Annotated in this window: 45 protein-coding genes, 3 tRNA genes and 13 pseudogenes (1 of these 61 only partly in view); 28 read left to right on the top strand and 33 right to left on the bottom strand. The window is 67.1% G+C overall.

Annotated elements, in window-relative coordinates:
- Positions 1 to 438: 438 nt before the first annotated feature.
- From ruvB to GNX96_RS26805, 5 genes and pseudogenes are all read right to left on the bottom strand, one after another.
- A pseudogene (gene ruvB, locus GNX96_RS26820) lies at positions 439 to 1,428 on the bottom strand (Holliday junction branch migration DNA helicase RuvB).
- A gap of 59 nt (positions 1,429 to 1,487) precedes the next feature.
- Complete coding sequence (locus GNX96_RS67370; protein WP_279581574.1) at positions 1,488 to 1,586, bottom strand: hypothetical protein; 99 nt, start codon at positions 1,584 to 1,586, stop codon at positions 1,488 to 1,490.
- Positions 1,562 to 2,098 (bottom strand): Holliday junction branch migration protein RuvA, encoded by a 537-nt coding sequence (gene ruvA, locus GNX96_RS26815; protein WP_279581573.1) that lies wholly within the window; start codon positions 2,096 to 2,098, stop codon positions 1,562 to 1,564. Before ruvA ends, GNX96_RS67370 begins: the two co-directional genes overlap by 25 nt.
- Positions 2,095 to 2,626 (bottom strand): annotated as a pseudogene (gene ruvC, locus GNX96_RS26810) (crossover junction endodeoxyribonuclease RuvC). Before ruvC ends, ruvA begins: the two are co-directional and overlap by 4 nt.
- An 87-nt stretch (positions 2,627 to 2,713) precedes the next feature.
- On the bottom strand, positions 2,714 to 3,412 hold the full coding sequence (locus tag GNX96_RS26805) for an esterase/lipase family protein (protein WP_163570289.1): 699 nt from the start codon (positions 3,410 to 3,412) through the stop codon (positions 2,714 to 2,716).
- 219 nt (positions 3,413 to 3,631) lie between these two features.
- Between GNX96_RS26805 and GNX96_RS26800 the strand changes: the two are divergent.
- Positions 3,632 to 4,986 (top strand): annotated as a pseudogene (locus GNX96_RS26800) (MFS transporter).
- 83 nt (positions 4,987 to 5,069) lie between these two features.
- On the opposite strand, the pseudogene GNX96_RS26795 reads toward GNX96_RS26800, so the two are convergent.
- The 7 genes and pseudogenes from GNX96_RS26795 to pgsA all read right to left on the bottom strand — a co-directional run bounded on the left by GNX96_RS26795 (position 5,070) and on the right by pgsA (position 11,174).
- Positions 5,070 to 5,820, bottom strand: a pseudogene (locus GNX96_RS26795) (YebC/PmpR family DNA-binding transcriptional regulator).
- Positions 5,821 to 5,830: 10 nt separating this feature from the next.
- Positions 5,831 to 6,448 carry a pyridoxal 5'-phosphate synthase glutaminase subunit PdxT gene (pdxT, locus tag GNX96_RS26790; protein WP_279581581.1) on the bottom strand — a complete coding sequence of 206 codons (618 nt, stop codon included), beginning with the start codon at positions 6,446 to 6,448 and terminating at the stop codon, positions 5,831 to 5,833.
- Positions 6,442 to 7,356, bottom strand: coding sequence for a pyridoxal 5'-phosphate synthase lyase subunit PdxS (gene pdxS / locus GNX96_RS26785; RefSeq protein ID WP_163570286.1), 915 nt, complete (start codon positions 7,354 to 7,356; stop codon positions 6,442 to 6,444). Before pdxS ends, pdxT begins: the two co-directional genes overlap by 7 nt.
- A gap of 588 nt (positions 7,357 to 7,944) precedes the next feature.
- Positions 7,945 to 8,103, bottom strand: coding sequence for a hypothetical protein (locus GNX96_RS26780; protein WP_163570284.1), 159 nt, complete (start codon positions 8,101 to 8,103; stop codon positions 7,945 to 7,947).
- Positions 8,104 to 8,483: 380 nt separating this feature from the next.
- Positions 8,484 to 9,647 (bottom strand): annotated as a pseudogene (locus GNX96_RS26775) (glycosyltransferase family 4 protein); the annotation flags it as partial.
- Between the two features lie 4 nt (positions 9,648 to 9,651).
- The gene (locus GNX96_RS26770) at positions 9,652 to 10,581 is read right to left on the bottom strand and encodes a phosphatidylinositol mannoside acyltransferase (RefSeq protein ID WP_163570281.1); all 930 of its coding nucleotides are present in this window, start codon (positions 10,579 to 10,581) and stop codon (positions 9,652 to 9,654) included.
- Entirely contained in the window at positions 10,578 to 11,174 is a 597-nt protein-coding gene (pgsA, locus tag GNX96_RS26765; protein WP_163570279.1) for a phosphatidylinositol phosphate synthase, read from the bottom strand. The genes GNX96_RS26770 and pgsA overlap by 4 nt, the downstream gene beginning before the upstream one ends.
- Positions 11,175 to 11,411: 237 nt before the next feature.
- On the opposite strand from pgsA, the pseudogene GNX96_RS26760 reads away from it, so the two are divergent.
- A pseudogene (locus GNX96_RS26760) lies at positions 11,412 to 13,531 on the top strand (elongation factor G-like protein EF-G2).
- 681 nt (positions 13,532 to 14,212) lie between these two features.
- Entirely contained in the window at positions 14,213 to 15,724 is a 1,512-nt protein-coding gene (locus GNX96_RS26755) for a CehA/McbA family metallohydrolase (protein ID WP_163570278.1), read from the top strand.
- Positions 15,725 to 15,932: 208 nt separating this feature from the next.
- On the opposite strand, the gene GNX96_RS26750 is transcribed toward GNX96_RS26755, so the two are convergent.
- Positions 15,933 to 16,160 (bottom strand): hypothetical protein, encoded by a 228-nt coding sequence (locus GNX96_RS26750; protein WP_163570182.1) that lies wholly within the window; start codon positions 16,158 to 16,160, stop codon positions 15,933 to 15,935.
- A 14-nt stretch (positions 16,161 to 16,174) separates the two neighbouring features.
- Between GNX96_RS26750 and GNX96_RS26745 the strand changes: the two genes are divergently transcribed.
- Complete coding sequence (locus tag GNX96_RS26745) at positions 16,175 to 16,708, top strand: polysaccharide deacetylase family protein (protein WP_279581572.1); 534 nt, start codon at positions 16,175 to 16,177, stop codon at positions 16,706 to 16,708.
- Here GNX96_RS26745 and GNX96_RS26740 read toward each other — a convergent pair whose 3' ends face one another.
- The 6 genes and pseudogenes from GNX96_RS26740 to GNX96_RS26715 form a co-directional block, all read right to left on the bottom strand.
- Positions 16,709 to 17,377: a hypothetical protein gene (locus GNX96_RS26740; RefSeq protein WP_163570276.1), complete on the bottom strand. Its 669-nt coding sequence runs from the start codon at positions 17,375 to 17,377 to the stop codon at positions 16,709 to 16,711. It lies immediately after the preceding gene.
- Between the two features lie 34 nt (positions 17,378 to 17,411).
- Positions 17,412 to 17,849, bottom strand: a complete 438-nt coding sequence (locus tag GNX96_RS26735; protein ID WP_163570274.1) for a HEAT repeat domain-containing protein — start codon at positions 17,847 to 17,849, stop codon at positions 17,412 to 17,414.
- Entirely contained in the window at positions 17,839 to 18,456 is a 618-nt protein-coding gene (locus GNX96_RS26730) for a hypothetical protein (protein ID WP_279581571.1), read from the bottom strand. The genes GNX96_RS26735 and GNX96_RS26730 overlap by 11 nt, the downstream gene beginning before the upstream one ends.
- Positions 18,449 to 18,676: a hypothetical protein gene (locus tag GNX96_RS26725; RefSeq protein WP_163570271.1), complete on the bottom strand. Its 228-nt coding sequence runs from the start codon at positions 18,674 to 18,676 to the stop codon at positions 18,449 to 18,451. Before GNX96_RS26725 ends, GNX96_RS26730 begins: the two co-directional genes overlap by 8 nt.
- A 19-nt stretch (positions 18,677 to 18,695) precedes the next feature.
- Positions 18,696 to 19,487, bottom strand: a complete 792-nt coding sequence (locus GNX96_RS26720) for a hypothetical protein (protein WP_163570269.1) — start codon at positions 19,485 to 19,487, stop codon at positions 18,696 to 18,698.
- A 597-nt stretch (positions 19,488 to 20,084) separates the two neighbouring features.
- Positions 20,085 to 20,632 (bottom strand): annotated as a pseudogene (locus GNX96_RS26715) (HIT family protein).
- Between the two features lie 480 nt (positions 20,633 to 21,112).
- On the opposite strand from GNX96_RS26715, the gene GNX96_RS55460 reads away from it, so the two are divergent.
- Entirely contained in the window at positions 21,113 to 22,039 is a 927-nt protein-coding gene (locus tag GNX96_RS55460) for a serine hydrolase domain-containing protein (RefSeq protein ID WP_279581570.1), read from the top strand.
- Complete coding sequence (locus GNX96_RS26705; protein ID WP_279581569.1) at positions 22,000 to 22,860, top strand: serine hydrolase domain-containing protein; 861 nt, start codon at positions 22,000 to 22,002, stop codon at positions 22,858 to 22,860. The genes GNX96_RS55460 and GNX96_RS26705 overlap by 40 nt, the downstream gene beginning before the upstream one ends.
- Before the next feature lie 74 nt (positions 22,861 to 22,934).
- On the opposite strand, the pseudogene thrS reads toward GNX96_RS26705, so the two are convergent.
- From thrS to GNX96_RS55450, 3 genes and pseudogenes are all read right to left on the bottom strand, one after another.
- Positions 22,935 to 24,922, bottom strand: a pseudogene (thrS, locus tag GNX96_RS26700) (threonine--tRNA ligase).
- A gap of 96 nt (positions 24,923 to 25,018) precedes the next feature.
- Entirely contained in the window at positions 25,019 to 25,312 is a 294-nt protein-coding gene (locus GNX96_RS55455) for an anthrone oxygenase family protein (protein WP_279581568.1), read from the bottom strand.
- Positions 25,285 to 25,479 (bottom strand): hypothetical protein, encoded by a 195-nt coding sequence (locus GNX96_RS55450; protein ID WP_279581567.1) that lies wholly within the window; start codon positions 25,477 to 25,479, stop codon positions 25,285 to 25,287. The genes GNX96_RS55455 and GNX96_RS55450 overlap by 28 nt, the downstream gene beginning before the upstream one ends.
- Positions 25,480 to 25,565: 86 nt before the next feature.
- Here GNX96_RS55450 and GNX96_RS55445 point away from each other — a divergent pair.
- Positions 25,566 to 25,748: pseudogene (locus tag GNX96_RS55445) on the top strand (TetR family transcriptional regulator); the annotation flags it as partial.
- Positions 25,749 to 26,138 carry a TetR-like C-terminal domain-containing protein gene (locus GNX96_RS26690; protein ID WP_279581580.1) on the top strand — a complete coding sequence of 130 codons (390 nt, stop codon included), beginning with the start codon at positions 25,749 to 25,751 and terminating at the stop codon, positions 26,136 to 26,138.
- A 73-nt stretch (positions 26,139 to 26,211) separates the two neighbouring features.
- Here GNX96_RS26690 and GNX96_RS55440 read toward each other — a convergent pair whose 3' ends face one another.
- From GNX96_RS55440 to GNX96_RS26670, 6 genes and pseudogenes are all read right to left on the bottom strand, one after another.
- The gene (locus GNX96_RS55440; protein ID WP_279581566.1) at positions 26,212 to 26,940 is read right to left on the bottom strand and encodes an SDR family NAD(P)-dependent oxidoreductase; all 729 of its coding nucleotides are present in this window, start codon (positions 26,938 to 26,940) and stop codon (positions 26,212 to 26,214) included.
- Positions 26,915 to 27,961 carry an alpha/beta fold hydrolase gene (locus tag GNX96_RS55435; RefSeq protein WP_279581565.1) on the bottom strand — a complete coding sequence of 349 codons (1,047 nt, stop codon included), beginning with the start codon at positions 27,959 to 27,961 and terminating at the stop codon, positions 26,915 to 26,917. Before GNX96_RS55435 ends, GNX96_RS55440 begins: the two co-directional genes overlap by 26 nt.
- On the bottom strand, positions 27,958 to 28,497 hold the full coding sequence (locus GNX96_RS55430; protein ID WP_279581564.1) for a hypothetical protein: 540 nt from the start codon (positions 28,495 to 28,497) through the stop codon (positions 27,958 to 27,960). Before GNX96_RS55430 ends, GNX96_RS55435 begins: the two co-directional genes overlap by 4 nt.
- A 58-nt stretch (positions 28,498 to 28,555) precedes the next feature.
- Positions 28,556 to 28,822: pseudogene (locus tag GNX96_RS64910) on the bottom strand (M24 family metallopeptidase); the annotation flags it as partial.
- Entirely contained in the window at positions 28,822 to 29,877 is a 1,056-nt protein-coding gene (locus GNX96_RS26675) for a PDR/VanB family oxidoreductase (protein ID WP_163570267.1), read from the bottom strand. The gene GNX96_RS26675 and the pseudogene GNX96_RS64910, both read right to left, overlap by 1 nt.
- A gap of 5 nt (positions 29,878 to 29,882) precedes the next feature.
- Positions 29,883 to 30,789: pseudogene (locus GNX96_RS26670) on the bottom strand (metal-dependent hydrolase).
- A 290-nt stretch (positions 30,790 to 31,079) separates the two neighbouring features.
- Here GNX96_RS26670 and GNX96_RS26665 point away from each other — a divergent pair.
- From GNX96_RS26665 to GNX96_RS26610, 12 genes and pseudogenes are all read left to right on the top strand, one after another.
- The gene (locus tag GNX96_RS26665; RefSeq protein WP_163570302.1) at positions 31,080 to 31,799 is read left to right on the top strand and encodes an ABC transporter permease; all 720 of its coding nucleotides are present in this window, start codon (positions 31,080 to 31,082) and stop codon (positions 31,797 to 31,799) included.
- Positions 31,799 to 32,656: an MlaE family ABC transporter permease gene (locus GNX96_RS26660; protein WP_163570265.1), complete on the top strand. Its 858-nt coding sequence runs from the start codon at positions 31,799 to 31,801 to the stop codon at positions 32,654 to 32,656. The genes GNX96_RS26665 and GNX96_RS26660 overlap by 1 nt, the downstream gene beginning before the upstream one ends.
- On the top strand, positions 32,653 to 32,994 hold the full coding sequence (locus GNX96_RS26655) for a hypothetical protein (RefSeq protein WP_163570263.1): 342 nt from the start codon (positions 32,653 to 32,655) through the stop codon (positions 32,992 to 32,994). The genes GNX96_RS26660 and GNX96_RS26655 overlap by 4 nt, the downstream gene beginning before the upstream one ends.
- Positions 32,991 to 33,797, top strand: a complete 807-nt coding sequence (locus GNX96_RS26650; RefSeq protein WP_163570261.1) for an MCE family protein — start codon at positions 32,991 to 32,993, stop codon at positions 33,795 to 33,797. The genes GNX96_RS26655 and GNX96_RS26650 overlap by 4 nt, the downstream gene beginning before the upstream one ends.
- Positions 33,798 to 33,893: 96 nt before the next feature.
- Positions 33,894 to 34,901, top strand: a complete 1,008-nt coding sequence (locus GNX96_RS26645; protein WP_163570259.1) for an MCE family protein — start codon at positions 33,894 to 33,896, stop codon at positions 34,899 to 34,901.
- Positions 34,902 to 35,051: 150 nt separating this feature from the next.
- A pseudogene (locus GNX96_RS26640) lies at positions 35,052 to 35,906 on the top strand (MCE family protein); the annotation flags it as partial.
- A complete protein-coding gene (locus GNX96_RS26635; protein WP_163570258.1) occupies positions 35,903 to 36,559 on the top strand; it encodes an MlaD family protein in 657 nt (218 codons plus the stop codon). The pseudogene GNX96_RS26640 and the gene GNX96_RS26635, both read left to right, overlap by 4 nt.
- On the top strand, positions 36,517 to 36,999 hold the full coding sequence (locus tag GNX96_RS26630; protein WP_279581562.1) for a hypothetical protein: 483 nt from the start codon (positions 36,517 to 36,519) through the stop codon (positions 36,997 to 36,999). The genes GNX96_RS26635 and GNX96_RS26630 overlap by 43 nt, the downstream gene beginning before the upstream one ends.
- A complete protein-coding gene (locus tag GNX96_RS26625; RefSeq protein ID WP_163570255.1) occupies positions 36,996 to 37,574 on the top strand; it encodes an MlaD family protein in 579 nt (192 codons plus the stop codon). The genes GNX96_RS26630 and GNX96_RS26625 overlap by 4 nt, the downstream gene beginning before the upstream one ends.
- The gene (locus tag GNX96_RS26620; RefSeq protein WP_163570254.1) at positions 37,513 to 38,049 is read left to right on the top strand and encodes an MCE family protein; all 537 of its coding nucleotides are present in this window, start codon (positions 37,513 to 37,515) and stop codon (positions 38,047 to 38,049) included. Before GNX96_RS26625 ends, GNX96_RS26620 begins: the two co-directional genes overlap by 62 nt.
- Positions 38,046 to 39,275: an MlaD family protein gene (locus tag GNX96_RS26615; RefSeq protein ID WP_163570252.1), complete on the top strand. Its 1,230-nt coding sequence runs from the start codon at positions 38,046 to 38,048 to the stop codon at positions 39,273 to 39,275. Before GNX96_RS26620 ends, GNX96_RS26615 begins: the two co-directional genes overlap by 4 nt.
- Positions 39,275 to 39,922, top strand: coding sequence for a VirB8/TrbF family protein (locus GNX96_RS26610; protein WP_163570251.1), 648 nt, complete (start codon positions 39,275 to 39,277; stop codon positions 39,920 to 39,922). The genes GNX96_RS26615 and GNX96_RS26610 overlap by 1 nt, the downstream gene beginning before the upstream one ends.
- 15 nt (positions 39,923 to 39,937) lie before the next feature.
- Here the strand turns inward: GNX96_RS26610 and GNX96_RS26605 are convergent, their stop codons facing one another.
- Both GNX96_RS26605 and GNX96_RS26600 read right to left on the bottom strand, forming a co-directional pair.
- A complete protein-coding gene (locus tag GNX96_RS26605; protein WP_163570249.1) occupies positions 39,938 to 40,519 on the bottom strand; it encodes a TetR/AcrR family transcriptional regulator in 582 nt (193 codons plus the stop codon).
- A 286-nt stretch (positions 40,520 to 40,805) separates the two neighbouring features.
- On the bottom strand, positions 40,806 to 41,522 hold the full coding sequence (locus GNX96_RS26600; protein ID WP_163570247.1) for a VIT1/CCC1 transporter family protein: 717 nt from the start codon (positions 41,520 to 41,522) through the stop codon (positions 40,806 to 40,808).
- A gap of 159 nt (positions 41,523 to 41,681) precedes the next feature.
- On the opposite strand from GNX96_RS26600, the gene GNX96_RS26595 reads away from it, so the two are divergent.
- From GNX96_RS26595 to GNX96_RS26580, 4 genes are all read left to right on the top strand, one after another.
- Positions 41,682 to 43,412, top strand: coding sequence for an AfsR/SARP family transcriptional regulator (locus GNX96_RS26595; protein WP_279581561.1), 1,731 nt, complete (start codon positions 41,682 to 41,684; stop codon positions 43,410 to 43,412).
- A 69-nt stretch (positions 43,413 to 43,481) separates the two neighbouring features.
- Positions 43,482 to 45,434 carry an AfsR/SARP family transcriptional regulator gene (locus tag GNX96_RS26590; protein WP_279581560.1) on the top strand — a complete coding sequence of 651 codons (1,953 nt, stop codon included), beginning with the start codon at positions 43,482 to 43,484 and terminating at the stop codon, positions 45,432 to 45,434.
- The gene (locus GNX96_RS26585; protein ID WP_163570241.1) at positions 45,358 to 45,921 is read left to right on the top strand and encodes a hypothetical protein; all 564 of its coding nucleotides are present in this window, start codon (positions 45,358 to 45,360) and stop codon (positions 45,919 to 45,921) included. The genes GNX96_RS26590 and GNX96_RS26585 overlap by 77 nt, the downstream gene beginning before the upstream one ends.
- A 29-nt stretch (positions 45,922 to 45,950) precedes the next feature.
- Positions 45,951 to 46,394: a hypothetical protein gene (locus GNX96_RS26580; protein WP_163570240.1), complete on the top strand. Its 444-nt coding sequence runs from the start codon at positions 45,951 to 45,953 to the stop codon at positions 46,392 to 46,394.
- Here GNX96_RS26580 and GNX96_RS26575 read toward each other — a convergent pair.
- The gene (locus tag GNX96_RS26575; protein ID WP_163570238.1) at positions 46,333 to 46,779 is read right to left on the bottom strand and encodes an SRPBCC family protein; all 447 of its coding nucleotides are present in this window, start codon (positions 46,777 to 46,779) and stop codon (positions 46,333 to 46,335) included. The genes GNX96_RS26580 and GNX96_RS26575 overlap by 62 nt on opposite strands.
- Positions 46,780 to 46,856: 77 nt before the next feature.
- Between GNX96_RS26575 and GNX96_RS26570 the strand changes: the two genes are divergently transcribed.
- Entirely contained in the window at positions 46,857 to 47,414 is a 558-nt protein-coding gene (locus GNX96_RS26570) for a TetR/AcrR family transcriptional regulator (RefSeq protein ID WP_279581559.1), read from the top strand.
- A 7-nt stretch (positions 47,415 to 47,421) separates the two neighbouring features.
- Here GNX96_RS26570 and GNX96_RS26565 read toward each other — a convergent pair.
- Positions 47,422 to 49,525: pseudogene (locus GNX96_RS26565) on the bottom strand (S9 family peptidase).
- 310 nt (positions 49,526 to 49,835) lie between these two features.
- A tRNA-Val gene (locus GNX96_RS26560) sits at positions 49,836 to 49,907 on the bottom strand.
- 194 nt (positions 49,908 to 50,101) lie between these two features.
- Here GNX96_RS26560 and GNX96_RS26555 point away from each other — a divergent pair.
- The 3 genes from GNX96_RS26555 to GNX96_RS26545 form a co-directional block, all read left to right on the top strand.
- On the top strand, positions 50,102 to 50,542 hold the full coding sequence (locus GNX96_RS26555; protein WP_163570298.1) for an SsgA family sporulation/cell division regulator: 441 nt from the start codon (positions 50,102 to 50,104) through the stop codon (positions 50,540 to 50,542).
- A 282-nt stretch (positions 50,543 to 50,824) separates the two neighbouring features.
- Positions 50,825 to 50,897: transfer RNA gene (locus GNX96_RS26550), tRNA-Gly, on the top strand.
- A gap of 29 nt (positions 50,898 to 50,926) precedes the next feature.
- Positions 50,927 to 50,967: transfer RNA gene (locus tag GNX96_RS26545), tRNA-Cys, on the top strand; it runs 30 nt beyond the window's last position.

Genomic DNA, 50,967 nt, shown 5'->3' with positions numbered 1-50,967 from the left:
ATCGAGCCCGGCGGCCGGAGGCCCAGCTGCGACAGAGATTGCGGATTTGAACACTGCAGGTCGGTCGGCAGCACGGCGTCTGGGCCGCGTGAGTTTCTTGAAAGGGTCCGAGGAACAGGTGACCGGACAACAGCGCGGGTGGACGGAGCCTGCGTCGGGTGACGGATAAAGGGAAGAAATACATCAAGGCGAACAAAGCCACCACGATAAGCAGTGGGAACAAGGTGCTCGCTGAAGAGGACGTGCTAGCGGCCGCGATAACCACGTGGAACCTTTCGTCGAATTCCGCCCTGATCGCGCGAAGTCTAGTCAGCCGCGCGAGACGGAAATCAGCGGACCGCCGTTAGCCGCAAACGGACTCACTCGGTCACGCCGTGTATTGCAGCCCGCCGGACGACGGGCCTTATATAACTCTGATCAACCGCAGGTGTTGCTGAGTTACGGCCGCCCGCCAAACAGATCGAGCGTGCCGTCTCCTGCCGAGGGTACCCGGCCGAGGTGATGCCAGGCGGCCGGAGTCGCAACTCGGCCACGGGGAGTACGCGTCAGCAGGCCGGCACGCACCAGAAACGGCTCAGCGACCTCCTCCACCGTCTCCGGCTGCTCACCGACAGCGACCGCGAGCGTGGACAGGCCGACCGGGCCGCCGTGGAAAGACAGCACCAACGCGTGCAGCACCGCCCGGTCCAGCCGGTCCAGCCCCAGCTCGTCGACCTCGTACACCCGCAACGCTGCCCGGGCGACCGTGCGGTCGATGCTGCCGGCCGCCCGCACTTCGGCGTAGTCACGCACCCGACGCAACAGCCGGTTGGCGATCCGCGGGGTGCCGCGGGACCGGCCGGCGATCTCGGCGGCGCCGTCGTCATGCAGCCGTACGCCCAGAATGCCGGCCGAGCGGTGCAGCACTATCTCCAGCTCATCCGGGTCGTAGAAGTCCATGTGCCCGACGAAACCCGAAGCGGTCGCGCAGCGGTGAGGTCAGCAGGCCGGACCGGGTGGTGGCACCAACCAGCGTGAACGGTTCGACGTCCAGCGGGATCGCGGTCGCGCCGGGGCCCTTGCCGACAATCACATCGACCCGGAAGTCCTCCATCGCCGAGTAGAGCAGTTCCTCCGCCGGCCGGGCGATCCGGTGGATCTCGTCGACGAAGAGCACCTCCCCCGCCTCCAGGCCGGTCAGGATGGCCGCGAGGTCACCGGACCGCTCGATCGCCGGGCCGCTGGTGATCCGGATCGACACGCCGAGCTCGGCGGCCACGATCATCGCCAGCGAGGTCTTGCCCCCAGCCCGGGCGGCCCGGACAGCAGGATGTGATCCGGCGGTTTCTGCCGCAGCTGAGCGGACTTCAGCAGCAGGTCCAGCTGTTCGCGCACCCGCGGCTGGCCGATGAACTCGGTGAGCTGCCGCGGCCGCAGGCTCGCTTCCATCTCCCGCTCGGCGGGCTGCGCGTAGCTGGCGACGATCTCCTCGCCGTCGAAGGGATCCGTCATTTGCGCCCAAGTCGCTGGATCGCGCCCCGCAGCGCGGTGGACACCTCCGGCGCCGAGCCGTCGGCCGGCGTCACCGCGTCCAGGGCGCCGTCCACGTCCTTGCCGGTGAAGCCGAGGCTCCCGAGGCCGGCGCGGACCTGCGTACGCCAGGAGGCCTCACTCTGCCGGCCCGCCACCGGAACGCCGTTCGCGGAACTCGTGGTGAACGCGCCGATCCGGTCGCGCAGCTCGACGACGAGTTTTTTTCGGCGCCCTTGGGTCCCAGTCCAGGCGCTCGGGTGAGGGTCTTGTGGTCGCCGGTGGACACCGCGCGGCGGATCTCGTCGGGGCTGAGCACGGCGAGGATCGCGCGGGCGACCTTCGGTCCGACGCCGTTCGCGGTCTGCAGCAGCTCGAAGAGGTCACGCTCCTCGTCGTCCGCGAAGCCGTACAACGTCAGCGAGTCCTCGCGGACGATCAGGCTGGTAGCGAGCCGGCCGGGGCTGCCGGTCCGGAGGTTGGCCAGCGCGTGTGGCGTACACAGGACCGCGAGGCCCACTCCGCCCACCTCGACCACCGCGTGGTCGACCCCTATCCGGGCCACCGTCCCGGACACCGACGTGATCATCGCTTCACTCCCTGGGCGCGCTGGGCCAGCGCGATCTGCTCCTGCATCTTGGTCTGCATGGGTGTTCGCCAGCAGTGGCAGATCGCCAGCGCGAGCGCATCCGCCGCGTCCGCGGGCTTGGGCCGCTCGGTGAGCTTCAGCAGCCGGGTGACCATGGTCGTGACCTGCGCTTTGTCGGCCCGGCCGTTGCCGGTCACGGCGGCCTTGACCTCGCTCGGTGTGTGCAGGGCGACCCGTACGCCGGCCCGCGCCGCCGCGGTCAACGCGACCGCGCCGGCCTGCGCCGTGCCCATCACGGTTCGTACGTTGTGCTGGCTGAACACCCGCTCGACCGCTACCACGTCAGGTCGGTATTGCGATCGCGGCGGTAAAAGCCAAGTCCAACGCCAGCAGCCGGGCTCCGATGTCCGCGTCCGGCGGGGTCCTCACGACCTCCACGTGGACCAGCTTGCACCGGCCGCCTGGGCCGCCGTCGACTACCCCGACACCGCATCGCGTCAAGCCAGGGTCGACGCCCAGCACCCGCACCCTGTGCCACCTCTCGCCGCCCGCCGAACACCCGTTCGACACGCTACCGGTCGGGCGGTCGACGGCTCCCGCCGACACGCCCGCCGGTCAGCGGCTCAGCTGTTCAGGAAATCGGCGGCGGTGTCGATGAACGTGTAGTTCTTCGGCAGGTTCAGGTGCCCTGTGCAGTCGGCGTCGATGCTCAGATTGGTCGCGCCAGTGAGGATCACGCTGTCGTCCGGCACCAGCAGGTCGCAGTGGTACGGGCTGCGCAGCGTCTCGTACTTGGTCGGGCCAGGTGTCGGGTTGCCGCTGTTGAGGACCTGCAGCATCGGCGAGTTCGGCTTTCATGTCGTCGCACGAGTCGTAGAACCCGCAGAGCACGGCCCCGCTGACGCCGTGGTTGGGGCCGCCCAGCGACACCCAGTGCGCGACATTGGCCGTACCGCCCAGGCTTTTGAGGTAATAGCGCGACGACAGCGACCCCATCGAATGGGCGACGATGTCGACCTTCGCCGCGCCGGTCGCCTTCTTCAGCCGGTCGACCTCAGTCGCCAACTGCTGCGCGGTAGTGACGTTGCTTTGCTTCCAGTCGTACGTCCACACGTCCAGCTGCTGCGCGGTCCAGCCGCCGGACTCGAACTGGGTGACCATGTTGTCGAAGACGTGCTGCTGTCCGGAAACGTGCGCGAAGCCATGCACGAAGATCACCGGCAGGTGAGCCTGCGCGGCGGCGACCGGAACGGCCATCGCGGTCGCGGTGAGGACAGCGAAAAGTGTGGCCAGGGCCCGGATCAGGGCTCTCATGGATGGTTACCTCTCGGTCGGGATTTCTCGGAGGCATGAGAGCTTATCCGGATATTTCCTAGTCAAACGCTGACAAATGTCAGGACTATTGAGCTATCCGTCCGCTTCGTCAAGTAAACGCTTCTTGACACGGCGGTGTGACCCCTGTCACGGTCGTACGGACCGACTGGTCAGTTTGCCTCGCGCGCCAGCCTCCTCCCACCCGCAAGGAGACTTCCGATGGCCACTACCACTATCGCCGAGAAGCCGCGTTCGCTCGGAAAGCTGATGGCCGCCGGCCTGATCGGCAGTTCCATCGAGTGGTACGACTTCTTCATCTACGGGACCGCCGCCGCGTTGGTCTTCGGGAAGCTGTTCTTCCCGTACGCGTCCCCGCTGGTCGGCACGCTGTTGGCGTTCAGCACCTTCTGGGCTGGCTTCATCGCGCGGCCGATCGGTGGGCTGATCTTCGGTCACATCGGTGACCGCATCGGCCGCAAACCCGCACTGGTCGCCTGCCTCGCGATCACCGGCTGCGCGACCTTCCTGATCGGCCTGTTCCCACCGCCGCCACCATCGGCGCCCTCGCGCCTGTTTTGTTGGTGTCATTGCGTTTCCTGCAGGGCATCGCGGTCGGCGGACAATGGGGTGGCGTCACCTTGCTGTTGACCGAAAGCGCCAGCTCACGCAATCGCGGCCTGGCCGGGTCGTTCTGTCAGATGGGCGTACCTATTGGGGTTATTCTGGGAAATGTCGCGTTCCTGGTCGCCAGCGCGTCGATGAGCGCGACTTCTTTCGGTTCTTGGGGATGGCGGGTGCCGTTCCTTTTCAGCGCGTTGCTTTTCCCCGTACTCGCCTTCATCCAACTGCGCTTCGAGGACACTCCGGCATTCAAGGAACTACAGGCCCAGCGCGCCGCTTCACCTTCCGCGGCCGCCAAATCGCCACTGCTGGCGGTCATTCGCCAGCACTGGCGACCCATCCTGTTCGGCGCCGGGCTGCTTTTCGCCTGTAACTCGATTTTCTACGTCAGCATCTCCGGCCTGCTCGACTACGGCACTCGAGCACTGCACCTGGACCGCAACGGCCTGCTGCTGATCGTGCTCATCTCGTCCGCGGTGAACGTCGGCATCATCATGCTGTCCGGCAAACTCTCCGACCGGCTCGGCCGTCGCCCGCTGATCCTGGTCGGCGCCGTCATCCTGACCCTCTGGGCATTCCCGATGTTCTGGCTCGTCGACACCGCGTCGCTCGGCCTGATCCTGGTCGCGGTCACCGTCGGCGGCTTCGGCTCCAGCCTCATCTACGGCCCACTCGCCGCGTACCTGAGCGAACTGTTCCGCCCGGAGGTCCGCTATTCGGGCGCTTCACTCGCGTACCAACTGGCGTCGATCCTGGTCAGTGGCGGCACGCCGTTCCTGATGACCGCCTTGCTGGCCGCCACCGGGACCTCCGCTTCGGTTTCCGCATTCCTGGCTTTGATGGCCCTCTGTACGTTGGGTTCGGCTCTCCTGTTGCCCGAAACCATCGGCGCCAAAGCCTCGACCGCCGCCGCCGCCGCCGCCGCGGCTGCCACACCCGCGCCGAGCGCCTGATGTGGGTTCTAAGTTGATCAAGGAGAGGTGGTGCACTTTCTCCGAGAAAGTGCACCACCTCTCCTTGATCAATAAGAATCTGGTTAGTCGACGGAGGCCATGACCTCGTCGGAGACGTCGAAGTTGGCGTAGACGGTCTGCACGTCGTCCAGGTCCTCGAGGGCCTCGATGAGCTTGAAAACCTTGGGTGCGCTGTTCTCGTCGAGCTCGACGTTCACGCTCGGTACGAAGCTGGCCTCGGCGGAGTCGTAGTCGATGCCGGCGTCCTGCAAGGCCTTGCGGACCGCGACCAAATCGGTGGGCTCGCTGACGACCTCGAAAGACTCACCGAGGTCGTTGACCTCTTCGGCACCGGCCTCCAGCACGGCCATCAGCACGTCGTCCTCGGTGAGGCCGGCGGACGGCACGAGCACGACGCCCTTGCGGGTGAACAGATACGACACGCTGCCGGGGGTCGGCCATCTGGCCGCCGTTGCGGGTCATCGCGGTCCGTACGTCGCCGGCGGCGCGGTTGCGGTTGTCCGTCAGGCACTCGACCATCACGGCCACCCCCGACGGGCCATATCCCTCGTACGTGATGCTCTGGTAGTCGGCGCCGCCGGCTTCCAGCCCTGCGCCGCGTTTGACCGCGCGGTCGATGTTGTCGTTCGGTACGGACGTCTTCTTCGCCTTCTGGACGGCGTCATAGAGCGTCGGGTTGCCGGCCAGGTCACCGCCGCCGGTCCGGGCCGCGACCTCGATGTTCTTGATCAGCTTGGCGAACATCTTGCCGCGCCTGGCGTCGATGACGGCCTTTTTGTGCTTCGTGGTCGCCCACTTTGAGTGGCCGGACATCACACGCCTCCTACTGTTGCTCTCGAACCATCTCCACGAAGAGCGCGTGGATCCGCCGGTCACCGGTCAGCTCCGGGTGGAAGCTGGTGGCCAGCAGCGCTCCCTGCCGGGCCGCGACGATCCTCCTACCGTCGGCCGGACCGCCGGAAATCCGGGCGAGCACTCGTACGTCAGCGCCAGCCGACTCCACCCACGGCGCCCGGATGAACACGGCGTGAACCGGCTCACCTTCCAATCCTACGACCGGTACGTCCGCGGAGAACGAGTCGACCTGCCGTCCGAACGCATTTCGGCGTACGACAACGTCCATCCCGCCGAAGCCCTCGTGATCCGGGCGGCCGTCCAGAACGGTGTTGGCCAGCATGATCATGCCGGCGCAGGAGCCGTACGCGGGCATGCCGGCGGCGATGCGTTTGCGGATCGGGTCGGTGAGGTCGAAGATCCGGGCCAGCCGGGAGATGGTGGTCGACTCGCCGCCGGGGATCAGCAGCCCGTCGACGCCGTCCAGCTCGCTGGCGCGGCGTACCGGTACCGGGTCCGCGCCGGCGGCGGCCAGCGCGGACACGTGCTCGCGTACGTCACCCTGCAGGGCGAGGATGCCGACCGAAGGTCGCGTACTACTCACCAGCCGCGGGTGGCGAGCCGGTGGTCGACCGGCAGCTGCTCGACGTTGATGCCGACCATGGCCTCACCCAGGCCACGCGACACCTTGGCGATCACGTCGGGGTCGTCGAAGAACGTGGTCGCCTTGACTATCGCCTCGGCACGCTGCGCCGGGTTGCCGGACTTGAAGATGCCGGAGCCGACAAACACACCCTCGGCGCCGAGCTGCATCATCATCGCCGCGTCCGCCGGGGTCGCGATGCCGCCGGCGGTGAACATGACGACCGGCAGCTTGCCCGTACGAGCGACCTCGGCGACCAGCTGGTACGGCGCCTGCAGCTCCTTGGCGGCCACGTACAGCTCGTCCTCGGGAAGGCTGCTCAGCCGGCGGATCTCGGCGCGGATCTGCCGCATGTGTGTGGTGGCGTTGGAAACGTCGCCCGTACCGGCCTCACCCTTGGAGCGGATCATCGCCGCGCCCTCGGTGATCCGCCGCAGCGCCTCGCCCAGGTTGGTCGCGCCGCACACGAAAGGAACCGTGAACGCCCACTTGTCGATGTGGTTGGCGTAGTCGGCCGGCGTGAGGACCTCGGACTCGTCGATGTAGTCAACGCCGAGGCTCTGCAGCACCTGCGCCTCGACGAAGTGGCCGATCCGGGCCTTGGCCATCACCGGGATGGAGACCTGGCTGATGATGCCGTCGATCATGTCCGGGTCGGACATCCGGCTGACGCCGCCCTGCGCGCGGATGTCCGCCGGCACGCGCTCCAGCGCCATCACCGCGACCGCGCCGGCGTCCTCGGCGATCTTGGCCTGCTCGGGAGTGACCACGTCCATGATCACGCCGCCCTTGAGCATCTCCGCCATGCCCCGCTTGACCTGCTGCGTCCCGACCTCGCGGTCGGCGGGAGTCTCAGTTACGGAAGCGGACACGCTCTCACAGCCCTTCGACACGTTGTTCGCGGCCGGCGCTGCTGCCCGCCACTCTACTGTCGTCAACTGTACTAGTACGGCTGTACACTGTCACCCCACACACTTGTGTTGCCGCCATCACTCCGATTCGGTGTCGGAGTGCCGGAGCGGCGCCGGAGTCGGTGTCGAAGTTGTTGATCTTGTTCAGTTTGCCTACCCCAAAAGGACAATTCAGGCCCATGCCCGTTTTGGGTAGGCAAACTAAGCAAGATCAACAACGAATCTCACTACCAGTAGCAACAAGCACGTGACTGGGTGACGTTGAGTGTTGCGGGCTGCTGACGTGCGTCGCGCTCGTCCCCCTGCGCGGACCCAGGCCGCTGGCTATCTCGCCGACCCGCGAAAAGACCCAGGTGCGGCGCGAAACTGTCGTACCCAACCGCAAAAGTTGCCCCCACCCAGTGACGGGCGGGGGGGGGGGTCGAGAGGCAAATTTGCAATTTTTAGTGGACGTCGGTCCTCAAACCCACCCCCCGCCCGTTCAAGGGAGGGGGCTAGAAAACAGCATCGGTACGACAGTTTCGCGCCGCAGGACTGTTTTCGAACGGCTCAAGGACTCCGGGTACGGCCGGGAAGGGAGTCGTCGATGTCGAAGTAGCGGGGCGCGGGCGTGTGGCCGGCGAGGCCGAGGGCACGGGGTAGGCGGCGACGGCGCAGGGCCAGCGAGTCGCGTACGGCGTCGTTGTAGATCTGCCGAGCGACCAGCATGCGGCTCGCGACTGCCGTGACGGGCCCGAGTCGCGGGTCACCCGGGGGCCACCGGAGCGCACAGAGGTGGCGGGTCAGGTCGTTCTCGACCAGCTCCCGGTGTTCGAAGTCCGCGGCGAGCGCGGCTCGTACGGCATCTAGCAGCGGTTTCGCGTGGTCGTCGGCAAGAACATGGTCGCGGGCGAGTGCGTCGGCGTCGCGGCGGCCCGTCGGACGAGCTGCGCGTCGAGCGAGGCGCGGGCGGCCTCGCAGCGGTCGTGCAGGCGGTCCATCCGGTACGCCGTCCAGCTCCGGTAGACCAGCAGCGCGAAAACCGCCAGCACCCCAGCGACGGCGAGCCACCCGAAGATCACCGCGCGGCGGCCGTGAGGACCCCGCCGCCGCGCGGCCACGACCAGCTCGTACACCTCGACGACTCGCTCGGCGACCACCGACCAGTCGAAGGCGCCGACGCTCGCCGAGGCCCGCAGCGCGAGGTCGGCGCGTACGTCCGCGTCGTCCAGCAGCCGATCCAGCACGCCCGCGAGATCGGCCGCATCGCCAGCCCGGAACAGCCGCCCTGTCGGTACGCCGCTGCCGTCGTTGAGCACCTGCCGGAACGCGTCCAGGTCACTCGCGACCACCGGCGCGCCGGCCGCCGCCATCGCCTCGGCCAACACGATCCCGAAGGACTCACCGCCGGTGTTCGGCGCCACGAACACATCCACACTCCGCAGCATCCGCTGCTTGTCCCCCTCCGAGACAGCCCGCAACCGCGCCCCCGCCGTTGGCCGGGGCAGCACGACGATGCGATCGAGGATGTCGGTGCGGCGGGTGGGGGGACCATCGCAAAGATCGGCCGGATCGCCGGGGCCGGCGACCAGCAGACGCAAGGAAGGGCGGCGGGCGGCGAGCCGGACGTACGCGTCGGCCAGCACCGGAAATCCCTTCCGTGGCTCGGTGAACCGGCCGAGGAAGCCGATCGCGCCGCTGGCGCCGGGCCAGCCGGGCAGCGGCTCGGCGGCCGCGAGGGTCCGGACGGCGACCCCGTTCGGGATCTCTACTCCGCCGCCGGCCAGGTGTTCGACCTGCACCTTCCGGGCGGACGGCGACACCGCGATCCGGCCGGTGATCCGCTCCAGCACCGGCTGCAGGAAGCCCTCGGCGGCGGCCAGTGCTCGCGACCGTTCGACCGAGGTGTGGAAGGTGGCCACGATCGGGCCGCGGCCGGCCAGACACGCCAGCAACGACAGGCTTGGCGCGAGCGGCTCGTGGACGTGCAGCAGGTCAAAGGGCAGGCCGTCGACGCCCGCGCGCAGCCACCGGCGTACGCGTGCGAGCGCCACCGGACCGAGGCCGAGCCGGGCCACCGAACCGTTGTAGCGGACCGCGACGGACTTTCCGGCCGACACCACGTACGGCGCCAGCGCGGCCAGGTTCTCGGCCGGCGCCAGCACACTGACCTGGTGGCCGCGTTCGATCAGCGCCTCGGCGAGACCGCGGACGTGGCTCTGCACTCCTCCGGGGACGTCGAAGGAGTAAGGGCAGACCATTCCCACCCGCACGGCGTCACTGTGCCGCGGGAAGGGCCGCGGGGAGGTCTGTGGGGAGGTCTGTCGACCAGACCTTCTGCAACATGTGCCAGTCGGCTGGATGCGCCCGGATGCTGTCCGCGAAGGCGTCCGCCATCTGCTGGGTCATCGCCGCCACCGCGGTACGTTCGTCCACATCGGGCGGTGGGACGATCGGGCCGACCAGGTTTCCGGCGGTCACCCCGTCCTCGTACCAGAGCTGAGCGACGATCAGTGGCGCGCCGGTCCGCACCGAGAGCCGGGCCGGACCGGGCGGCATCCTCGCGGTGGAGCCAAAAAAGTCGACGTCGATCGAGCTGCTGGAAAGGTCACGGTCGGCCAGCAAACAGACCACCTGACCATTCGCCAGCCGCTCGGCGAGAATGTCCATTGTGGACCGATCGCCGCCGGTCAGCGGCAGGATGTCGATTCCAATCGACGCTCGATAAGCAACAAAGCGGTCATAGAGAACCTCTGGTTTTAGCCGCTGCTGCACCGAAACGACGGGCATCGCGCGGTACGCGGCCCAAGCGCCGGCATGATCCCAGTTACCCGAATGCGTCAGCGCGACAATGACTCCCTGGCCGCCGGCGTGCAGTTTGTCGAGCAGCTCGGGGTTGGCCATATCGAGCGTGTCATGCAGCGTTTTCAAGGGAATGGAGGGAAAACGAAACGCCTCCATCCAGTAGCGGCCGTACGAGCGAAGGCCGTCGCGGACGAGCAGTTCCATCTCGTCCTCGCTGATTTTTGGTCCCACCACCCGGCGAAGATTGACCCGCAACTGCTGCGCGCCTTTTCCGTTCTTGCGAGCGCCCCGATCGGCGGCGATACGGAACAGAGCGGCCGCCATCGGCTTGGGCATCGCGCGTACGAGCCGCCACCCGGCCAGGTAGCCGGCCGCCGCGAGCGACTCCGCCAGCCGGCTCATCGGGCCTGCAACCAGACCGCGTACATCCGCTGCCCGACCGTGACCACACAGGCGACGGCCATTAACCAGAGCCCGACCTCCAGCGCGTACGGCACCCCAAAAGCCTCCAACAACGTGATGACACCGATCGCGATCAGCCGCTCGCCGCGCTCGGCGATGCCGACCTCGCAGGTGTATCCGAGGCTCTCGGCACGCGCTTTGACGTACGAAACGGTCAAAGCGCCGCCCAGGCTGACGATCGCGCCAGTCGCCGCCACCGGCCGGTGCACGCTCGCGAGGTAGAAGATCAGCGACCCGAAGATCGCCGCGTCCGCGATCCGGTCGGAGGTGGAGTCCAGGAACGCACCCCATTTCGAGCTTTTCCCACTGGCCCTCGCGACCGCTCCGTCGAGTACGTCGGTGAAGGCGGAGATGGTCACGACGATGACGCCGAGCAGCAGATAGCCGCGGGCGGCGAGACCGATGGTGCCGATCAGGACACCGATCAGCCCGGCCACGGTGAGCGCGTTGGGGCTGACGTGCGCGCGTGCCAGCGCGCGGCCGACCGGTGCCAGCGCGGCTGACACCCGGGCGCGGGCGAACACGTTGAGCATCGTCACCCCGATCCGAGGTCGGCCCGACCGGGCTGGACTTTCGCTCAGCCTAACCGCGACCGAAGAAGGCGCAGCAGAGGTGCTTCGTGGGGTTGTCCCGAGCGCCCATCGGGTGTGGGATCGATCACACGTCGGTGAACGCGATCGGGAGGCGATTCGAATGGCGGGTAAATCAGCGGAGTCAGGGCAGGTGAGCAGCGCCGGCAAGGCAAGGCCGGTGCCGGGTCGGCCGCGGCGATGGCCGCGGACGACCCGACGAAGGTGCGCGCACGTCGTACTTGTCGGCCATTCCGGTGCGGGCAAGACCACGCTGGCAGAGGCGCTGCTGGCCGCGTCCGGCACGATCGGCAGGCCGGGCAAGGTGACCGAGGGCACGACGGTTTGCGACTTCGACCCGGCCTCGATCAAGCAGCAGCGCGGTCGGTGGCACTCGCCCTCGCCCCACTGCTGCACCAGGGCGTCAAGATCAACCTCTTCGACACTCCCGGGTACGCCGACTTCACCGGCGAGCTCAGAGCCGGACTCCGCGCCGCCGACGCGGCGCTTTTTGTTGTGGCGGCACCGGAAGGTGTCGACGCGACGACGACGTCCGGCCTGTGGGCGGAGTGTGCCGCGGTGGGGATGCCACGCGCGGTGGTGATCACCAGACTGGACCACCCCCGCGCTGACTTCGACTCGGCCGTCGCGGCCTGCCGTGGCGCTTTCGGCGACAACGTGATGCCGCTCTACCTGCCGCTGGACCTCGGCGACGGGCCGGCCTCCGGGCTGCTGGGCCTGCTGACCCAACAGGTCTTCGACCACTGCGGCGGCACCGCCGACCCCCATGTCCACGATCCCGACGAGGAACAGCGGGGACGCATCAGCGACGCGCGTAACGAGCTGATCGAGGGAATCATCGCGGAAAGCGAAGACGAGTCCCTTATGGACCGCTACTTGGAGGGCGAGGACCTCGACACCGGGGTCCTGATCGATGACCTGGAAAAAAGCGACCTCCAAGGGCACCTTCTATCCCGTGCTCCCCGTCAGCGCGCTCACCGGCGCCGGCCTGACCGAGCTGCTCGACGGCATCGTCGCCGCGTGCCCGACGCCCGGCGAGCGGCCGCTGCCGGCGGTGACCACGCTCGACGGCAAACCCGGCCCGAAGATCAGCGCCGACCCGAACGGCCCGCTGGTCGCCGAGGTCGTGCGGACGAGCATTGACCCGTACGTCGGCCGGGTGTCGCTCGTACGCGTCTTCTCCGGCACCCTGCGCCCGGACCGGCCGATCCACGTCGCCGGCCACGGCATGGCGGACCGCGGCCACGAGGACCACGACGCCGACGAGCGAGTCGCACATCTGCAGTCGCCGCTGGGCTCGACGCTGCGCGAGGTCCCGTACTGCGTCGCCGGCGATGTCTGCGCCCTGACCAAGGTCGCGTCCGCGGAAACCGGCGACACCGTCTCGGACGCGGAGAATCCGCTGCTGATGGAGCCGTGGCGGATGCCTGAACCGCTGCTTCCCGTTGCCGTCGTCGCGAAAACTCGCAGCGACGAGGACACTTTGGCCAAAAATCTGGCAAAACTGGTCGCTGGCGATCCGACGCTGCGACTGGAACGCAATGCCGAGACGCATCAACTCGTATTGTGGTGCATGGGCGAAGCGCACGCTGATGTAGTGCTCGACCGCCTCAAGAGCGGCGGCGCGGACCTGGACACCGAGCCGGTCAAGGTGCAGTTCCGGGAAACTTTCGCCGGCCCGGCCAAAGCGCGCGGCCGGCATGTGAAAACAGTCCGGCGGGCACGGCCAATACGCCATCTGTGAGATCGAGGTCGAACCGCTGCCCACTGGCGGCGGTTTTGAGTTCGTCGACAAGGTCGTCGGTGGATCCGTACCGCGACAGTTCATTCCCAGCGTGGAAAAAGGCATCCGCACCCAGATGGAACGCGGCCTCTCCGCCGGCTCCACGGTCGTGGACATCCGGGTAACTTTGGTCGACGGCAAAGCACACAGCGTCGACTCCTCCGATGCCGCCTTCCAAGCCGCCGGCGCCCTCGCGTTGCGGGAAGCCGCCGCGGCCGGCGCGGTCAGTCTGCTGGAACCGGTGGATGACGTGGCCGTCAGCGTGCCGGACGAATTCGTGGGCGCTGTCATGGGTGACCTGTCCGGGCGGCGCGGGCGCGTCCTCGGAACCGAACCCGACGAGGCGACAGACGAACGTACGGTCATCCGGGCCGAAGTCCCCGCTTCCGAGTTGCTGCGATACGCGGTCGATTTGCGGTCCATTACGTCTGGGACGGCATCTTTTACGCGAACATTTATCCGCTACGAACCGATGCCACAACATTTGGCGACAAGCCGCGGGCCGGCTGATAGCTGATCTGGCGGGTACGCGAGTGGGTGCCCTGGTTAAAGGCGGTGGCCGCCGCGGAGGTGAGCGCCCTGGTTAGGAGCGGTGAGCGCGAGGGAAATGAAAGCCCTGGTTAAAAGCGCTTGCCGCGAGGGTGCGGCGCCTCGTCTACCAGCCATGGGAAAAGCCTACCCCGCCACCAAAAACCGGTGGCGGGGTAGGCTTTTCCCATGGCTACTGCCGATGGCCCCCTATTTCTCTGGCGCCTTCGGCGCGGCGCGGCGCCGTCGACTACGGCTACGAGCGTCCGCCTTCCGGGCCCCGCAAAGAGCGCGGGGCCTGGAAGGCGGACGCTCCTGCCGGAGGGGCGACAACATCGGCCTGGCGGCCGATGGGCGCGGGCACGGGGTTGATTTTTACCAACGCTGGCACCACTCACTTGCCGCACCCACCGTTCTCACCCGTGCGCGACCGTCACCTCCAAACCACAGTCGGCCACCTTCACTGAGGGCCGGCTCACCTGGATCCGCCCATTCGCTCGTACCAATGCCTCCCCCAGCGCCACCCCACCCCGTCCTGAAGGTGCCCGAGAAAGAGGTGATTGGCCTGGTCAGGCCACCGACGATGGGGGCAGATTTCACCTGTTGGTGGTTCCCTGGTCGACGGTCGGGCTTAGCGTCGGACGAGGCGATCATCGATGCGGAGGAATGCATGTCTGCTGGGAACGTGAGTCGGCGCAACCTGCTGCGGGCTGGTGGGGTCCTGACGGCTGGGGCGGCGGTGAACCTGCTGCCGGGTGTCGCGTTCGCGGACGCCGCGTCCGGGACGACGCAGACGCGTACGGTCAACGGCTCGTTCGCGGCCGGCAACCCGGATTTCTACTATCTTCCCGTCCAGGTGCCGCATGGCGTGAACCAGATCGACGTCGTCTACTCGTACGACCGCCCGACCGTGCCAGCCGGGACGCGGGGCAATGCCTGTGACATCGGCATGTTCGGGCCGGAGGGCATCCAACTGGGCAACCAGCGTGGTTTCCGCGGCTGGTCCGGCGGTTTCCGGGACCGGTTCACGATCTCCGCGTCGGACGCGACGCCGGCCTACATCGCGGGGCCGATCACCCCAGGCACCTGGCACGTCATCCTCGGGCCGTACACGATCGCCCCGCAGGGGCTGAACTACCAGGTCGAGATCACGCTGACGTACGGGCCGCAGGGCAAGTCGTTCCACCCGAATCCGGCGCCGACCACCGCGCCCAAGAAGCAGCGCGGCAAGTCCTGGTATCGCGGTGACTCGCACCTGCACACTGTCTACTCCGACGGCAGACGTACGCCTGATCAGCTGGTCGCAGCGGCCCGTGCGGCCAACCTCGACTTCATCGTGTCGACCGACCACAACACGCACAGTTCGCAGCTGATCTGGGGCAACTACGCCACCGACGACCTGCTGATCCTGAACGGCGAGGAGATCACTACCCGGTCCGGGCACTGGCCGGCGATCGGCATTCCGGCTGGTACGTGGCTTGACTGGCGCTATCGCGCATCCGACCCCGCGGACTTTCGGCGGTTCGTGGACCAGACGCACCGGGCCGGCGGGCTGGTGACCGCCGCGCATCCGTTCGCGAACTGTTTCGGGTGCACTTTCGAGTTCAACTACGACCTGGCCGACCTGATGGAGGTCTGGAACGGGCCGTGGACCGCGGACGACGACGCCACCGTCACGCACTGGGACGGGCTGCTGCGTACCGGCCGGTGGATTCCGGCGATCGGCGACTCCGACGCGCACAACCCGGAGCACATCGTCGGGCTGCCGCATACCGTCGTGCAGGCGGACAGCCTGGAGCGCAAGGCGTTGCTGCGTGGCCTGAAGGCGGGCCGGTCGTGGCTGGCCGAGTCGTCCGCGGTGACCCTCGACTTCACCGCGACCGGCGGCGGCCACGCAGCCGGGATCGGCGGCCGGGTGCCGGTGGACACTGGTACGCCAGTGACGGTCAGCGTCACCGTCGGCGGGGTTCCCGGCACCACCATCACGCTCTTCGACCAGCTCGGCCCGGAACAGTCCGTGCCAGTCCCGGCCGCCGGCAGCGCGACCCTCACGTGGACCACCTACCCGCGCTACTCCCGGTGGGTACGAGCCGAGGTCCGGCGCGCCGCCGGCAGCCCGAACACCACCCAGCCGAACGCGATGGTCGCGATGACCAACCCGATCTTCCTCGGCGAGAGCTGATCACCGACGCCCGGCAGCGGCCCCTCCTGCGCCAAGAAATGGTCACCGGAATACCTGCTTATGACCGCGGGAACTGGGGCCGTCCAGCGAGGTGGCATGCTGGTTTGCTGTGGGAACTTCACGGGGATACGAGAAGAAATCGGCGGTCATTGCGGCCGGCTTTGTGCTGCTATTAGGCGCGATAGCAGCCTGTTCCGCGCCCACCCCCTCAGCAACCATCGGCCGCGAGCACGGCTGCCGCGCCGGTCCCGGGCGCCGCACCGACCATCCCGGTGACGGCGAGCGTGCCGGGCGCGGTAACGCCTGGCGGCCTACCGGAAGTGGTGTCGCAGGGCTCGCCGGCCGGCAACCGGATCGCGCTCACCTTCGACTCGAACATGACCGCCGGCATGCTCGCCAAACTCGCCCGCAACCCGAAGATCTCGTACGCGAACACCCCGCGTCCTGGACGTGCTCGACCGGGACAACGCGCCGGCCACGTTCTTCCTCGCGAGCCTGTGGGTGCAGCAGTATCCGGCGGTCACCAGGCGCATCGCGGCGGACTCCCGATTCGAGATCGCCAGCCATTCGTACACGCACCGCGGTTTCACCAAGACGTGTTACGACCTGGGCACCTTGCCGCCCAACCAGATGGCCGCCGACGTCGAGCGGTCCTTCGACATTCTCAAGCCGTACGGCGGCCACCAGACCCGGTATTTCCGTTTTCCCGGCGGTTGTTACGACAAAACCGCACTGGAGTCGATCGCGGCCGCCGGCTGCACGGTCATCCAATACAGTGTGGTCGCGGACGATCCCTTCAACCACAACATAAATTCAATCGAGAACAACGTGCTGTCCAAGGCGAAACCGGGCGCGATCGTGGTCATGCACATCACCGAGGCGAACGCACCTGACACCGACAAAGCCTTGCCGGCGATCATCGCGGGGCTGCGCAAGCGTGGCCTGCAGCTGGTCACGCTTTCGGATCTGCTGAGCCAGAAATAGCTATTCGACGGCACTGAAAACGGACCAGGCGGCGGCCCGTACGTCCCCGTCGGGGTGCCGCCGCAACCAGCGCAGCGACGAACGCGTTGGCTGCGGCCAACCGATCCGCTCCCCGACGGATTTCAGCAGTTCCACCGCGATGAGGCCGCCAGCGAGATCACCGCGGCTGGTCAGCTGGTGCACCGCGAGCAACACCCGTCCGTTGTCGATTCGGGAGTTCTCCAGAACCGCTCCGATCTCGGCGACGGCGCGAGCCACCAGCAACGGGCGACCGGCCGCCACCTCGGCGATGTCCAGCAAGCTCCCGGTGCAACTTTCGTCGTCGAACCGGGTATCCATCGCCAACAGCCGGACCGCCAACCAGGCGAACTCCTGGTCCGTGCGCAAATCCCGCGCCGCGGTCCGCAGCACGCCCTCCGGGTAGGACCAGTCGTGCGCCGGATCTCGCAACTGCTCGGCGATCTCGGCGAGCCGCTGCCGGGCCGGCGCGTCCCGGTCCCGTTCCGCGTCGATGTCCTTGCCGGTCGCGGTGACCAGGTCGTTGATCAGCGACGGCAACAAAAAAAACTCGTTACTGGCGGCCAAACCGCCGCCAATTAACGGGAAGACCGCCCGCGGCCACTGCGGGCAGTCCAGGTCGGCGACGATGCTGGCCAGTTCCGCGGCCACCTCGGGAGCGGCGTTGCTCCACTTCGCCAAATGATCACAGGCTTCTCCGGCGACTTGGGCGTCCGGATGACGGGCCAGCCCGGTGAGCAGCCGCGCGAACCGCCCACGATGGCGTGGCGGCACCTGGTCCGGACCGGTTTTTCAGCAGTCGTACGGCCGCATCGGGCGACTCCGCGAGCGAAGCCTCCAGCACCTGCCAGGCCCGCCCGTCGTCCAGAAACGCGATCAACGCCACCGCGATGGCGGTCTTCACGTCCCGGTGCTGGTTTCGCCGCTGCCACGCCTCGGTCAGCGTCGCCAGCGCGTCCGGGCCCCGGTGCCGGGCGATCAACCGGGCGGCTTCCTTGCGCGCGGTCACTTTGGGCGCGCTCTGCAACAAGTCGGCCAGGAGCGTGGACAACGACTCGGGTGGCACCCAGCGAGCCAACCGGCCCAGCACCGGCCCGGCCACTGCCGCCTGGTCACCGTCCATGCGCTCGACCAGCAGGCGGATGGCGGCGGCCGGTTTGCGCGAGCGTACGAGACCGGCCAAACGCGGCGTTCGCCACCTGGGCCACCTCGTGGTTGAGCAACAACTGCGGAACGTCCGGTTCGCTGCCCACGGACAGGCAAACGCGTGCGTACGCGACCCGCCACTGCACCCGCGGCGCGGCGATTTCCAAGTCCACGGTCGCGAGCAGTCGGGCGTATGAACGCTGTTGGTTGGTCGTCCACCGCTGCGCGGCCTCGGCCGCGATGGGCACCCAGTTTCGTTCCGTGATGCCTAAAATACCGCTCAACGGCTGGCCGGCCAGCACCTCGCCAAGCAGGTCCGGCCGGTGCAGGGCCAGCTGGTCGAAGAACGACGGCCGGCCGTGCGCGGCTGGCACGGCGAGCGCCGACCGGTCCCAGTCGAGCAGTTTTTCCAGCCAGTGGGCACGATTGTTCGGCGAGGTCAGCAGCCACTGGACCGCCCGCTGGCACATTTCCCGCTGACCAACGCCCAGCACTCGTTCCACCAGTGCTGGCAGGCCGGTCACCTGCCAGCCGCGATCCCCCAACGCCTCCGCGAAACTCAGCACCGGCACGGCGTCATCCATCCAGCGAGGCGACGAATGACTCCCGCGCCAGGTCAAAAATCAGCTGCACCCGGTCGGCCGGCAACAGGTGCAGTTCCGAGCGCTCGGTCAGGGCGGCGACGGCGATTCGGCTGGTCGCGGTTTCCGCCGCCCAGCGGAGCAATCGCTGGCCGCGGTCCGGATGAGCGGCCAGCAGCCGGATCGCCAGCCGTACCAACTGCTGCCAGGTCGGACCGGACAAGTCCCGGGCGTTGACCGCGCTATCCCGGATCTTGGTCAGCCCGTCGACCGCGGCTGTGGTGAAACATCCGCAACGGCACCAACCCGAGTGCGCTCACCACCCATCGCCTGACCCGGTCCTGCTCAGTCCCGAGCCGGTCAAGATTATCCAGGGCGTCCGCGAAAACATGCGGATCGCCGGTGCGTCCGGCGGAGCGGATCAGCAGCCAGTAGCCGAGCATCCGTTGGTCGACATCCCAAGCCGATGTCAACGGCCCCAGTTTTCGTCGCGCTTCGGGAAAAGGCAGGTACGCGTGCAGTCGCGCGGTCAAGTCGGCATCGGCTCTTACACCCCGCAGCCGCAACATCCGGCGCACCTCGAGCTGGCGGCGCTCGCGGGGGAGCAGATCGAGCACGGACTCCGAGAGCACCGCGGTCGCCGGCTCCGTACCAGCCATCACCCCGTCCACAATGGATGGTCGGCGGCCCGGCGCGACCGCTCGGATGATTTCCAGCACCCGCCTGGAAATATCGCGGTCACCGCCGTCGGCGGCATGTACGGCTCGGCCGACGGCGATGACGTGTCGATCGTCCAGCGCGGCGATCCGGTCGGCTTGTGAGCGGGTCAGCCAGCGATCACCGCGATACCATCCGATCCGGCCCTGCCCGGTCAGCAGCCGGACCACGCCGTCGGCATCGGCGCCAAGGAGACCACCCAGCCGGGCCATGACCACCGGTGGCACCCGGCCGACCAGCCGGCTTTCCAGCACCCGTACGAAAAGTGCCGGCCGGTGGTCGCCAGCGCGGCGATCAGCTGATCGCGACCGGTCCACCAGCGCTGGCGGCCGGTGTCGTCGAGGTCGTCCAGCTCGGCGATCGCGTAGCTCAGCACCGCGTCGGGATGCTGCCGGGCCAGCGCACTCCAGCCGCCCATCGCATAGCCGAGCCGCGGCAGCCAGTCGGCCACCGCCGCCGCACTCGCCGCCGGCAGCACGGCCGCCCCTTCCCGATCGCCCCAACGGGCTCGCACGTCCGGCAGCAGCTGGTCCGCCAGCGCGGTTCGGCGGCCACGGCGCAACTCCTGGTAGACCGCGCGATGCTGGGCCATGGGCAACTGCGGCAGCAACTCGGCGAGTTGCGTGTCAGTGATCAGCGGCAAGGCTTTGGCCAGCGCATATCGCGCCACCACCGGGTCCTGGTCGCGGGCCGCCCAGGCCAGTTGGTCGACCGCCCCGGCGGCCGCCGCGAGACTGGCCGCAAGCAACCGCTCGTACCTTCCACTGAGGCCTCTGAGCTCGACAATCAGCCCGATGAGCTCGGCTTTGTCAAGGCCACGCCCGATGGCCAAGATCCGCCGCTGCCGCTCACCGAAGGGCAGCGGCTCCCACTCGGCCAGCAGGTCCGTCCCGCGGCTCACCGGCGAACGCCGATCACGCCGCCGGCCAGGCGTCGGCGAGCAGCTGCCGAGTGTCCGAGAGCAGCTGCGGAAGCACCCGGGTGTGGCCGATGACCGGCATGAAGTTGGTGTCGCCGCCCCACCGCGGCACCACGTGCTGGTGGAGGTGCTCGGCGATGCCGGCGCCGGCCACGGTGCCCTGGTTCATCCCGATATTGAAGCCGTGCGGCTTGCTGACCGCCCGGATGACCCGCATCGCGGTCCGGGTGAAGTCGGCCAGCTCGGCCACCTCGCCGTCAGTCAGGTCGGTGTAGTCGGGGACATGCCGATAGGGCACCGCCATCAGGTGACCGGGGTTGTACGGGTAGAGGTTTAGGTTAGGACTGCGTAGACGAGTTTGCCCCTGGCCAGCACCAATCCGTCCGCGTCCGGCAACTCCGGCACCGCACAGAACGGGCAGTCGTTGCCGCGATCGGGCCCCGACACGTACGCCAGCCGATGCGGCGTCCACATTCGCTGGAACGGGTCCGGCTCGCCCACCCCGGCCTGCTCGGTCGGCTCCGGCCCTTGTCCCGTTCCCATCCCCCGATCCTACGGGCGCCGCGCCCCCACCTCCCGACGCCGGGTCCACTCCCGGCCACCAGCTAGGTCGCAAAACTGTCGGTCCCCCGGCAGATCCTCAATTTGGGGGCGCCTGAATCTGGTCAGCCACCTTTTCGGTTGGACCGGCCGCGAAATAGTGCCCATCAGTCGCACCCTGCGTCCGCTTCGCGTAAGCAGCGACGGTCCAGTCACTGCAGCCTCAGTTCTGATCAGCGCTCAGATCCGCACCACCGAACACGCAGCGATCGTACGCAGGGTGACTTCGGTGATTCGTGAAATGTCGAGTTACGTGCGCCGAGCCTGGATTCACCGCAATACCGCCGAGAATCTCCGTCGCTCACGAGAAACGACAAACCCACGCCCCGCAGTCACCTTCGGTGGTGGCCGCGAATCTGTGGACGGATTTCCGCGCTGTGGACAACCGGGAAACGCCGCTCAAGGCAGGTTATATTGGTCTTCATGACAGAGCTTTACATCGCGACCGATGTCGAGGCGGACGGGCCGATTCCGGGGCCATACAGCATGATTTCGCTGGGCATGTCCGTGGCCGGCCGGCCGGACCTGAGTTTCTACACCGAGATCAAGCCGATCTCGGACGATTTCGTGCCGGCCGCGCTGGCGGTTTCCGGGCTGGACCGGGATCGGTTGGTTCGCGAGGCGCCCACCGCGCAGGAGGCGATGGCGGCGGTGGACGGGTGGATCGAGGGGCTGCGTACGATCGGCCGGCCGGTTTTCCTGGCCGCGCCGGCGGTGTTCGACGGCATGTTCGTGCATTGGTATTTTCACCGTTTCGTTGGCAAAAGCCCGTTCGGTGGCAGCGGCGCCGGCATCGACCTGCGCAGCTATTGGATGGGCATGAACGCGTGCGACTGGTCCGGTACGCATAAGAGTGTCATCAAAAAGAAACTGAGCCTCACCGGACTTCCGCATACCCATCACGCCGCGCGAGGACGCGGCCGAGTTGGCACAGGTTTTCACCGCATTGCTGGAAAGGAACAAGGATCAATGAGTGGCGGGCTGTCCGCGCTCCGGCTTGACCGGATGCATAAGGTTTTGGCCGGGCACATCGAACGCGGGTACGCGCCAGGGCTGGCGACGCTGGTCAGTCGGCGCGGCGAGGTGCATGTCGACACGATCGGCAGCAAGGCGTTCGGCGGCACCGACCCGATCCGGCGAGACACGATTTTTCGGATCGCATCGTTGACCAAACCCCTCGCGGCCGCGGCCGCGATGATCCTGGTCGAGGAATGCGCGCTGCGATTGGACGAGCCGGTCGACCGACTGCTGCCGGAGCTGCTGCCGACCGTCGAGTGCTGCGGTCGTTGGAAAGTCCGGTCGATGACACCGTGCCGGCGAACCGGCCGATCACCATACGCGACCTGCTGACCTTCCGGTCCGGACTGGGCACCATTTTTGGTCCCCCAGAACGATATCCGATCGTAAGAGACATCGTGGACAAGGACATCGCGGGCTTTCGGCCGGGAGTGGCCGGCCGGCTCTCGCAAGACTGGCTGGACGCGGTCGGCACCCTGCCGCTGATCCACCAGCCCGGCGAAGGATGGACCTACAACGTCAGCGCGACCCTGCTCGGCATCTTGATCGCCCGCGCCGCCGGGACATCACTGGAAGCGGTCCTGCGCGAGCGCCTCTTCGAACCGCTGGGCATGAAGGACACCAGTTTCAGTGTGCCGACGGAAAAACTCTCGACCGGCTGGCGACCGCGTACGGTGGACCACCCGACGCCGAGCCGAGCGTCATCGACGACACCGCCACCCTCGGCAAGCCGCCCGTCCCGTCGCGCGGACGCCGGCGGCGGCCTGGTGTCGACGCTCGACGACTACCACGCTTTTGGCCAGATGATGGCAAACCACGGGCGCTGTCCCAGCGGGCGGCTGCTGTCCCGACCGTCGGTGCAGCTGATGACCACCGACCAGCTGACCGACTCTCAGAAAGCGAACGCCGTTTTCGTTCCTGGCTGGTGGGAAAGCCACGGCTGGGGTTTCGGCCTCTCCATCGCCACCAAGCGCACCGACCTGGCCGGCGGGCCTGGCCGATTCGGCTGGGACGGCGGCTCCGGCACCTCGTGGTATTACGATCCGGTCGAGGAACTCACCGGGATTCTGTTAACCCAGCGGCAGACTTTCCCGCCGAGGTCGCCGGTCTGGCAGGACTTCTGGACCTCGGCGTACGCCGCCATCGACGACTGAGCGTCTTTAAAGCGGAACCTCGTCGGGCACCCGGTGCCCGACGAGGTTCCGCATTTTTAAGAGAGTTAGGAAACTCAGACCTGTTTGCGGGTTTTCACCGCGTCCACGATCTCGGCGACCGCGTCGTCGATGGAGATGCCGTTCTTCTGCGTGCCGTCGCGGTAGCGGAAGCTGATCGCGTCCTTGCTGACATCGTCGTCGCCGGCGATCAGCATGTAAGGCACCTTCTGCTTCTGGGCCGTCCGGATCTTCTTCTGCATCCGGTCGTCCGAGCTGTCCACCTCGATCCGGATCCGGTGCTCGCGCAGCTTCGCGGCCACCTTCTCCAAGTGCTCGACGTGCGCGTCCGACACCGGGATGCCAACCACCTGGACGGGCGACAGCCAGGGCGGGAAGGCGCCCGCGTAGTGCTCCAGCAGGACACCGAAGAAGCGTTCGATAGAGCCAAAAAGCGCCCGGTGGATCATCACCGGCTGCTGCCGGGTGCCGTCCGCGGCCTGGTATTCCAACTCAAATCGCTTGGGCTGGTTGAAATCGAGCTGGATGGTCGACATCTGCCACGTACGACCGAGGGCGTCCTTCGCCTGCACCGAGATTTCGGACCATAGAAAGCCGCGCCACCCGGGTCCGGAACCAGCTCCAGCCCGGAATCCAGAGCGGCCTGCCGCAGGGTTTCGGTCGCCTCTTCCCATTCCTCGTCGGAGCCGAGGAATTTCGGTCCCTCACCGCGGGTCGACAACTCCAGGTAGAAGTCGTCGAGGCCGTAGTCGCGCAGCAGATCCAGCACGAAAGCGAGCAGGCTGCGCAACTCGCCGGGCATCTGCTCTTGGGTGCAGTAAATATGCGAGTCGTCCATCGTCAGCCCACGCACCCGGGTGAGGCCGTGTACGACGCCGGACTTCTCGTACCGGTAGACCGTGCCGAATTCGAACAGCCGCAACGGAAGTTCCCGATACGACCGGCCACGGGACTGGAAGACCAGGTTGTGCATCGGGCAGTTCATGGACTTCAGGAAATATTCCGCGCCCTCGAGGTCCATCGGCGGGAACATGGTGTCTTCGTAGTACGGCAGGTGGCCGGAGGTCTCGAAAAAAGTGCCGTTTGGTGATGTGCGGGGTGTTCACGAACTCGTAGCCGGAGTCCTCGTGCCGTTCGCGCGAGTAGTTTTCCAGCTCCCGCCGGACAATCCCGCCACGCGGGTGGAAGATCGGCAACCCGGAGCCGATCTCGTCCGGGAACGAGAACAGATCCAGCTCGGTGCCGAGCTTGCGGTGGTCGCGTTTCTCGGCCTCCACCAGCATCGCCAAATAGGCCTTCTGCGCGTCCCGGCTTTCCCAAGCGGTGCCGTAAATCCGCTGCAGCTGCGGGTTCTTCTCGCTGCCCCGCCAGTACGCGGCCGCCGATCGCATCAGCTTGAAGGCCGCAATATGTTTGGTGGACGGCAGGTGCGGACCGCGGCAAAGGTCGCCCCACACCCGGTCGCCGGTCTTACGGTCGAGGTTGTCGTACGCGGTGAGCTCTCCCCCGCCGACCTCCATCACCTCGGAGGTGTCCACATCGGACTTGAGGTCAACCAACTCGAGTTTGTACGGCTCTCGGCGGCCAACTCGGCCTTCGCCTCGGCCAGCGACCCGTACGCCCGGCGGTGGAACCGCTGGCCGGCCTTGACGATGTCGCCCATCTTCTTCTCGATGGCGGTGAGGTCTTCCGGGGTGAACGGCTTGGGCACGTCGAAGTCGTAGTAGAAGCCGTCCCGGATCGGCGGGCCGATGCCGAGCCGAGCCTCGGCGTACAGCTGCTGCACGGCCTGCGCCATCACATGCGCGGTCGAGTGCCGGAGCACCGCGCGGCCGTCGTCGGTGTCAATCGCCACCGGCTCGACCTGCGCATCCGCCTCTGGCGCCCATTCCAGGTCGCGCAGCCTGCCGTCCACGTCCCGTACGACCACGATCGCCTTCGGACCGGAGTTGGGCAGTCCAGCCGCCTCGACCGCCGCGGCCGCCGTCGTGCCGGCCGGCACCACGAGGGTGGTGGACACGGCTGGACGTACGGGTACGGACACGGCGAACTCCCTGATGTCGGCGGTGTTACCAGCACCAACGATGCTATCGGGGCCGCCGGCCCGGCTCCTCTTCGGGCTTTGTGCGATTGGCACGGGTCAGAGCATCGTCGCCGCGGCAACGACGAGCACGAAGGCCACGACGATGATCGCGACGCGGGCGAAGTGGAGCAGATCCCAGCGCTGCTGCTGCTCCCGCCAGTCGTCGGGATGACTTTCCGCGGTCCACGTGATTGAGCGCTTGCTGATCGGCACGAGCAAGACGACGGACATGACGACGCTGATGGCTAGCAAGACCGCGGCGACGAGTGCGGCGGCGGCGCTCGGCGTGCCCCATGTGACAGCCGTGAGGGCGGCGATGAGGATCAGGGAACCGACGTACCAGATGGGCATCGCGCGCCCCCCCAACATGCGCGCACCGTCAGCTCGCGCGACGAGCGACGCGCCGCGCCGAACGGCAGGCGCAACATGATCGGGTTGATGACAAAGGCGACCGCGAACTCGACGCCGACCATGAGGCCAAAGACGGATGCGGCGGTGACAGCGAGAACGAATGCCATGAAGAGCTCCTCTCTTAGTTAGCAACGCTAGAAACTCTAGCACTGATAGGATGATAGTGGTTGCTTAGACCACCCGAGGAGAGCTGATGGCAGAACAGACGGCGCGTCAGCAGCGCAGCGACGAGCGACACCGTCGCATTCTCGCTGCTGCGCGGAAACGTGCCGATGCCGATGGGTGGGCAGCTGTGACAACTCGACATCTAGCCGATGCCATCGGATACACGCAGCCCGTGCTCTATGGCCACTTTCCCGGCGGAAAGTCGGAGATCATGCTGGCGGTCGCGCTGGAGGGCTTCGTCGATCTGACCCGACAGTGTCGTGCGGCACTCGGCCGCAAGCGCGGACGGCGTGCCATCGAGGCCGTCGCCGTCGCCTATCTGGACTTCGGCCGAGAGCATCCCGCTGTGTACGAGGCCATGTTCCAACAGCCAATCGACGCACGATTCGCCAGTGACGACACCGAATCCGAGCTTCGCGCCGGGTTCGACGCACTGGCGGAAGCGATCGGCGACAACGGCGACGGCACCGTGACCGAAGTGTTCTGGGCCGCCTTGCACGGCCTCAGCCTGCTGGAACGCGCCGGCCGGATGCGCGCGGAACACCGCTCGTACCGGATAGCCGAACTCGGCGTCCGTTTCGCGGCGGATCCGCCCCAGTAGTTGGGCTGCGCTCGCTACGACAACCCGCCGGCACTTTCCGCGCAGCCGTCGTCCGCAACGCGGTCGGACAGGCCTAACCCAGGCGGGCCGCCCGGCGCAGGATGGCTGGGGACAGTCGAGACAGCAGCCGCGCCACCTTGGCCTCCGGCGTCACCGGCACCACCGCGCGGCCATGCCAGACAGCCCGGACGATCTCCTTCGCCACGCCCTCAGGGCCGAAATTCCGCCGCGCGTACGCACGGGACACCCGCTCCCGCTGTTTGTCCTGATCCGCCGCCGAAACCCCGGAAAACGTACTGGTCTTGGTGATGTTCGTGTTGACCACGCCGGGGCAGATCGCCGAAACACCAATGCCATGTGTGACCAGTTCGGCCCGCAGACAGTCCGACAGCATGAAAACAGCGGCTTTGCTGGTCGCGTACGCGGCGAGGATCTTGGACGGCAGGTACGCGGCGGCCGATGACACGTTGACGATGTGCCCGCCCTCGCCGCGGTCGGCCATCAGCGCGCCAAAAGCCTGGCAACCGTAGATAACGCCCCAAAGATTGACATCCAGCACGCGCTGCCATTCCGCGGTGGTGGTCTGCAGGAACGTCCCCGAATGACCGATGCCGGCATTGTTGACCAGCACGTCCGGCACGCCGTGGGTGGCCGCGACCTCGGTGGCCCATTCCTGGACGGCCTTCTCGTCGGCCACATTCACCTCGTACGCGTGCGCCGGCGGGCCGACCAGCCCGGCCAGCAACGCGGTCCGTTCGGCCGCTTCGAGATCGATGTCACCGACGACGACTTTCGCGCCCACACCGGCGAAAGCCAGCGCGGTGGCCCCGACCGATGCCACTGCCGGCGCCGGTCACCACCACGACCTGGCCGTCGAAGGCACGCTTTTTTTTCGGACCACCGACCCGGGCTCGCCGCAGTTCCGGCGCGGCCGGCGCGCCCTCGATGTGGTCCACCAGCTCGGCGACCATCCGGGCCACCGCCGGCGCGTGCGTCAGCGGTGCCCAGTGCCGGGCCGCGAGGGATCGCCGCCACAGCTGCGATACGTGCCTTTCCAGCCCTTCAGCCAAAGCCGCGGTGACGTAGTGGTCGCCGGTTGGGCTGATGACCTGCACCGGCACCTCGGTACTGCGGGGCCGCGGATTCTGCAGCCGAGGGCGCATGTTGGCCCGATAAAGCGAGATGCCGCGAATCGCGTCACTAGACAGCGTCGCAGCCGGATGCCCAGCGGTCGTCTTCACGCCTTCCAAGGTCCGCAGGACTTTGCCCCAACGAGCGGAAAGTCCGAGTCGCCACACGAGCGGCGCGAGGGCCGGGAGGTGGAAAGCGACGATATACCAGGAATGCAGCTGCTGGGTCGCCAGCTGGCGGAGGTGGTGGGGAGTCGGGTTGCTCAGCCGATAGCGAATCCATTCGCCGACGTGATCCAGGCAGGGCCCGGAAATCGACGTGTACGACGCGATCCGCCGATGCGCGTCGGGCTCGGTCACCGCCTCCCACGATTGGATCGAACCCCAGTCATGGGCGACAACGTGGACGGGCTTGTCGGGACTGACCGCGTCGGCGACAGCGAAGAAATCTCTCGCCAGCTGGTCCAGTTGGTAGCCGCCGCGGCCTTGGGGCGGCTCAGAGGCGCCGGCGCCGCGTACGTCATAGGTGACGACGTGGAATCGCTCGGACAGCTCGCTGACCACCCCGTCCCATACCGCGTGGGTGTCTGGATATCCGTGTACGAGAAGGACAGTTGGCTTCGTACGGTCCCCTGACTCCCAGACCGCCAGCCGGACGTCACCCGACACCACCGTGCTCGACTCAGCCCTCACGCCGCACCTTCCCTCACATCGATCAACTGCGGGCTCATCTCGGCCCACCGGCGCACATGCGGCAGGTCATCATCCAGCCAGTAGGCGGGGTTGTCCGGATCGTCGGTGACGACCAGGAGTTCCTCGAATTTGATCCCCACATCACCGAAACCAATGTGCGGCTCGACCGCCCACAGCCCCGGTGTCGGGGTGTGCCGGGACGACCGCCCGTCGGCCCACAGTGGCGAACGTCCGTGCAACCGCTCGGAAATCAACTCACGGCCCAGCGTTTGGATCGTTCGTACGCCAAAACCGGCGAACGTCACGCCCTGCGGGCCGGCCGCTTTGATCCGGGTGACCTGGTGGCCGATGACCCGACCCGGATAAACCCGATGGCGGTTGTCGTAGCCGTGTTTGACGATCAGTGCGTCCACGTCGGCGTAGATGTCGTTCAACGGCTGGCGGTTGCGTACACTCTCCAGGATCAGCGAACGATATTCGCTCAGGTCCCGGAAAAGTTGGTCCCAGATCCGGGTTCGCGCCGACCCGACCGCCATAGCCGATGTCCGCGGTGTAGCCGTCCAGCACCGGCGCGCAGTCCAGCACGAAAGGCATGCCCTCACGGAGTTTGCGCCCGCTGGCGAAGAAATCCAGCGGGCTGCGAAAGTGCCGAAAAGCCGTCCGGTCCCCGAACCACGCGAACGGCACATGGAAGAAATCCTGGACGCCACCGGCGATCAGCTCGTGCTTGAGTTTGCCGGCCGCCTGCCGCTCAGTGACGCCGGGCTCCAGCCAGTCAGCGACCTTCTGCGCACATGCGTACGCGAGCTGTTGCGCCTCTCGAAAACGCTCGATATCGCGCTCGCTGTAGTCGAATGCCATCACAGGTCCACCACCAAATTCTCGCCGCGCGACACGCAGATCAACATCTCGCCAGCGGCTCGTTGCGCGTCGGTCAGCCGGCGGTCCCGGTGATCGATCGCGCCGGAAAGGACTTTCACCTTACAAGTCCCGCAAAAACCTTGTTGGCACGAATACGCGACGGCTGGCCGTACGTCCCGGATCGCGGCCAACACCGAGCGGTCGGCCGGCACCGACACCACCTGGCCGCTGCGGCGCAGCTCAACCTCCAGCGGCTGGCCGTCGATCACCGGCGGAGCCGCGAACCGCTCGAAATGCAGCTGCCTGGCGCCGGTGTCGGCGAATCCGGCGCGTACGAGCGAAAGCAACGGCGCCGGCCCGCAGCAGTAGATGCTGCCACCGGCCACCGCGGACTTCAGCACATCGTCGGCGACCGGCAGGCCGTATTCGTCGTCAGGACGGACAAAAACCCGAGTGGCGTCAAGATTTTCCAACTCCGCAAGGAATGGCATGGAGTCGCGAGATCGTCCGGCGTACACCATCCGCCAGTCCAGCCCGCGCCGAGCGGCTTCCCAGGCCATCGACAGCATCGGCGTGATGCCGATGCCGCCGGCAACCAGCAGCACGGATTCCGCGGCAACGAAAGGAAACGCGTTGCGCGGACCGCGTACGGTCAGCATGCTTCCAGGTTGCAGCTGATGAATTTCGACCGAGCCACCGCCGCCGGACGGCAGCCGGCGGACCGCGATGCGGTACGAGGAACGGTCCGCCGGGTCGCCGCAAAGCGAATACTGCCGACGCAGACCGGACGGCAACACCACGTCGAGATGGCAGCCGGGCTGCCAGGCCGGCAACGGGCCGCCGTGCGTACGCGCCAACCGCAGGCTGACCACGTCCTCGGCCTCCACCGTCCGGGACTCGACCCGTAGTCGCAGGTCAGCGGCTGTCCCACCGGATGCTGGCCGGCCGCTGCTGAGGAACCGAAGCCCCCGCATGTAGCGGTCGGTGAAGCCGGTCATGAAGGCGAGGAACTGGTCCGGCGGCATCCGGTCCGGGATCGTGGCGGTCGGATCCATCGCGGTCAGTGCGCGGCCCGGGCGGCCTGCGACGACGCCAGATACGCCACTGCCTGACTGGTCGAATACTCCTGGCTGGGATGGAATTTCGGCTTCAGATAAGTCAGTGCGGCGCCACCGAGCTCACGTGGGCGAGGCAACAACCCGCGTTTGCCGGCTCGGCGCAGGGCCCGCCAACCAATCTTGCGTTTACGGTCAGGAGCGGGCAGACCTCTCAGTTCCGGGTCGTTCGCGATCATGAAACGCGTGCCACGCAACCAGATCACGCCCATCAGCGGCGCCACCACGATCATCGCGCGGGCGCGTCGCATATATCGACGGTCAAGATGGCGCGCCAGGTCGTACGCCACCGCGCGGTGCTCGACCTCCTCGGCGGCGTGCCAGCGCAGCAGATCGAGCATGGTCGGATCAATGCCGGCCTCATCCAAAGCCTTCGCATTGAGCATCCAGTGACCCATGTGCGCGGTGAAGTGCTCGATCGCCGCCACGATCGCGACCCGCTCCAGCAGATACTGCTCGGCGGCCTTGCCGCTCAGACCCTCCCGGTCACCCAGCATCCGGCGGAAGATCCACTCGGCGCGCTGGGTGAACGGCCCGCGGGTCCAGGCCCTTCGCCAGCAGGTGGTCAAGCACCTCGCTGTGCGCCTCCGCGTGCACGGCCTCCTGGCCGATGAACCCGAGCACCTGCTCGCGCAGCGTGTCGTCGTGGATCCGCGGCACGACCTCCTGGAAGAGCCGGACGAACCAACGCTCGCCCTCAGGCAGCAGCAGATGCAGCACATTCATCACGTGAGTGGCCATCGGCTCGTCCGGCACCCAGTGCATCGGCAGCTCTGACCAGTCGAAATGCACGTCCCGAGGCTGCAGGACCAGATTCTGTGGCGCGATGTCGTCGTGCTCGTACGCAGTCACGGTGGTCGCCTCCAGCCGTCACCCGAGGATTATCTGGTACTCAGTGTTGCATGCATTCTTAACTTACTCAAGAGTAGATAACCCTGATAGAAATTTCGGCAAACCTATCGACCGGCATGTGACTCATGGGTAAGGTCCCGCACCAGAGCATGTGACGCCCACCACTGTCGCGCAACACCAAGAGCATCGAGGGGTCGCCCGTGGTCGCACCGCCGTCGCTGGCACGCGGGCCGCTGGCGAGCGCCGCCGCCGAGGTGGGGCTGTTGCTGGGCTTCGCCGTGGAGACCGCGATGGCGGCCGGCCGGGCCGTGCGAAAGCGCAAGATCGCGTGGCAGGAATGCCTGGAGCAAACGTGGTTCCTGGCGGCGGTGACCAGCCTGCCGTCCATCCTCGTGATGATCCCGCTGGGGGTCGCGGTGGCGATCACCGTCGGGTCTTTCGCCAGTCAGATTGGCGCCGAACGCTACAGCGGAGCGGTGGTCGCCTTCGTGATCATCGGGCAGGCCGCGCCTTTGGTGTGCGCGTTGATGATTTCCGGGGTCGGCGGCTCGGCGATCTGTTCCGACCTCGGCGCCCGGAAAATCCGCGAGGAAACCGACGCCCTGGAAGTCATGGGCATCTCGCCGATCGAGCGCCTAGTGCTCCCCCGGGTTTTCGCCGCCATCGTGGTCACCGTGCTGCTCGATGGTGTGGTAATGGCCGTCGGCATCGGCGCCACCCTGATCTTCCACGTCGAAATCCTGCACGGCACGGCCGGCAGTTTCCTCGCCACCCTGACGCAGTACGCGCGACCCGCCGACTTCGTGCTCGCCGAGGTGAAGGCAGCGGTTTTCGCGGTGATCGCGGCGATTGTCGCCAGCTACAAAGGACTTACCTGCAAAGGCGGGCCGCAGGGCGTCGGCGACGCGGTCAACGAATCGGTCGTGCTGTCGTTCATTCTGGTTTTCATCGCCAACACGGCGATGACCGAGCTCTACCCGATCCTGGTACCGGCCCGAGGGGCGTACTGATGGCCGGCCCGTACGTCGTCGGCAACGTGCTGGTGCGCGGCTATCAGCGGATCGTCGACGCGCTCGCGATGGTCGGGGCGCAGTTCACTTTCTACGTACGAGCACTGGTCGCCATCCCGCGAACCGTCCGCCGCTACACCAAAGTGGTGGCTGGCCTGGTCGCGGACATCAGCTTCGGATCCGGCTCGCTGCTGGCCGGCGGCGGCACTGTCGGGGTCATCTTCGCGATGTCTTTCGTTGCCAGCACTCAGGTCGGTCTGGGCGGCTACCAGGGCCTCGACCTCATCGGCCTGTCCCCCATCACCGGTTTGGTGGCAGCGTTGGCGAACACCCGCGAGATCGCGCCGGTGGTCGCGAGCATCGCGCTGGCCGCCAAGGTCGGCACCGGATTCACCGCGCAGCTCGGCGCGATGCGAATCGGCGACGAGGTGGACGCGCTGGAGTCGATGGCGGTGCCGTCGCTGCCTTTCCTTGTCACCACACGGATGTTGGCCGCCTTCGTGGCGGTCATTCCGCTCTACCTCATTGGGCTTTTCGGCTCGTACGTGGCCACCGGTTTCGCCGTGGTTTTCCTGTCCGGCCAGTCATCGGGCACGTACGACTACTACTTCCACCTGCTGCTGACGCCAAAAGACGTGGTCTTCTCGCTGATCAAGGCACTGGTCCTCGCGATCGTCGTGACGCTCGTGCACTGCTATTACGGCTACACCGCGAGCGGCGGACCAGCCGGCGTCGGCAAGGCGGCTGGGCGGGCACTGCGTACCAGCATCGTGCTGATCATGCTGGTGGATGTCCTGCTGACACTGACTTTCTGGGGGCTGCGCCCGACGCTGCCCGGAGTCGGAGGCTCCGGATGAGCGGGCCCGGACGCGGCAGCCTCGCCCTGCGCGGCGCGGTCGCCCTCACCGTTTTGTTGGCCGCCGCCGTCCTTCTGGTGGTCAACAGCACCGGCGCCTTCAACACCGATCCGGTGGTCACCGCGACCGTGCCGTCCGTCGGCGGTTCGATCGCGCCACTTTCGTCGGTTCAGCACCACGGGGTGGTCGTGGGCACGCTGCTCGCCGTCCAGGCCGGCGCCGAGACGTCACGGCTGGTGATCCGGGTGCATCCGTCCGATGTGGACGCCATACCGGGCAATGTGCAAGTGCGGCTGCTGCCGCGGACTGTTTTCGTCAGGCGTACGTGGATCTGGTGACCCCGCCGAGCGGCGCGCAGGGCGAGCTGCGGGACGGCAGTGTCCTGCGAGCGGACATGTCGTCCGAGACCATCCAGCTTTACCAAGCCTTCAACCGAATCTATGACCTGCTGTCCCAACTGCAGCCGGCTCAGCTGGACGCCGCTTTGAGCGCGGTGGCCGAAGTCCTGCGGGGGCGCGGTGGCGACCTGGGCACCACGATCGCCGAGCTAGACATCCTGACCCATCAGCTACAGCCAGCTTTGCGGTCTGTAGGACCAAATCTGCGGGCATTGGCGACCCTGAGCGAGCAACTGTCGTCCAGCGCACCGGACGCTTTCCACGCTCTCGACGACGCGGTGTCCATCTCCGAGACCATCGTGGCCAAACAGCAAAGCCTGCGGTCACTGCTCGGCGCCGGCACCTCGCTCGCGCAGCAGTCGAACCAGTTGCTGGGAAACAACTCCAGTCGGATTATCCAGCTGGTACGACTGACCGGTCCACCGCTGGACGCACTGGCCTCTCAGCCCGGCCAGATCAGCCGTACGCTCACCGACCTGCACACCTTCCTGAACAAGGGAAGCCAGGTTTTCAGCAGCGGGCGGCTGAAACTGCAGGCGCCGATCATCTTTCCGCCGCCAGCCGCCCTACACCGCGGCCGACTGCCCGCGCTATCCGGGACTCTCCGGGCCGAACTGCGGTGCGGCCGTACCGAAGGGCGGGACCGTCCTGATGCCACCGCCAGGCAGCCAGCCAGCCGGAGGCACCTCCGGGCCGGTCGGCAGCGGGCAGGAGCAGAACACCATCGGCGCTCTTTTCCCTGACCTGCTTGATCCGAACTCGGCCGGCCAGGCAAATACCACCGGCTTGCTGGACCTGCTGGCAGGGCCGATCCTGCGCGGCACCCAGGTGGTGACGCCGTGATCAGGACCGCCATCAAACTTTCGTTGTTCCTGCTGGTATCCGTCCTGGCCACCGTGCTGGTGATCAACACGCTGGCCCAGCCGCTGTCCGGGCCGAGCGGTGAATACCACGCCGTTTTCAGTGACGCGCAAGGGCTGGTGCCGGGCAGTGACGTGCTCATCGCGGGCGTACGGGTCGGCCGGGTCGACTCGGTCAGCCTTCAGAACACGCAGGCGGTGGTCACCTTCGCGGTCACCGATGACCAGCAACTGCCAGCCAACGCGAACGCAATTATCCGGTACGCCGACCTGGCTGGCGGACGCTATCTCGCGGTCACCCCGGGCAGCGGCCACAGCGCGGGTGTCCTGAATCCCGGAGACACGATCCCGATCTCCCGGACCCGGCCGGCCCTGGACCTGACCGCGCTGCTGAACGGATTCAAGCCGCTCTTCGACGCGATCAACCCCCAGCAGGTCAACCAGCTGGCGTCCGAGATCGTCACCGTCCTTCAAGGACAGTCCGGCACTATCGCCGACCTGCTGAACAAACTCGTGGTGGCGGTGACCGCGAACCTCGCCAGCCGCGACCAGGTCATCGGTGCCGTACTGACGAACCTGGATGCCGTGCTCGACACGATGACCCGCAACCAGCAGAATTTCCGTGCCCTGCTGACCGGGCTCGGATCGCTGGCGGCCGCGGCCGCTGGTGACCGGCAGCAAATCGCCGCCGCAATCGACGGCACCGCGGCGCTGGCCGGCTCACTTTCCGGGCTGGTGACCCAGTTGCGGCCGCCGGCCACCACCGACCTCACCCAGCTCAACCGCGCCGCTGGCATGGTGGTCGCCAACCGGACCGCTCTGGACAAGGCCCTGAAAGGCGCGCCAACCCTGGTCGGCACGGTCGGCCGTGCGCTCGACTACGGCACCTGGGTCAACGTCTACATTTGTAATTTGAGCATCTCCGTCGGAGACAACGCGTCCATACCGGTAAGCGTCACCGGAGCCCGTTCGCAGGTGTGTCGATGAGCATTTTCAGCAGGAAAAACCCTGGAAGTTCCAGCGCGATGTCCCGCGGCATGATCGGCGCGCGGCTGCGCTGGTCCTTATCGCGGTGATCGCGGTCGCCGGGCCGCAGGTCGTGTTTTACCTTCGTACGGGCGACTACACACTGCCGATTTCGCGAACGCGAGCGGGCTCGCCACCGGCGATCAGGTCTACGTGGCCGGGGTAGCGGCCGGCCGGGTGACCGGCGTGACGTTGGCCGGCGACCACGTCCAAGTGCGTTTCCGGCTGGACCACGCCCAGTCGCTGGGCGACCGCACGTCCGCCGGCATCAAAGTCGCCACCCTGCTCGGCCGGCGCTATCTTTCGTTGGTCCCGGGCGGATCCGGCAGCCTGGACGGCGGCATCATCCCCATCGCCCGTACGTCCGTGCCGTACACATTGGACGATCTCAGCCGGGCCACCACCTCCACCACGGACCAACTGGATCTGCCCGCGCTGCAACGGATGTTGGCGAGCATCACCGAGGTCACGCCCACCGACAACACGGTCGTCACCCAAACGCTCACCGGAGTGTCCATGGTCGCGGCGATCGTGTCGCAACGAGAAGGGCAGATACACGCGCTGCTGACCGGCGTCCAAACCGTCACGAATTCCCTGCTGCAGCAGCAAAGCACGCTGGTCACCCTGCTGGGCGACGCCAACCTGGTGGCACAGATGCTCAACCAGCGCCGGCAGGTCATCCGGGCGATGGTCGCGGACCTGACCGCGCTCACCGGCCAGGTCAGCCAGTTCCTCACCCAAAACGGCCCGGCGGTCAACCAGCTGCTGACTCGCCTGCACTCGATCACCGCTTTGCTGGCCCAGAACGACCAGGCGCTCGGCGCAACTCTGACCCAGCTCGCGCCGATGACCAGATATCTCACCAACGCCACCGGAAACGGCCCATGGGGCGATGTTTCTGGCCCGGCCGGGCCACTTCCGGACAACCTGCTGTGCGTTTCGGCGCTGGTGAAGGGATGCCGATGAGCAGCACGGGCTGGCGGATCGGAGCCGTCATCGCCGCACTGATCGTGGTGCTCGGTGGCGGATATGTGCTGCTGCGACCCGATCCAACGCTGACCGTGGCAGCTGATTTCGCCCACGCTGACGGGGTTTTCGCCGGCAGCAAAGTGGCGATCCTGGGCGTACCGATCGGCCGGGTGACCTCGGTGGAGCCACGCGGCTCGGTGGTACGCGTCTACATGTCGTTGCCGCGCGACACCCAGATCCCGGCGAACGCCCAGGCCTGGGTCACCACGCCGTCCGTCATCGCGGACCACACCGTCGAATTCACCCCCGCCTACACCAGCGGCACGATGCTGAGTCCAGGCGCGTTGATCCCGGCCACCCGTACGCATTCACCGATCAAATGGACCGAGCTGGTGCAGTCGCTGGACACCCCCTGCTCGCCGGCCTCGGACCCAACGGTCTCAACAAAACCGGCTCGCTCGGCGCCGCTTTGCACAGCGCGGCCACGGCTCTGCAGGGCAACGGCGGCCCTTTCCGTACGGCTGTGCAGAACCTCACGCAAGCAAGTGGAGTGCTGGTCAGTGACAGCACCGAGGTGGCCGGACTGGTCACCAGCCTCAACCAGCTGGTGCAGTTGCTCGCCAATCACCGCTCGGATATCACCACGCTGACCACCACAGTGACCGGGCTGGCCGGCGACCTGAACGCCGAACGCGCAGATATCAGCGCGGCGCTGGGACAACTGGCGACTGTGCTGACCCAGGTGGCTGCTTTGGTGAAAGCACACGGAAGTGCGCTCGGCGCAGACCTGACCCGGCTGAACCAAGTCACCGGCACCCTGGTCAGCCACCAACAGGATCTAGCCGAGATCCTGGACACTTTGCCTTTGATGTCGGACAACCTGGGCCGCGCGGTCGGCCCGGACGGGCGGTTGCGCGTACGGCTGGACATCTCCACCGTACTGACCCAGTTCGACGCCACCCGCCAGCTGTGTGAAAAACTGCCCGTACCGCTGTGCAGTGGAGCCGGTCTGGTGAATCCGATCCCGTTCCCGCCCAACCTCTCCAACCCCCTCGAGCCTTCCGGCGGCTACCCCGGAGGTGGCGGATGAGACTCCGCGTCGGTGCCCTGCTGGCGGTCGCCGCAGTGCTGCTGAGCGGCTGTGGCCTCAGTTTCCAGAACCTGCCGATTGGCCGTGGCGGCGAAGGCCCTTCGTACGATCTGACCGCGATTTTCACTGACGCGGCGCAGCTTCCGCTGGGCGGGCAGGTTCGGATCGGCCAGGCCGTCGTCGGCCGGGTGACCTCCCTGCAGGCACGGAAGTTTCAAGCCGTCGTACACATGCGGATCGATGTCGGCACCCAACTGCCGGTCGGCACCACCGCCCGGCTGGAGCTGACTTCGGTGCTGGGTGAGGAATATGTGCTGCTGGTCCCGCCCGACAAGGCGGACCGCGGATTCCTCGCCAATGCGGCGGTGATCGGCCTCGCGGACACCGCCCGCGCGCGCGGACGTGGAGAACACCCTGGCCGCGGTCGGCGCGCTGATGTCCGGCAGCGGATTGGATCAGGTGCAAACCATCGTCACCGAGACCAACCGGGCGCTGGCTGGACACGAGCAACAGGTGCGAAATCTGCTCGGACAGCTGGACAGCCTGCTGCGATCGCTGGACGCGCATCGCAATGACATCAACCGGACGATCAGCGCGTTGAACAGTTTCGCCGCCCTGGGGGCACAAAACCAGGCCGCCCTGCAGGCCGCGTTAACCCATATCACGCCGGCCCTGGACGTGCTTCTCAGTCAGCGCACCGATTTTCTCACCCTGCTGACGAGCATCACCCAGTTGTCGAAGACCACCACCGGCCTGCTCTCACAAACCAGCGCTGGTCTGGTCGAGCGCGCCCGGCAGTTGCGCCCGGTGTTGACCGCACTGGCTGGCTTCGACTCCGAACTCGGCTCGACGCTGATGTCACTGCAGACTTTCCAGCACCTGTTGGAAGGAAGCATTCCCGGTGACTACTTGACAATGGACGCGGACCTTTCGGTGTCCGGGACTCTGGAGTCGCTGATCACCGGCGGTTCGCGGATCGCCCCCAGCACCGCGACAAACGCGCCGCCGACCGGCGGCGTCGGGCAACTGCTGAGCGGAGGTGTCCGGTGAATCGTCGCTCCCCCGTCGTCCGGCTGGTGATTTTCACCCTGCTCGGCGCGATCTGCACGGCGTACGTGGGCGTCCAGCTTTTCGGGGTCACCGCGTTGCGCGGCACGATCCAGGTGACCATACGGATGGCCGACGCCTCCGGCTTGGTACCGCAGTCGCTGGTTACCTATCGCGGTGCCCGGGTCGGCATCGTCCAGTCGGTCGGCCTCAACCAGGACGACGCCGGAGTCGCCGCGGTACTGAGCATCGACGCCACCCAGCACATCCCGGCCAATGCCCGCGCGGTGATCGACATGGACACACCCATTGACATTCAGCACGTCGATCTGCAGCCACAGAACACAAACGCGCCCTATTTGGCCAATGGCAGCGTCATTCAGGGCAACCGGATCAGCACCCCGCTGCCGCTGGAAACACTGCTGGTGCACCTGATGACGTTCGCCGACAGCATCAACACCCACGATGTCGCGACCCTGACGAACGAGCTCTCCACAGGCTTGTCCGGCATGGGACCGGATCTGCGTCACCTGCTGGACAATCTGGTCGCGCTGCTGCGGAGTGTCCAGACGTACCAACCACAACTCCTGCAGCTGATCGGAAACACCAACAGCCTGCTCAATCCGGCCAACCCGGGCTCGGTGGACCTGCCGGCGCTGACCTCGGCGTTGCAGGGGTTGACCAGCCAAGTACGCAGTCACAGCAACGAGATCGGCAACCTGCTCGACCAGGGCACCGGCGTCGCCAACCAACTTGTCCCACTGCTGCAGGACAATCAGGAGTCGTTCACCACGCTGTTGGGTAACACCGTGACGACCAGCCAGATCATCAGCATCCGTACGGCGGCCATCAACGAGTTGCTGATCTCGCTGCCGGACACCTTCACCAGGGTCGGCGGCATCGCTCACGGCGACACCGCGTTTTTCAGTCTGCTGGCCGCGCAGGGGCCGGTCTGCTATTACAACACCCCGCGCCGGACACCGACGGACACGTCCGTACGCCCGGTGCAACCCAACTATCTCTGTAATTCCACGCTGCCGGATCTGCAGCAGCGCGGCTCGCAAAACGTCCCCAGCCCGCAGCGCCGGACCACCGGAACATATGACCCGGCCACCGGCAACGCCACCGATCCGACCGGCCAGCAGTTCCGGCTCGGCACGAACGGCGGCCAGGCGTCCGCGTACGGATCCCAGTCCTGGTCCGCGATTCTGTTGCAAGGAGTGCAGTGATGTCCCAGACCGTCTCGGTGACCAAGTCCGACAAGGCCGCCCGGCGCCCGTCGCCCAAGCCACGGCCGGAAGAGTCCGAGACCCCGCCGGAAGAAGCGCAGAAGCCGGCGGAGAAGGTCGAGGAGATCAGTGTCGGCCAGGCCTTTCGGCGACTTCTGCGTGGCATGCGGCCGTCCTTCAGCCTACGCACCGCCGGTGTTGTCGTCCTGATCGTGGCGATCGCCGCGGTGGCCGGATACTTTGGCTGGCAGAGCTACAAACAGACGGCCGTCACCAAGGCCGAGGCAAGCGCGCTGGCCGCCGCCCGTACGTACGCGACCGACCTGTCGACCTACGACTATCGGTCGCTTTCCGGGAACTTCAAGAAGATCACCGCGAACTCAACCGGTCAGTTCGCCCAGCAGTATGCGAAGGTCAGCCAGAATCTCACCAAACTCATCCAGCAATATCACGCCACCTCGAAAGGCACCGTCGTACGCGCCGGCGTTTCGGAGGGCACCAGCGACCGGGTGGTAGTGGTCCTTTTCGTCGACCAGCAGATCACCAACACCAACAGCCCGCAGCCACGGGTCGACCGCAACCGCATGCAAATGGTCCTCGTCAAAACCAACAATCACTGGCAAATCTCCGACGTAGCGCTCCTGTAGAAGACCCGCGACGAGTTATCTGGCTGGCACGACCAAAGGGGCGATGTGCCGGCGAGCGAAGGCGCGGGTCGCGTCGTCGTCGCTGCTGGGAATCCGGCCGTCCGGGGTGAGCACCATCGACTGGGCCAGCCGGGCGAACATTTCGGCCACCATCTCGGTTTCCTCTACAGATCCCGCATCCGAACCCTGCAGCCGGCGGATTTTGTCCGCCACATAAGCCCGGCCGAGCCCGACAACTGGACCGCCGGAGACGGTCAAAGCGGGCAGCACGACCTCTGGATCGGTGGCCAGAATCCGCCGCAGCAAAGGATGTTCTCGGGCGCCAACGACAAAAGCCACGAAACACTCGACAACTTGCTCGGTCGGGGTGCTCGCGTGCGCGATCTTGCTGTCCACATCGGCGATGAAACGCTGCACCTCCCGCGTCACGGTCGCCTGCACAAGCCCACTTTTCTTCGGGAAGCGCCGATAAACCGTGGCCACCCCGATGCCTGCCCGGTGAGCGATCTCGGTCATGGTGGCCCGCCGAATGCCGAAATCCAGGAACGTCGCCATCGCCGCATCCAGCACCAACTCAGCGTCCGCCGAGCCGCGCATCGATCTCTCGACAGGGGTGGCGTTCGTCTGCTTTGGCAGCGTCAACATTGTCCTTCGATACTACCGTCGACAGGAGATTTTGACTCCTGCCAGGGCAATCCCGAGGCTCGCCCGTACGCACCGAAATCGTCCACTGACACTTCGTCACCACTGTCTGCAAGACAAATCTGCTGTTGTCCCTGACCGAGGCTGGTCGTCGTCTTAAACGGGCATTGAGCCTATGCAGCAGCCAAGCCCTCACCGGTGAAACCCGGCCCGTTCGCCTTGCCGGCACTCGCCTTCTGCGTTAGAGAGTCACCCCGAGCAGGCGGCCGACGCCGTACGTGACGGCCATCGCGAGAGCGCCGCCAGCGACCGTACGCACCATCGCCCGACTCACCCGAGCGCCACCCAGCCGCGCACTTATCGCGCCGGTGATGGCCAGCGCGACCAGCACTGCGACAAAACACAGCGGGGCGCGTACGACTGCGGGCAGCGTGATCACCAGCAGCGGCAGCAGGGCACCGACGGTGAACGACACCGAAGAAGCAAGCACGGCCTGCCACGGGTTGGTCAGATCGTCGGGGTCGATGCCCAGCTCCGCCTCAGCGTGGGCTCGCAACGCGTCGTGCTTGGTGAGCTGCTCGGCGACCTCCATCGCCAGCTCAGGTGAGAGACCCTTGTTCTGGTAGAGTTCGGCCAGCTCCGCGAGCTCCGCGTCCGGCATGCTTTCGAGCTCCCATTTCTCCTTGGCCAGCAATGCCTTCTCGCTGTCCCGTTGGGTGCTCACGGACACGTACTCACCGGCCGCCATGGACAGCGCGCCGGCCAGTAGCCCGGCGATGCCGGCGGTCAGGATGGCGGGTCGGTCAGTGGTGGCCGCGGCCACGCCGAGCACGATGCCGGCCACCGACACGATGCCGTCGTTGGCGCCGAGCACCCCCGCGCGCAGCCAGTTCCGGTTGGCGCGGCCGCCGGCGTGGTGCTCCGGCTCACCCTCATGGGTCTGGGTCGCGTCCGTCATGACCCGACCGTAACCATCCCGACCTGCGCCAACTCACCCAGTGCCGGCTAACTCACGGTGCGTACGAACGCCACAGCCCAGCAATTACCCGCCCCACCTCCTTAAAAACAGGGAAATACTGCCCCTGGCTGGTTGTTGATACGCTTGCCAAGAGGGCAGATGAGCTGTGGAGGCGCGGTGCGGTTCGGGGTGCTCGGACCGGCGCTGCTGGAAACCGCTCGCGGCGAGGTCGAGCTGAGATCACGCAACCAGCGCACAGTGCTGGCCGTGTTGCTGAACGCCGCCGGCCAGCCGGTGCAGGCCGCGCGGCTTATGAGCGCGCTCTGGCCGGTACGCCCGCCCAGGACCGCGCCGAATGCCGTCCACGTCGCGATCCACCACCTCAGGAAGGCGCTCGAAGAGCCGGATCGGCTGCGGTCCACCCCAGCCGGCTATGTCCTGCGGACCGACCCGGATGAGGTGGATCTGGAGCGGTTCCAAGCCCTGGTGGCCGCTGGGCGGGCCGCGCTCGCGGCCGGTTCGGCCGTTGTGGCGGGTGACCGGCTGGCCGCGGCACTCGGACTGTGGAGAGGCTCCGCTTACGAAGATTTACGCGACGATGTGTTGCTCCGCACCGAAATCGAGCGGCTGGAGGAGCTCCGGCTAACGGCCCTGGGCGCCCGGATCGACGCGGACCTGATGGCCGGGCGGCAGCTGGAGGTGGTCGGCGAGCTGCGCCAGCTGGTACGTGCTCACCCGACCCGCGAGGCGTTCGCCGTCCAGTTGATGACGGCGCTCGAGCGTACCGGCAGACGCGGCGAGTCCGTCCACGTCTATCACGCGGCCCGACGGGCGTTGGCGCGAGAGGTCGGCGCGCGGCCCGGTGTTCGCTTGCAGGCTGCCTTGCGGGACGTGCTGGCCACCCCGGCGCCGGCCCTGGATCGACGGCCAGCGCCCGCTCAGCTGCCGGCACTGCCGCCGATTTTTGTCAGTCGGGGAGCCGAAATCGCGCTGCGCCGCGAGGTGGCCGCGGTGGTCGCCATTTCCGGGCCGGCCGGGGCCGGCAAGACCACCCTGGCGGTGCGGATCGCCCACCAGCTGCAGGACCGGTTTCCGGACGGGCAGGTGTATGCGGATCTGGGCGGTTCCCTTTCCCGACGGGTCGAGCCGGCCACCATTCTCACCGATTTTCTGGATTCTCTGGGGATAGAACCGATTCCGGCCGAGCTGCAAGAAAGAACCGCGCTTTACCGGAGCGTGCTGGCCGACCGCCGGGTGCTCGTCCTGCTCGACGGCGCGGTCGACGAATCCCAGGTCGCGCCGCTGCTCCCGGGCGCCGGTGCGAGCCAGGTCCTGGTGACCAGCCGGCCAAGGCTCACCGGCCTGTCCGCCGTCGACCAGCTCGACCTCGGCCCTTTCACCAGGTCAGAGGGCCTGGAGCTGCTGCTGCTGGCGGCCGTGGCCGGGGCTGAGCGCGTACGGCACCAGGGCGCCGCCGCTGCGACCGTGGTGGACCGATGCGGTGGCTCAGCGTTCGCGCTCCGGATCGCCGGCGAACTGCTGCGCGATCAGCCAGTCGCGGATCTGGCCGCGTCGCTTGCCGACGACAGCCTGCGTCTGGAGGTCCTTTCCGGCGTACGAGCATCCCTTTCGCTGAGCTACCAGGACCTGAGCGCCTCGCTCCGGCAGGCTTTGGACGATCTCGGTTCGCTGGAAGCAACGCGCCTGACCGTCGCGCTCGCCGTCAGCGCCCTGGGCGAATCACCAGCAGCCGCAACGGAAATCCTCGAACAACTGGTGGATGCGCGACTGCTTTACGTCGTTGGCCGCGACAATTACCAATTCTACGATCTCGTACGTCTATACGTTCGCGAACAATGTTCGCGTACCTGCGAGCGGGCCAGCCGATAGGATGCGATTCGGAGTGCTCGGCGAATTGTCCGCCGAAACCGACACAGTGGTGCCGTCGCTCTCGGCGCGGTGAAACAACGAGTCACTCTGGCGGTATTGGTGGAAAAACGCGGCACTGTGGTGCCGGTCGCCCAACTGATCGACGCGGTTTGGGGCCGGCGGCCACCTAAAACCGCCGCCAAGAATCTGCAGATCTACGTCTATCACCTCCGCCAGTTGCTGGACGACCCGGCCCGGATCAGCCGGCAGGCGACCGGCTACCAACTCGACATCGAGCCGGGCGAGCTGGACGCGGACCGGTTCCAGCGGCTGACCGGCGCGGCGCTCGCCGAGGCCGATCCGACGGCGGCCGGCGCGCTCTGGCGCCGCGCCCTCGGCCAGTGGCGCGGTCCGGCGTACGACGGCCTGCACCACGTGCCGCTGCTGGCCGAGGCCGCCGAGCGACTGGCCGAGCGCCGGCTGACGGCACTGGAGGGTCGGATCGAGGCCGAGCTGGGCAGCGACCAGTCGCTCCCGGACCGGCTGGTCGCCGAGCTCACCGACCTGGTTGGCCGCTGGCCTTGGCGGGAACGCTTCGTCGGGCAGCTGATGCGCGCGCTCCACCGGACCGGGCGGCCAGCGCAGGCACTCGACGCGTACGAACGCGGTCGCCGCGCTTTGGCCGACGAGCTCGGCCTTGATCCCGGCCCGGAGCTGCGCGAAGTCGAGCGGGAGATCCGTGCGACCAGTGCGCCGGGCGGGCCGGCGCCGGCCCAGCTACCGGCCGATATCGCCGACTTCGCCGGCCGGGAGAAGGAGGTCGACGCGGCCGTGGACGTGTTGGGCAAGACCGCCGACGCGCTGTCCGTGGTAGCGATCTCCGGGCCTGCCGGAGTCGGCAAGACGACGCTCGCCGTACGGATCGGGCACCGAATTCGTGGCGCGTGTCCGGACGGCCAGCTCTACGTGGACCTGGCCGGCGCGAACGGCCGACCGGCCGACCCGGCCGCCGTGTTGGCCGCATTTCTGCGCGCGCGCGCTGCGGCTGCCGGCGGCCGCCATCCGGACCGCCTCGCCGAGCGGATCGCGTGCTACCGGAGCATGCTGGCCGACCGGCGGATCCTGATCGTGCTGGACAACGCGGCAGACCACGCGCACATCGAGCCCCTGCTGCCCGGCACGCCGAGCTGTCCAGTGGTGGTGACCAGCCGCGTACGACTGACTGGCCTGCCCGGCGGGCACCTGATCGACCTGCGCCCACTGGAGCTGTCCGACAGCCTGACGCTGATCGGCCGGATGGTCGGCCCGGACCGGATCGGCGTGGAGGTCGCGGCCGCCCGCGAGCTGGCCCGGCTGTGCGGCGGGCTGCCGCTGGCGCTGCGGGTAGCCGGCGCGAAGCTCGCCGCGCGGACCCACTGGACCGTACGGGACCTGGTCGACCGACTCGCCGACGAACATCACCGACTCGATGAGCTGCGGCATCGGGAACTGCAGGTCAGGGCTAGTTTCGGGCTCAGTTTCCAGGGCCTGAGCGAGCCGGCCGGAAGGTTGTTCGGCCGGCTCGGCCAGCTGGACGCGCCCGACCTCGCCGGCTGGGTGGCGGCCGCTGTGCTGGACTGTCCGATCGCCGACGCCGAAAGCGTTGCTGGTGGAGCTGGTCGACACCCGACTGCTGGAGGTCGCCGGCCGGGACGCACTCGGCCAGCACCGCTACCGGTTCCACGACCTGCTGCGGGTATACGCGCGAGAGCGTGGCCGCGCCGCCGAGCCGGCCGCCGTACGAACCGCTGCCCTGCGACGCGCCTTCGCCGGCTGGCTCGCGCTTATGGACCGAGCTCATGGAGCGGTTTTCGGCGATGGCGCGACAAACAGCGAGGCAACCGGCAGATGGCAACCGATCGACGGTTGGCCGGAGCTGCTGCTGGATGCCTCGCTGGCGTGGCCGGACGCAGAGCGAGGCAACCTGATGGCGGCCGTCCGGCAGACGGCCGACGAGCCGGCGCTGCGGGACCTGTGCTGGGAGCTGGCTGCCCTGTCCATTGAGGAGTTCGCGGCTTTCGACGACGTCGAGGACTGGCGGGACACCGGCACGTACGCGCTGACCGCGATGCGCGAGAGCGGGCACCGGTCGGGCCAGGCCGCTCTCGAGCTGCAGCTCGGAGCGCTGCACGCGACCAGGCGCCGGTACGCCGACGCCACCGACGCGATTTCCCGTGCACACAACCTCTTCACCGACGCCGGCGACTCGTACGGGATCGGTTTGACGTTGCGGTTGCGGGGCATTCTGCGGCTCGCCGATGGCGATCTGGACGGCGCGGAGGAGTCCTTGCTGGCCGCGCGCGAGCTGCTGCTGAAAGGAACCAGCACCGAGGCCCACGTGCTGATCTATCTGGGCCGGATCGCCAGTTACCGCGCGCAAAAACGCAGGACGCGCTGTGCCATTTCGGTGCGGCGGCCGAACGAGCGCGGGCCACCCACGCCAGCAAACTGTGGTACGAGGCGATTTTCTGGACCGGCGAGACCCAGCTGAGCTGCGGATCGCCGGAAGCCGCCGGCACCTTGCACAGCGCCGCCGACCACCTGCTCGCGACCGGCACCCAGGTCGCCGACGGCTACGGGCTTTTCGCCCGCGCCGACGGATATCTGGCCGCCGATCGGCTCGCGGACGCGAAGGTCACCTTCGTACGCTGCGGCTCGGTGGCCCGGCGGAACGGCGACCGCGTGATCCAGGCACGGGTCCTGCAGCGACTGAGCCAGCTGGCGTTGCGGCTGGGCGACGCCCCCGAAGCGGTCCGGCTAATCGCCGAGAGCCTCACCGTCAGCGATCAGGCGTTCCCGCCGCTGGACCGCGCGGCCTTGCTCGACGCGGCGGTCGACGCGTACGCGGCCGCCGGCGACCTGCTGACGGCCGGCGCGTACCGACAGGCTCGCACCGACCTGCTCACCGGTCTCGGGCTACCTCCGTCGCACGGGCGGCCAGCCCGTCCGCGGTCTTCTGGATGAAACCCTGCAGCTGCGTACGGTAAAGCCAGCCCGTACCGAAAGTCTTCGGGTCGAAGGTCGAGTGCCAGCGGATCAACGTCCCGGAGTCGGTGGGCTCCAGATCGACGTCGGCGCGGTAGCCGCGCAGCGGCATGCCGGCGAGCAGCACATAGCTCAGTCGCCGGTTCTCGATCATCTCCACGATCTGCTCGCGCGCGTGGAACCTCCCGGTGTGAAAGATCCGGATCTCGCCGAGTTCGGTCGGCTCGCCGGTGCCGGCGGACACCAGCTCGTACGACCCGAGTGGGGTGAATTCGGGCCACCCGCTGCCGTCCCGCAGGAGCGCGTAAACCGTCGCCGGATCGGCGGTCGTCGTGCTCTCCACCCTGACGTGTTGGCTCGCCATCGACTGTCCTTCCTGGTCAACGCGTGTACCACCTGGTACATATACGATATGGTACGGCTTCCAGCGAAGGACAGGGTGTGACGGCGAAGGAGCGGCTGCTCGGCGGGGCGATCGACTACATCGCGACCAACGGCGCGGCCGACCTCAGCCTGCGCCAGGTGGCCAAGGCGATCGGCACCAGCCACCGGATGCTGATCTACCACTTCGCGTCCAAGGAAGGGCTGCTGATCGAGGTGGTACGGGCCGTCGAGGAACGTCAGCGAATGCTGTTCGCGGAACTCAACGCGGACGAGTCCACCGACGTCGGCGAAATGGCGCGACGGTTCTGGCAGCGGCTCAGCGCGGCCGAGAACTGGCCGTACGTCCGGCTGCTTTTCGAGATCTACGGCCGAGCCCTACAAGGTGACCAGCGATCCAGGCCGCTGCTGGACGGGCTGGTGGAGAGCTGGCTGCCGCCGCTCACCGAATGGGGGATCCAGCGCGGCCTGCCGCCGGAGAAGGCACGCGCGTACGCCCGGCTGGGCGTCGCCGTCCCGCGCGGCCTCCTCCTGGACCTGATGGCCACCGGCGACAAGGCGGCGGTCGACGAGGCGATGGATCTTTTCATCACCTCGTACGAAACCCTGCTGTCCTGACCTTTGGTTACCTGGTGGCGGTGTCGACGATCCAGGCGTACATCCGGGCGAGTTCGCGCCACGCGTCGTACCGGCCGCTGCGGCCGCCGTGGCCGGCCTCCATTTCGGTGTGCAGCACGATATGCCGGTCACCGGCGCCGACCGCGCGCAGTTTCGCCACCCATTTCGCCGGCTCGTGGTAGAGCACCCGGGTGTCGTTGAGGCTGGTTTCCACGAAAATCGCTGGATAGTCGACCGGCTCGATGTTTTCGTACGGTGAATAGGATTTCATGTACGCGTAAACGTCGGCGTTGTGCAGCGGGTCGCCCCACTCCTCCCATTCCAGCACGGTCAGCGGCAACGACGGGTCAAGAATGGAGTTCAACGCGTCCACGAAAGGCACCGACGCGACGATTCCCGCGAAAGCGTCCGGGGCCAGGTTCGCGACCGCGCCCATCAGCAGGCCGCCGGCGCTGCCACCGTACGCGATCAGCCGGTCGGCGCTGGTCCACTTCTGCGCGACGAGATGCCTGGCGCAGGCCACGAAATCGGTGAACGTGTTCTTTTTGTGGAGCAGCTTGCCTTCCTCGTACCAGTGCCGGCCAAGCTCGCCACCACCCCGAATGTGCGCGATCGCGTAGACGAATCCACGATCCAGCAAGGAAAGTCGCGGCACCGAGAACCGCGGTTCGGAAGACGACTCGTAACTGCCGTAGCCGTAGATCAGGCAGGGCGCGGACCCGTCCAGCGGCACGTCTTTTCGCCGTACGATGGACATCGGCACCCGGGTGCCATCCGATGCGGTCGCCCACTCGCGGGTCTGCTCGTACCGCTGCGGGTCGTAGTCGCCGAGCACCGGCTGGCGCTTGCGCAAGGTCAGCTCGCCGGTCGCGAGGTCACAGTCGAAGACGGACCTCGGGGTGATCATTGACGCGTACGACAGCCGGTACGTGCCGGTGTGGTATTCCAGGTTCGCGTCCGGGTCGACCGCGTAAAGCGGCTCCGGGAAGGAGATCTCCCGACCCTCACCCCACCCACCATCCACTGTGGACGGATAGACCCGCAGACCGGTCAGGCCGTCGAACCGCAGGTGCACGACGACGTGCCCGTCGAACACGTCCAGCCCGAGCAGCCGGGCGTCGTCACGATGCTCGATCAGCGGCGACCAGTCAGCGGGCTTGTCCACCGAGGCCGCGGCGACCGCGAAGTTGACGCCACCGCCGACTTCCGGGTCATTGTGGACGATCAGAAAACGATCGCCGGCGATCTGGTGCTCCACCTGATATTCGACGTCCTGCTTGCGGGCCCGCAGCACCACCGGCTCGCGGTCCGCGGCCGCCGCGTCGATGATCCGGGTCTCACTGGTCACCTTGCTGCGCAGGTCGAGCAGGATGTAGCGCTCGCTCTGGGTGAGCCCGACGCCGACCCAGAACCGCTCGTCGGCCTCCTCGTACACGAGCACGTCGTTGGCCGCCGCGGTGCCGAGCTGGTGTCGCCAGACCCGGTACGGCCGCCAGGCGTCGTCGTCGGGTCAGGTAGAACAGCGACGCCGAGTCGAGCGACCAGGCGGTGTCGTAGAAGGTGTTCGGCACCTCGTCGCCGAGCAGCTCGCCGGTCTCCAGGTCCTTGACCCGCAAGGTGAAGCGCTCACTGCCATCGAAGTCCACCGCGTACGCGAGGAGGCGGCCATCCGGGCTGACGTCGAACGTCCCTACGGACAGGAAGTCGTGCCCCTCGGCCAGCTCGTTCTCGTCCAGCAGCACCTGCTCGCCCGGCAACGCCTCGCCGGTCTCGGTGGACGGCGGCTCGGCACTGGTCGCCGACAGCCGGCAGTGGATCGCGTACTGCTGACCTTCGACCGTACGGGCGTAATACCACCACGGGCCCTTGCGCGCGGGCACCGACAGGTCGGTCTCCTGGGTACGGTCCTTCACCTCGGTGAAGATCTGCTCGCGCAGGTCCGCGAGGCCGGCGGTGACCTTCTCGGCGTAGGCGTTCTCGGCCCGGAGATATGCCAGGGTGTCCGTGTCTTCCTTGTCTGCGAGCCACGCATATTCGTCGACGACGGTGTCGCCGTGATGCGTACGAGTGGACGGGACGCGTTTCGCGACCGGTGGGGTGCTTTCGCTCATGATCCCGACGCTACCGCCGCCCGGCCGGCGGTGATGCCCTTGCCCTGTGTCGGGCCGCTCCCCAGCCGGGCATGCCCGATTTGGTCAGATGGCTGACCATTCATGAATCCGGCGAATTCCGGCGTACCACCCGTACCGCATTATTTCCGGGTGAATGCGCGTCCACTTGCGACACTCCGGTCGTATCACCCCGGAAACATCCGGACCGCGTTCTTTTTAGTCACGCGACCAACATTCGCGATCGTGATCCGGACAGCAAGAAAAGATCCCCGCTCGCGATGTCGCGATGGGGGATCTTTCCTTCTAACAGTGGGCGATACTGGGATCGAACCAGTGACCCCTCGCGTGTGAGGCGAGTGCTCTCCCGCTGAGCTAATCGCCCGGGAGACGGGTTAAACCATAACCGATGCGGCATCCGGCCCCACACCGGGGGCCGGCCACCGGGCGCCAGACAGATCACGGTCCGGTGTCGAAAACAGGCCGCGAAGATTTCCATGTTTGGCGTCTGAGCCAGGGTGGTATGCCAATAGACGACGACGGCGGGGCATTTAGCCAGGGGGAAGAAAGGTGGCCGAAATGGCGCGTACGCGTCCAGTTGCGGTCCAGGTGGACACGGCTTTACGGCTGGTTGTGCCGGACGGATCAGGGGTGCCGGTGCAGGCGACGCTGCGCTACGAACCTACAGACCCATATGCCGTGCATGTCATCTTCTGCGCGGATCTGGCCGACGGCGACGATCCGGAACCCTCGGTCGCGTGGTCCTTCGCCCGTGACCTCCTGCTGACCGGCCTCACCGAGCCGGCAGGGATGGGTGACGTAAGAGTGTGGCCGTGGACCGGCCAGGACGGCCAGGTCGTCGCACTCGCCTTGTCCTCGCCCGACGGGCACGCCCTCTTCGAGGTGCCGACGGCGACTCTGGACGACTTCCTGCAACGCAGCTATGCCGAGGTGCCGGCCGGCGAGGAACCCTCGTACGTCGACCTCGACGCGGTGGTCACCGAACTCCTCCGCGCGTAGCCACTCCTGTCCACACCAGCCGGTCGGCCCGCTCGGGCCGGCCGGCTGGTGTCGTTTTCGAGTGATGCGCGCCACTCTCGTACAAACCGGGGCGGCTGCCGTACGCCGTCGCCTCTCCCGCAAACCTCTCCATCCGCCCACCTTCGACGGCTGACTCCGCAGGTCACAGCCCTGATGTCGAGCAGGCAACGACCCAGGGGTCGAAAAGGTGAACCCCGTTTGTCGGCGCTGTTGCTACTTCGGTACAGTTCTCTTCGTCGCCGGGAGAACTTGCCGGGACATGCGGACGTAGCGCAGCTGGTAGCGCATCACCTTGCCAAGGTGAGGGTCGCGGGTTCGAATCCCGTCGTCCGCTCGGAAACCACATGAGGCCCAAACCCTCGCGGTGGAGTGGCCGAGAGGCGAGGCAACGGCCTGCAAAGCCG

Source organism: Fodinicola feengrottensis (assembly GCF_010993775.1).
Taxonomy (GTDB): Bacteria; Actinomycetota; Actinomycetes; order Mycobacteriales; family HKI-0501; genus Fodinicola; species Fodinicola feengrottensis.
This window is presented reverse-complemented; position numbering and strand designations above follow the sequence as displayed.

Excerpts from the sequence above, each read along its gene's own strand:
- ruvA (WP_279581573.1), bottom strand. The coding sequence starts at position 2,098 with ATGATCACGTCGGTGTCCGGGACGGTGGCCCGGATAGGGGTCGACCAC.
- GNX96_RS26805 (WP_163570289.1), bottom strand. The coding sequence starts at position 3,412 with ATGAGAGCCCTGATCCGGGCCCTGGCCACACTTTTCGCTGTCCTCACC.
- GNX96_RS26780 (WP_163570284.1), bottom strand. The coding sequence starts at position 8,103 with ATGCTGGTCGCTCGGCAGATCTACAACGACGCCGTACGCGACTCGCTG.
- GNX96_RS26770 (WP_163570281.1), bottom strand. The coding sequence starts at position 10,581 with ATGAGCCGGCTGGCGGAGTCGCTCGCGGCGGCCGGCTACCTGGCCGGG.
- pgsA (WP_163570279.1), bottom strand. The coding sequence starts at position 11,174 with ATGCTCAACGTGTTCGCCCGCGCCCGGGTGTCAGCCGCGCTGGCACCG.
- GNX96_RS26755 (WP_163570278.1), top strand. The coding sequence starts at position 14,213 with ATGTCTGCTGGGAACGTGAGTCGGCGCAACCTGCTGCGGGCTGGTGGG.
- GNX96_RS26735 (WP_163570274.1), bottom strand. The coding sequence starts at position 17,849 with ATGGACGGTGACCAGGCGGCAGTGGCCGGGCCGGTGCTGGGCCGGTTG.
- GNX96_RS26730 (WP_279581571.1), bottom strand. The coding sequence starts at position 18,456 with ATGGATGACGCCGTGCCGGTGCTGAGTTTCGCGGAGGCGTTGGGGGAT.
- GNX96_RS55460 (WP_279581570.1), top strand. The coding sequence starts at position 21,113 with ATGACAGAGCTTTACATCGCGACCGATGTCGAGGCGGACGGGCCGATT.
- GNX96_RS55455 (WP_279581568.1), bottom strand. The coding sequence starts at position 25,312 with ATGCCCATCTGGTACGTCGGTTCCCTGATCCTCATCGCCGCCCTCACG.
- GNX96_RS55450 (WP_279581567.1), bottom strand. The coding sequence starts at position 25,479 with ATGGCATTCGTTCTCGCTGTCACCGCCGCATCCGTCTTTGGCCTCATG.
- GNX96_RS26690 (WP_279581580.1), top strand. The coding sequence starts at position 25,749 with ATGCTGGCGGTCGCGCTGGAGGGCTTCGTCGATCTGACCCGACAGTGT.
- GNX96_RS55430 (WP_279581564.1), bottom strand. The coding sequence starts at position 28,497 with ATGGCGGTCGGGTCGGCGCGAACCCGGATCTGGGACCAACTTTTCCGG.
- GNX96_RS26675 (WP_163570267.1), bottom strand. The coding sequence starts at position 29,877 with ATGGATCCGACCGCCACGATCCCGGACCGGATGCCGCCGGACCAGTTC.
- GNX96_RS26665 (WP_163570302.1), top strand. The coding sequence starts at position 31,080 with ATGGCGGCCGGCCGGGCCGTGCGAAAGCGCAAGATCGCGTGGCAGGAA.
- GNX96_RS26660 (WP_163570265.1), top strand. The coding sequence starts at position 31,799 with ATGGCCGGCCCGTACGTCGTCGGCAACGTGCTGGTGCGCGGCTATCAG.
- GNX96_RS26655 (WP_163570263.1), top strand. The coding sequence starts at position 32,653 with ATGAGCGGGCCCGGACGCGGCAGCCTCGCCCTGCGCGGCGCGGTCGCC.
- GNX96_RS26635 (WP_163570258.1), top strand. The coding sequence starts at position 35,903 with ATGAGCAGCACGGGCTGGCGGATCGGAGCCGTCATCGCCGCACTGATC.
- GNX96_RS26625 (WP_163570255.1), top strand. The coding sequence starts at position 36,996 with ATGAGACTCCGCGTCGGTGCCCTGCTGGCGGTCGCCGCAGTGCTGCTG.
- GNX96_RS26610 (WP_163570251.1), top strand. The coding sequence starts at position 39,275 with ATGTCCCAGACCGTCTCGGTGACCAAGTCCGACAAGGCCGCCCGGCGC.
- GNX96_RS26605 (WP_163570249.1), bottom strand. The coding sequence starts at position 40,519 with ATGCGCGGCTCGGCGGACGCTGAGTTGGTGCTGGATGCGGCGATGGCG.
- GNX96_RS26600 (WP_163570247.1), bottom strand. The coding sequence starts at position 41,522 with ATGACGGACGCGACCCAGACCCATGAGGGTGAGCCGGAGCACCACGCC.
- GNX96_RS26595 (WP_279581561.1), top strand. The coding sequence starts at position 41,682 with ATGAGCTGTGGAGGCGCGGTGCGGTTCGGGGTGCTCGGACCGGCGCTG.
- GNX96_RS26585 (WP_163570241.1), top strand. The coding sequence starts at position 45,358 with ATGGCGGCCGTCCGGCAGACGGCCGACGAGCCGGCGCTGCGGGACCTG.
- GNX96_RS26575 (WP_163570238.1), bottom strand. The coding sequence starts at position 46,779 with ATGGCGAGCCAACACGTCAGGGTGGAGAGCACGACGACCGCCGATCCG.
- GNX96_RS26555 (WP_163570298.1), top strand. The coding sequence starts at position 50,102 with ATGGCGCGTACGCGTCCAGTTGCGGTCCAGGTGGACACGGCTTTACGG.